This is a genomic window from Bacillus sp. SRI_025, assembly GCF_057592095.1.
This window is the reverse complement of the sequence record NZ_JBYEGB010000004.1, coordinates 346029-403699: the sequence shown is the minus strand read 5'-3', so window position 1 is coordinate 403699 and position 57671 is coordinate 346029. Positions and strand designations below refer to the sequence as shown.

Here is a 57671-nt window from a genome sequence, read left to right as displayed (position 1 = left end):
GAAAGATAAATATGAGAGAGCTGCCAATTTTTCCGCAAAAGCTTCAATTATAACAATAACAATTGTGCCAGCATTTTTATTTTTGAACTCCTACTTTAATTCATATTTTAACTATGGATTAGATTTTATTACTAAAAAGCACAAAACTAACGATTCGAAATTGCAAAATGCTTTCGATGAAATTTCAATCAATATAATGGATACTTATCTGAATATCGCTTTAAGTATATTGTTATGTGTTTTTATTGTTCTTATCAGTAGAAGATTTGATGTTTCCAAAACAAATAAACTTTTTAATTTAATTGATGAAATATATGACATGAAATTAAAACGAGAGGAACAATTTCAAAAGGATTATAAACAAATGCAAAAGAGAAGAGCTATGAATTGGAAGATAATTTCTTGTGTTCATTATTCTGACCGTTTCGAGATTTTAATGAAATCTCCAAATCGAAAAGAAGCTGAATTTTTTATGTTCTATGAATTAGATCATATTAAAGAGGTTGAAGTAATTTTTGGGATCAGTGGAAAAGTGAATTCACGATCATTATTATAGTCACCACTTTAAACCCCAATGACTTTTTTATGTTCTGATTTAACGAAAGTAGATTCTAAAAAGCTGTCACAGGGTCAAACGATTGAGGTTTGGTTTGATGAGTTACAAGAATCGGCTCCTCCTAAAGCAACGGTCAAAAAATATCACATCATGATGGATAAGTAGGGGAGCAGGGGCAGATTCTTTCTATCATGAAAAAGGAGAAAAACCCTAAGGTTTTTCTCCTTTCTCAAATTATGCTGTTGGAAGTCCCATCACAGCTTTCACTTCTAAATATTCTTCGATTCCGAAGTCTCCCCATTCTCTTCCGATACCAGATTGCTTAAAGCCGCCAAACGGGGCAAAGTAATCTGTTTCGGCATTGTTAATGGTAATTTGACCGGCACGAATATGTTCAGCTACATATTTTAATGTTTTTTCATCTTTTCCAACCACATATCCAGCAAGACCGTACACTGTATCATTGGCAATCTCAAGGGCATGATCCAGGTCTTGATATGTGATCACACTCATGACGGGTCCGAATATTTCCTCTTGCGCAATGGTCATATCATTTTTCACATTTGTGAAAATAGTATGCTTGGCAAAATATCCTTTGTCTAGTCCGTCCGGCTTCCCAGTTCCCCCAGCAAGCAGATTGGCACCTTCTTGAATTCCTTTTTCAATATAAGACTGCACGGTATCCCACTGCTTTTTGGAGACAAGCGGGCCAGTGGCGTGATCTTCTCGCGGATCACCAACTGTAAACTTCGGCAGGGCATTCAGCAGCGCTTTTTCAAATGCGTCTTTCATTGATTCAGGAATCAGCACACGTGTAGCTGCGGAACATACTTGACCTGTATTCATCGCAATATGATGAACGGCTGTTTCGGCTGCCTCATCCACATCTGCATCATCTAAGACGATAAGAGGGGATTTACCGCCGAGCTCAAGAGCCACTTTCTTAATATTGTCTGCAGCGTTCTCCATTATTTTAGAGCCGACAGCACCTGATCCAGTAAATGAAACAAAGTCAATATCAGGGTGTGAGCTAATGCCGTCACCAATGACGTCACCAGTTCCGTTAACTAGGTTGAAGACTCCTTTTGGTACGCCTGCTTCATTAATGATGTCTGCAAGAATCATTGCGGCAAAAGGTGTAATTTCCGCAGGCTTTAAGACGACTGGTGAACCTGCTGCAATGGCACCTGCGATTTTAAGTGATGTTTGATTCGTTGGGAAATTCCAAGGTGTAATCAATCCGCTGACACCAATCGCTTCTTTTATAATGGTATGCCCGCCGCGGTCCTCAGTAAATGTATAAGATTTAAGTGCTTCCGCTGCTTTAGAAAAATGTTCATGTCCCATTTTGTAATGAACCTCTTCTGATACTTTCAGCGGTGCACCGAGCTCTTGTGTCATGACTTCTATCAGTTCATCCTTACGTTTTTCGTAGCCGCGCACAATGTTTTCAAGCATCTTTACGCGTTCATTTCGAGATGTTTTTGAGAAAGAAGGGAAGGCGGCACGAGCAGCTTTGACTGCCTTATCTAAATCTTCTTTTGTACCTAAACTAATGGTGCCAATGACTTCCTCTGTAGCAGGATTGATGACTTCCGTCGTTTCGTTTCCTGTTGATGCGATCCATTCTCCGTTAATAAAATGTTTCTCTTGATTTCTCATTCTGACATGTCTCCTTTTTATATGTGATTCCATTCAATATTCTGTTTTCAGGTGATATAAAACTGTACCCACTGTGAAAAATCTAAAACGATGAAACTGTAAAAGAAAAAGTTTCTGATATAATACGCAAAGTGGGACATATGTCCTTTTCAACATCAGGGCATCTATCATTTAATGGAACTAGACTGAAAAAAGAAGGAGCATTTGAACGAATGAAAGGTGTTATTTTCGCTTTATTAGGAGGCGCTTGTATTACACTGCAAGGCGTAGCAAACGCAAGAATCAGCCAGGATATCGGGACATGGCAGGCGGCAACCATCACGCAGCTGACCGGTTTTGTTATCGCACTTATCATTTTACTGATCGTACGTGACGGACATGTTCGAGAATATCGAAAGGTGCAGCCGCTTTATTTAGTAGGCGGCGCATTTGCAGCCATTATTATTTTTAATGAAGTCACTGCGATTCAAATGATCGGTGTCACACTGACGATCGCTGCTTTACTCATTGCACAGCTGGCATTTACCTTTGCAATCGATGCAAAAGGATGGTTTGGTGTACAGAAAAAGAAAATGAAATGGCCGCATTATGCAGGAATTCTATTGATGATCGCGGGTGTAATCATTTTAAAGCTATAAAGGAGGGCGTCAGATGGAAGAGCTTCATGATGAATGTCTATTTTCCTCTTATCTCAAGGCACATCAATTAGAAAACGTCTTTCATCAGAAACTCATATCACATGTCAGCTTATGGCGCTATGAGCAAGGTGAGCTGATTTGTTCAAAGGGAGATCAGAGGGAGCACTTGTACTTGTTAGTAAAAGGGAAATTAAAGATTTTCACCACCACAAAGGAAGGGAAGACCTTTATTCTTTGTTTTAAACATCCTCTTGAAGCGATTGGAGATATTGAATACGTTCAGCAGACAGATATGGTCAATACAGTGGAGGCTGTCACAGAAGTACATATGCTAAGGATTTCTCATCAAGCGCTCATGCGATATGCGAAGGATGACCCCCGCATATTAACCTTTTTATTAAAAGGGATTACAAACAAATTTTATACGAAATCAAACGATTTGAGCTTCCACCTTTTATATCCTGTAGAGGTCAGGCTCGCAAGCTACTTATTGTCTGTGTTAACAGGTGATAACAGTGCGAGCGCACTTCGTCTTACCGATGCGGCGAGCTTAATTGGTACAAGCTATCGTCATATTAACCGGGTGATTCAGCAATTCTGTGAAAAAGGGCTGATAGAGAGGCAAAGAGGCAAGATTACGATTCTTGACCGGAAAGGGCTCTTAGAAATAGCAGAGCACAACATTTATGAATAGAAGAAATGAAGGGATTCAGACATGATCATAGGAATAGGATTAGCCATCGCGGCTGGCGCACTCGTCAGCTTACAAACCATTTTTAACAGTAAGGTCAATGAGCAGACAGGCTCTTGGTCAACAACCACTCTCGTTCTAGGTATGGGCTTTATTGCTTCACTTTTGATGGGGCTTTTGCTAGAAGGAACCGGCATGTTTCAATTAAGACATATGGAAGCGTGGTACTGGATTAGCGGAGCCATTGGAGTAGGGGTGGTCATCTGCCTCGTTCAAGCAATCAAACGTCTTGGTCCGACTTATGGAATCTCAATTGTCCTGATTTCACAGCTTGGCTGCGCGCTTTTGTTCGATTCGCTTGGCTGGCTTGGGTTAGAGAAAGTGGAATTTTCGCCCGCAAAACTATTAGGTGTCATTGTGATTATTGCAGGAATCTTGGTGTTTAAATTGACCAAATTGGAACCAGCAGAAGAAGAGCAATCAGAAGAAAAAGGGCTGCCACAAGAGTAGCTGCCCTTTAGATCAACCGCCGCCATAAAACGGTTATCGCGGATAAACCATTTAAAAGGAGCCTTTTCATCAAAGGCTTTTTTTTCTGCCCATAGCCGTCTGCTTTATAGGCTGCTTTGTCCTTCGCGACGAGAATACTATAGGCGATTTTACGTTCGATTGCCTGAGTAAGTGATAGCGCAAACGGGGCACTATCAATGACCAAAATCGACTCTGTATTTAAAAAACTAGACCTCGCATCTAAATTATATGTTCCAATAATACTTAAATAATCATCAATGACCATCGATTTCGCATGAATGGAATACGGACCTTCATATTCGTACAAATGAACGCCTGTTTTCATCAGTTCCTTTTTCGTGCTTAAGTAGCCTGCAAAAGCTAAAGGATTTGGCGTGGCTGTAAGAGAATTCGTGACAACTGTTGTTTGAATCTCGCTAGCTAATGGAGTGAGGCCGTCCTTCATGGGTCGCGTCGGGATAATATAAGGCGTCTGTATGAGCACAGATCGCTTTGCCCGGTGAGCAAGATCGTTTAATTTTTTCAGTACAAGAGGACGCTTATTGAAGCGCTCCACTGGATTTGTAAAAAATGCAATCTGTTTTACTGAGGTAGTATCTGCTGCCCAATTAAAGGACGACATCACAAAAGGTTCTTTCGTACGCACTGCCTCCTGATAGGATCTAAGCAGTTTCTTTCTTAGTTTTAAGCCTTTTTTTGCTTTTTGCTTGGAGAACACGGCTTTTGTTTTTTTCGTAAAGTTATGATTCCATAAATAAACGAAATATTGCTCCATTTCATCTAATACTTTTCCTTTTTTGTCGTTATAAAGCAGCACATCGCGGTCGAATACAAAGTCTTTCGGCGGCTGATCTGCAAAGTATTTATCACCGATATTTCTTCCGCCCATGACAGCTACTCGGCCATCTGCCAGCAGCAGCTTATCATGAAGGCGGTTATGCCACGTCCATGGCTTAAATAACCGAAAGGGCTCATAAAAACGAATGGCCATGTTCGGATGATTTGCCACGGCATACCGTAAATGCTTCAGCGGTCCACGCAAACTGTGGCAGATGCCGTCTAAAAGCAGCTGAACTTTCACCCCTCGATCAGCTGCTTCAATTAAAGCACCTAGTACCCATTCGGCTGTTTTTCCCTTTTGAATGGAATAATAACTAAGACGGATCATCCTCTTTGCCTCACGAATCATTTGAATTCTGGCCTGGCCAGACTCAAATCCATCGTCAAGAAGCATCACTTGATTTGTGCCCTGATCGTCTCCTGAGATGGAAGAGGCTTTATAGATACAATGTTCTTTGCACGTTTTTTGGATCGGTAAATAAAACAAAACAAATGCGGTCAAAAAGACATAAACGACATAGAGAAGGATCAGATAAAACAAAAGATGAAGCATACGGATCAGCTCCTTTCACATAGACACAACTTTTCCTTAGTTTATGTCAAAAATAAAATTTCACTCATTTTCGCCTTTCACCTAAATACATGACAAAAGAATCATCTTGTTTTTATTGGGCATTTAATTATAGTATGAAATGAGTAGGGGGGAATCGAATTGAACGAATCATTATTTAACATCCCAAGCGATGTATATCAAACGTTAAGTGAAACAGAACGTTATTTACTCAATTATATTCACCAGCATTTAGAGGATATCTCCACCTTATCCATTGTCACTTTAAGCGAAAGAGCCAATGTATCAACAGCCACAATTGTCAGACTGATGAAAAAAATTGGTTATAATGGCTATACATCCTTTAAATATCGATTGAAACAAGAAAAGAAAATGACAGATGCAAGCGACCAGCTCAAGAATATTGATGAAGACATCAAACTAGCGATTCGGAAAAATGAAGAAGAGGTTTTAAAGACGATCCAGCTGCAAAGTATTGGACAAATTGAAGATGCCGTTCAAAAAATACATAATGCAGACAAAATTTATATTTTCGGCAGAGGCTTCTCAGAAATGATCGCCAAAGAGATGACCATCAAATTACAGCTCATCGGGAAAACATGTGAAGTACACGACGATCCAAATATCATTCGGCTGAAATCACGAGACATTGAAAAAAGTGAGCTTGCCATCTTTGTTTCATTAAATGGCGAAACAGCTGAGCTCGTTGAAGCGTGTCAAAACCTCAGCATGAAGCAAGTCACAACTATTACGGTCACGACAAGAATAGATTCTACATTAAGCAAAATATCAGATATGACACTAGTCGGATATAAAGGGGAACAATCTTTTTTCCCAGATTATGAAGTCAGATCCCGCCTGTCTCTCCATGTCATTGCCCGCATTTTACTCGATGCCTATGTGATCCGAATGAAATAACCAATAAGAAAGCCTTCGAGACTTTGATCTAGAAGGCTTTTTCTCATGAAAACCTTTACACATTCTGAAAACATTTTCACTGAATCGTATGAGATACTTTCTTTAGAGAAAAGAAAGAAGGTGAAACCAATTGATTTATACCTGCACCTTAAATCCTGCTATTGACCTATATATTGCATTAAAAGAAATGCGGGCAAATGCTGTCAACCGCACGGAAGATGAAGATTATCAGCCGAATGGAAAAGGCGTGAACGTGTCGATTATGCTAAAGAAATATGGCTTCACCAGCACCGCATTAGGATTTATCGCTGGGTTTTCAGGCTCTTATATTGAACAATCCTTAAAGGATCTCTCCATTCAGACCGATTTTATCTCGGTTGAAGGAATTACACGCATTAATGTTTTTATCAATACGACAGAAGAATACAAGCTCGTGAACCAGGGCCCTGCGATTGAAGAAAAAGCGCTTCACACCTTTCGTGAGAAAATTGCAGCTATCCCGCAGGGGGGCATCCTCATCATGTCAGGCAGTCTGCCAAAGGGCGTTCCTGCCAGCATTTTTTCAGAAGTAGCAGCTATTTGCCATCAACAGAAGGTCAAGTTCATTTTAGACACAAGCTCTGCAGCGGTTCTTGAGACGCTTCAATACAAGCCGTATTTATTAAAACCAAATGAAGAAGAAATTGCTGCTTTTTTCGGCAAAACACATCCTCTGTCAGAAAAAGAACTCATTCAATCAGGAGAAAAGCTTATTGAGATGGGTGCAGAGCAAGTGCTTATTTCCCGCGGGGGAGAAGGGGCTTTGTTCATTACGAAAAACGCCGTCTTAAAAGGAAACGCACCGACAGGCATTGTAGTAAACACAGCTTGCTCTGGAGATGCGATGCTTGCAGCTTTTCTTAGTAAACAGCTTGAAGGACATTCACCTGAAGAATGCTTACGATACGGCATTGCAACAGGAGCCTCTACCGCATTTTCGAAAGGCTTAAGTGATTTACATGACATTGATTCATTGATTGAGCAAGTACACATACAGAAAATATAAGGGGGAATACACATGAGCCGTAAAAAAATTGTCGCTGCAACCGGCTGTCCAACAGGCATTGCACACACATTCATGGCAGCTGAAGCATTAAAAATCGCTGCTGAGCAACTAGGGGTCGACATCAAAGTCGAAACGCATGGTCAAGTAGGAGTTGAAAACGCTTTAACCGATCAAGACATTATGGAAGCAGATGGAGTCATTGTGGCAGCCGACAAAGATGTGCATACAGACCGTTTTCACGGCAAGCCACTGATTGAAGTGCCTGTAGCCAAAGGCATTCGCACGCCGACTGAGCTGATTCAGAGCATTATCAATGGAGATGCTCCCGTTCATCAAGTGAAAGGAAGAGCTTCTGGAACAGAGAAACCATCTGCTCCTTCATCCTCTCAACAAAAATCGGCAAATAAATGGATACACACCATTTATAAGCACTTAATGAACGGTGTATCACACATGCTGCCATTTGTCGTTGGAGGCGGGGTCTTAATAGCTATTTCCTTTCTATTCGGAATCTACTCTGCTGATCCTCAGCACGAAACGTATCATCCGTTTGCTGCCTATTTGAAAAGCATTGGCGGACTTGGCTTTAGCTTAATGGTACCAATTTTAGCAGCATTTATCGCTGATTCAATTGCAAGACGCCCAGGGATGGTCGTCGGTTTTATAGGAGGGCTCCTTGCAAATGATGGAGGTGCTGGATTCTTAGGCGGTATTATCGCAGGTTTTGCAGCAGGATATATCATTTTATTGCTTCAATTCTTGCTTCAAAAATTACCAGCATCACTTGATGGATTAAAATCGATCTTCATCTATCCTGTCATCGGTATTTTCTTAATTGGGGCTGTCATGACCCCGCTATTGGTTCCAATCACAGGGCTAAATAATTCCTTAATGGATTTTCTCTCATCTGTACAATCCACAAATCCGCTGCTTTTAGGCTTAATTGTGGGAGCAATGTGTGGATTTGATATGGGCGGACCATTTAACAAAGCAGCCTATGTTACAGGAACGGCTTTACTTGCACAAGGCAACCTTTACTTTATGGCAGGTGTGTCTGCAGCATGTATCACACCACCACTTATCATTGCGATTGCTACAACCATTTTCCGAAAACATTTCACGCCACAAGAACGAAATGCTGGGGCAATCAACTATATTCTGGGGGCGACACATATTACAGAAGGAGCCATCCCATTTGCGGCAAAAAACCCAGTCGTTGTCCTGCCAATTATCATGTTTGGTTCCGCCATCTCTGCTATATTGACATATTTGTTTGGCGTACAGGTTCCAGCTCCGCATGGTGGATTCCTTGTCCTTCCAGTTGTCACAGGTGCATTCCAATGGGTGCTTTCCATACTAATCGGATCAATTGTAGGTGCGATTCTATACGGACTTTACCGTAAAAAAATAGACAAACCCGCAGTTTAAGAGGGAGGAAGAGAAATAATGGAACATATCTATATGAATCTTCACGAAACAGCTTCTTCACAGGCTGGCGTGTTCGCAGCCATTGCTGACATTGCCTACAAAGCAGGTATTTGCACCTCACCAGAGGATGTCAAAAAGGGCTTAGCGGAAAGAGAAGCACTGAGTACAACTGGATTTCAAGATGGATTTGCTATTCCGCATACACAAACAGAAGCCATCACGAAACCAGCACTTGTGATCGTCCGCACGGAAACAGGCATTGAATGGGACGCTTTTGATGGGAAACCTTGCTTTTTCTTCTTATCCTTACTGATCCCTAAAAGTGAAGCAGGGACGACTCATTTAAAGGCTCTTTCTGCCCTTTCACGAGGCTTAATGGATGAAACGAAACGTCAAAAACTGCTGGAAACAAGAACAAATGAAGACATGCTTGCTGTATTAGAAGCGGATATTTTAACTAGAGAGGATGTTTGATCATGCCTTTACTTTCAACAACACCAATGCTTGAGGCTGCGAAAAAAGAAAAATACGGAATTGTGGCATTCAATGTGCACTCCTTTGACAGTATCTATTGGGTGCTCGAAACTGCTGCAGAATTAAAGTCACCTGTGATATTGCAAACAACGGTTGGAACGGTTCAATCTCTTGGAGCAAAAGCGATTGCAGATACAGTGAAGGCGGCGGCTGATCAATATCAAATCCCAATCGGTCTTCACCTCGATCATTGCACAGACTTTGATGTGATTCTCACCTGTATCAGAGCGGGATATACATCCGTTATGATCGATGCATCTATGCATTCATATGAAGAAAATGTTCGTCGCACAAAAGAAGTCGTGGATCTTGCCTTAAAAGTGGGTGTAAATGTCGAAGCAGAATTAGGCAAGGTAGGCGGTGTCGAAGATGATATCGTTGTTGATGAAAAGGATGCTGAAAAAGCCGTTCCATCAGAATGCTGTCAATTTGTAGAAGAAACTGGGGTGCCCACTTTAGCGCCTGCGATTGGTACTGCCCATGGCATTTATAAAGGGGTGCCGGATATTGACTTTGCCCGCATTGAACAAATTGCGGACCTGGTCGATGTACCACTTGTTCTCCACGGTGGTTCTGCTGTACCGGATGAGGATGTGAAGCGATGCGTTGCACTTGGTATGGCAAAGGTGAATGTCTCAACTGAATTGAAAAATGCATACTCCGAGGCCATACGTGATCATTTCTCAAATGAACCTGAAAGCTTAGATCCGCGTATGTATTTACAAAAAGCAAAACAAGCAGCAAAAGACATGGTCCAATCGAAAATACGAATCGTTGGCAGTGAGGGCAAAGCCCATCCGCTATATCAATAAGAAAAAAAGCAGAGCTGCAATTGCTCTGCTTTTTCACATTATTCGTTTTCTTTCATTTCATTTGATGTACGTACTCGTGCATTTCCCATAAATATGACTGTAATCGCCGCAAGTGCAATCGGGAATAAAGCAAGCAAAAATACATACGTAATACTTTGTGACATTGCATCGATGACTTTATTTAAAATATCAGTCGGAATTTGTGAGCGGGCACCTTCTTGGAAAATAGCCTGTGGATCGCCTATTTGAGAAGGGGCTCCTTTCATTCCGCTAAAGGCATCAGCTAAACGATTTGTCAGCACATTGGTTTGAATCGTCCCGAAAATCGTGACACCGAGCGTCATCCCAAGTGATCTCATAAATGAATTGGTCGAGTTTGCACTGCCTCGATAGCGCGGCTCAAGATCATTCATTGAAGCTGACGGCAGAAGGGAGAAGCTGAACCCGACCCCAAAGCCTGATATCATCATAAAGAGTGTGAGCCACAGTCTTGCTGTATCTGGTGACATATTGGCAAGCAGCAGCATCCCAGCGAAAAATGAAATGACAGAGATGGTCATAAGACGTCTGAAAGGCACTTTCGTCTGCATCGTTCCGCCAATCATACTGCCAATGACTGATCCAATCATCATCGGTGTTAAAATAAACCCTGCACTTGTTGCAGATTCACCGTACACCGCCTGCACGAAAATAGGAATAAACACAGCAAGAATAATGAATGTCCCGCCATATAAAAACGCCAAAATTTGAGATGTCGCAAATAATCGATTTTTAAACATCCAAAATGAGATAATCGGTTCCTCAGCTTTACGCTCAACAATAAAGAAGATCGTACCGAACACAAGAAACACAGCAAAAAGTGTGAGGATTTGCACCGAATCCCAAGCATAAGATTTACCGCCAAGCTCAAGCGCGAACATTAAGCTGACAACCGCAACGACAAGTGTAATAGCACCTGACCAGTCGATTTTCTGCTTACGATGTTCAAGCGATTCCTGATAATATCTGGCGATCAAGAAGACACTGACAATACCAATCGGCACATTAATATAGAAAACCCAATGCCAGCCGATCGAATCCGTAATAATAGCACCTAAGAGCGGTCCGAGTACACTTGATAAACCAAAGACAGCTCCAAACATACCAGACATTTTTCCACGCTTTTCAGGCGGGAAGATGTCAAAGATAATTGTAAATGCGATTGGAAGAAGGGCACCGCCTCCAAGCCCTTGAATGGCTCGGTAAATAATGAGCTGATCCATCGTTTGTGCGATACCGCACAGCGCTGATCCAATTAAAAAGAAAATAAGTCCAAACAGAAAAAAACGCTTTCGACCATACATATCAGAAAGCTTTCCGTAAATAGGCATTCCCGCCATTACTGCCACCATATAAGAAGCCGTCACCCAAGCAAATTTATCAAAACTGCCCAAATCTGCTACGATGCTTCCCATCGCTGTTGCAACAATGGTATTGTCCATCGCTGCCATAAAAATACCTAACAGCAAACCGATGACAACAAAGCGAGTGGATGCCTTGCCTTTATCCACATGATTCATTTCATTTACCTCCTGCTTACGTTCTCTCCTTATTTTTGCTATGATCAACTTAAATATTAAAGTAAGAGAACATTTATCTTGATGATCAAGATAAATTGATTTTAAAGGGAGGAGAACAAGTTGTCAATAAAGAACGAGGCTGAAGACAGAGCAACCCAGATCATCCATACAATGAGGCGCCTCGCCACACGAACCGTATTATTCCACCAAGCGGCCGCCCAATCACTTGGCCTTTTTCCAACAGATCTTAAATCCGCCGATTTATTAAACGAACTCGGCCCCCTTACAGCAGGAGAACTAAGTGAAAAAACAGGTCTTAGCTCTGGTGCAGTCACAGCTCTCATTGACCGGCTTGAAAAAGCGGGCTACGCCAAAAGAGAAAAGGACCCAAAGGACAAACGAAGAGTTATCATCGTTCCATTAACGGCAGGGAAATCACAGGTGAAAGAACTCTTTCGATCCTTATCAACATCAACGAAGGAACTCACAAATGAATACAAACCAGAAGAATTAGACTTAATTATTCAATTTATAACTGAAGCAGCAGATATCATGGAGCAAGAACTTCAATTGCTTAAGTCTAAATCGTAAAAAGTACACTGATGCGGGTGTGCTTTTTCTAAGTGCATTCCTAATTCATGTAGGGATTGCCTCGACTAGTGACATCTTCCTTACCATAAAAGTGCTCTATAACTCTTTTTTATAATGGAGTAGCTCAAAAAATGTTCTATTTAAAAGATTGTTCTAAAAACTATATTATAATTGTTATGACAAAAATGGAGCTAATGAATTCTATAGTTTGCTTTTCAATTGAAACAATGTTCATTTACATAATCAGTATTGTTTTTGTATCTTAATGCCTATTTAATGACAAACTTTGTATTGGTAAAATTGACCTTGTCAATGAATAGGAAGGAGTGAATTCTGCTGGGGAAGATACTTGATGCAAAAGCACTAACAAGTGCCATGGACACAAGGGCAAAACACTATCAGGAACTCCGCGAACAAATGGTAGATTTAAAACAGGCATTACAAAGTGTTGCCAATCTTGGTGATGATTTTACTGGGAAAGGTGCCGATAACATTAAAAGCTTCTACAAAGAGCTCGCCGGAAATGTAGACATGTTTATCAGCTTCATTGATAAGCAAAAAGCCTTTCATGAAGGTGTTTCTGGGACACTTGATGATACGAGCTTTGGCGGCGATACCTTTGTAGAAGAACACTTTTTAGATAACGCAGTACATATGGGCATCAAAAATGCCAAAAGCATTGTAAAGGATCAAAAAAAGGCACTCAAAACGATTTTTGAAGATATTGATGACCTCATATCTCTAGAGGTATTTGATAGTCAAACCTTTGATGAGAAAATAGAAGATGCGGAAGATGAACGAAAAAAGACGGTCAAAGATCTAAGAGAGCTTGATCAAAATTTAAAAGATGAATATGCTTTGTCAGAGACAGAGCAGCAAGCTACAATGGCATTGTACGCTGAAATGATGAATGCGACAAATGACGGAAAAGTGATTTCGCCTATGAATTTTGACAAGAAAGCGTATCAAAATAGCGAAATCTACAAGGCAAAAAGCGATATTGAAAAGCAAACTTCTGAATATCTGAAAATCAAAAAAGAACAAGAAGAAGCCCGAAAGATTGCGAAGGAACAAGAAGCCCTCGCCAACCGTCCTTGGTATGAAAAAGCGCTCGATTACGGTGGAAATATCGTCAATGAACTGACTGGTGTGAACGATGCAAAACGTGCCGCAACAGGTGTTGATCCGATCACAGGCGAGGAACTCACCGCAGGTCAGCGAGTCGCGGCAGGAGGCATGGCAGCAGCCGGTTACATCCCAATCGTTGGCTGGGCAGGACGCATTTTCAAAGGCGGAAAGGCTGTCTATAAAACCACCCAAGCCACATCAGCCGCAGTCAGAGCAGTCGACATCTACAAGACATCACAAAAATCCTTTGACGCCCTGAAGACATCTCAAAAAGGATTATATGGCCTCACCGTCACCAACGGCTTCAGCGAAGCAATCACAGGCCGCGATATGTTTGGAAATAAGGTCTCGAAAGAACAGCAGGAAGCGAGTATGAATGCGGCGCTTGGAATGCTTTTGCCGTTCGGGGCGAAAGGGTTTCATGGGAAGATGGGGGTAAAGAGTACAGGTATACCTAATATCTCAAAAAGGCATGATGAAATTGCTCATAAAAGTTATTATGGTAGAAAAGATTTTAGATCTAAGATAAATAATGCAGTATATTCTCATCATGATAATAAACATTTAAAGGCTAGGACTGCTGAAGAAGCCAAACGTTTTAGTGAGACAGGGAAAAGAAATGCTCAATACCTGCCTGAAATAAATAATAAAGTCTTAGAAAAAGAGGCTCTTCAAAAAGGGCATATCATTGATAACGGCAACAATAATTTTTATTTCATTTATGATACAGGTAAAATTGTTGGTTATGATAATGGTAAATCTACTAGTTGGATTAGGGGAGAACTGACGAGTGGCAATGTGTATCACGGCCACCCGATTGCTGGAGACAGATTAACTAAATATTTAAATAAATTAGGAATAAAATAACTAGAATATTAACAAAGAGGTCAGATGATGATGAGAAAATATGTGAAACTTGATATTCCCGAAGTAAACATTCACCCTTTAAGAATAACTGAAGGTTGGATTGTACGCTATAATAATTTTAGGGAAATTGACCCTAAAAAGTTAGAAGCAGAAGATGATAGATGGTTTATGTTCACTGAAAGTTTATTACAACTTTATCATGAGAAATCATCAATAACATTGGATTTAGGGTGGTATCCTGATTTATCTTCTGATGGTAACTACCTTGTTCTAATAGTTAAAAATACAGATTGGGACAATCCTATTGAGGAATTCAGCTCGGATGACTATACCAAAGTGATTGATTTTATAGAATTTCATTTGAAAGAAATTACATCCAACTGGTGGAAATAAAATAATAGATACTTATTTACTAACAAATTAACATCGCTAGTTTCTTCAGTTTTACTCGTTTTTGATCAATTTTTGAGGCTGTAGGTACTCGAATGTGTTCTCAGAGTAATTTCATAATTAGGAGACTCTATATGTTTAGAGAATTAGATAATCTTTTATCTGCTGATACAACAGTAGATTCATGGTCTGATGACGGGTGTTTGATTGCTAGTGAGATACTCTCTGATTTTAGCCTAAACGACTGGGAAGAACTATCAAATCAGGTGCTTAATAAACCAATAGAGTGGCAGCGTAAAATCGCTTATTGTCTGGATAATGAGTGCAAAGAATATGAGTTAAATATTTTAATAGATTTGTTGAATACTAATGATAACGAATTATTTGAGATTTGTATTGATACTTTGAGAAGTTTCCCAATTGAAGAAGGCAAGAAATTGATATTGAACAAACCTCAAATTTTAGAACGTGTAAATCATGTAGTGGCTACTACTACGAATTCACCAGTAAAAGGAGTTCTTCAAGACTTTCTTTCAAACATGCATTCAAATTAGTTCATTTTTTTTAATGAGATTACGCAAAAAAACCTTGATTGGCTCAATGCCTTTCAAGGTTTTTTGTGTTATTGGACTTCAAATTGAGAAAAAATCGCCAAAAGGGAGATGAGGACCTTTTTTCCTGTGTGGGTCACGTATGATAGAGACAAGCCACTTTAACGGCGAACTTTTTCATAAGAAAATGAGGTTGGTACAATAAACAGAATAACATCCTCTAAATAGTGCATAGAGAATGCTGCTCTGTTTAGAAGGGGAAATAATTTCAATTTATTTGTTCAATCAAATTCACAAATTCGAGTTCAATATTCCCCTTTAATTTTAAAGAATGACCCACGAATCGTTCCAGCTAGTTTAGACTTCTGCCTAGCAAATTTAAATTTTCCTTCTAATTCCTTTGGTACGTCCATCCCTTCAGAAAGCTTAAAACCAACAGCACGTTTTTTCGGGTCATCCACTGTATACAGGACGTTAATTGCAAGACCATCCTCATAAAAGACGTAGGTCCATTTGATATTTTCCACTTGAAAACTTGCCGTTTCTAAAGGTTTGGATGCAAACTCTAGTTCACGTTCTTCTTTTAACACTCGGTTCACATAATCAAGGGTCTCCTGACTTTCGCTGGCAGGTAATACTGTAAATTCATGCTTATATTTGTTCATAAAGTAACGAGCCTCATTCGCTCGTAAGCCAGCAAGTGCTTCTGCTACAGGTGAAGACTCTAAACCAATCGTAGACACATGTTTAAAATCAACGATATAAGCCATTTCTATCCCTCCATATCCTTGTTATTTCCGTACAACAGGAATCCACATCTCACCAAGTAATAAGTCGTTTCGCTGTCCCATTTCTACCACTGCATTTGGTCCACCAACATAGGCAAAATTCTTTGCTTCAGGCAAGACTTGACCAAATGCAATACCAGTAAGCGTTTGATGCAATTCATCAGCGGTTTTAGCTTCCCCTTTAACGATTAGATATTCCCCTTTAGGAAATTGAATTACTCTGTCCGCTTCTGGTAACGATTCCTCTGTCATAACCCCTACATAATGCATCAGCTTGTTATTTACCGATTCGTTTACGATAAAAATATAGTCATTTGTGGCAATGGTTTTTAAGCTGTCAAGCTTACCTTCTTGGTTGACTGCTTGCCAAAAGTCTGCTTTTTCCTTCGTTATGCCCGCATAGTCTGTGTAATGACTCTTAAGTTCAGTTCCAATACCTAACACGTGAAAGCTGTCTTTTTCTTCTAGTATATACTCTGCCATATTCAACACTTCCTTTTGGTGAATTGATCAAATGTTTTTTTCACTTGATAAATATATAATAGGCTTAAACCATGTCAAAAAATGATACTGTTTAGGAGGACCAGATGAAAAAAGTTGAACGGATTAATACCATCATGCGGTATATTAACAACCGCTCCAACTTTACAATTACTGAAATCATGAGAGAATTTCATATCTCTCGTTCGACAGCAATTAGAGACATCAGAGAAATTGAAGCTATGGGGATGCCACTTGTCGCAGAAGTAGGAAGGGACGGAGGATATTTTGTAATGAACAATTCTGTCCTGCCAACTGTCCGTTTTACCGATAATGAGATTAAAGCTCTTTTTATTGCCTTTATGGCCACGAGAAACCAACAACTCCCTTATTTAAAGAGTCGCCAGTCTTTAGCTGAAAAATTACTAGGACTCATCTCTGAAACCCAGCAAGATGACCTTGTTCTGTTAAATCGCCTCATGCTATTTGAAGGGGCCAACCCGAATAATCCTGATCTGCTTGATTTGTCCGATCTCCCTCACCCCATGTTAGAAAAATTAATCCAATTGCTTATTTTGGATCGATATTTACTGATTACCATGAGAGAGGAGAAAGTGATCAAGTCCTATCCTATTTACCTTTTGAACCTTTATCGTGAAAAAAGCCTGTGGTTGATTGAATGCTTTGATGTAAAGGAAGAGAAGAAACGGATTTTGCCTGTCGACAATCTCACAGATGTAAAACCATGCTCTACAAAAAATAGATTAAGCAGGAAAAAGATTTTAGAAAAACTAAGTAAGCAGGAGGAGGTAATCAACCTTGTCCTTGAACTTGGTCCAAAGGCAATTGCACAGTTCAAAAAATACCATCCTTTCAAAATGTCAATTTCTTATACGAATCCTTACCAAACTACAGCCATTTTAAAGACTTTTATCAATGTTAATCATTCAGAAGAAATAACCGAAATAACAAATTGGCTATTTTTCCTAGGCGATGATATCAAGGTCCAGGAAATGCCTGTAGAAATCTTGGAAAGTTTACAAGAGAGACTACTCCTATATTGTCCATAATCAATGCTGGTTAGACCTCATATTAGATACATGAAGGTGAGTCGTATTTCGAATCAAATCTCAATGAACCACCAATCTTACTTCCATCTTCTGTAGATCTCAGCTGCGGAAGAAACGGTTAAAGATTTAATAGAACTCGATCAAAATTTAAAAGGTGAATATTCTTTGTTAGAGACAGAGCAGCAAACTACAATGGCATTGTAAGCCGAAATGATGAATGCGACAAATGATGGAACAGCGATTCCTATGAATTTTGACAAGAAGGCAGTTAAATACATTTTAGATAAAGGGGTTAATTTTATTGATTTCTTATGATGAAGAACTAATAAAGGATTTGGAATTAAAAGACCTTCTTAAAAGTGTCAAAGTACATAAAAATCCCGAAATTTATTTAGATTTAATAGAACAAAAATTTGATTTTGCTGGTTCAAAAATAGATTGGTTACAAACCAATAAACATTATAGTAAGAGCTCAAATAATGAATCGTTACTTCCTGATGCTCTTCTATTTATAACTGAATTAAAAGGCAAATATTTAGATAATCACTTACAAGTAATTTACATAGGGGATAACCTTACAGAGTTTGGGTATCAGTTTGAATTAAAACATTTAGAAGAGCTACTAATCTATTTTTTAAATATCCCTCAGCACCACTACTTTATATCATTAAAAGGTGATTGGTGTATTTGTATTTCATTTGAAAACGATTTGGATTTCGGATTTAGTTTAAACAAAAAATAATTTTAAACGTCACGTATAGGAAAAATAAAAGATGATAAGAAGTGAAAAAACCTTGACTGGCTTTATATCATTCAAGGTTTTTTGTGTTTATTGGTCCTCAAACACTTAAAAAAAGACAAAGGATTCTTTGCCTGAAAGCACACTCAAATTGTGTGTTTTTCTTATGAAAAGAACACACAATCGCTGCACAGCACGTGCTGAAGACATTTGGACTTCTTTGATGCATGTGAGTTGATTAGACTTATAAGCAAAGAGAAGAAAGGAGGAATTCCAACTGTACTTAACCAAAAGGGGCACGACTTTACTATCTATGCTGCTTCACACGACATCTTATCTATCAATAGAAGATTTACAGAATCGGATGAAAGTCTCGACTCGAACCGTTTACGCTGAAATCAAACGAATGAACAGCTGGCTGGAAACTCATCAGCTTAGTGGTGTGCAGCGAAAAGGTCAACTTGGCTATTATTTAAATCCTCTGGAAAAAGAAATCATTATTCAAAAAGCTGATACCATTCTTGTTGGTCACGATTATGAACCATGTAAAAAGGAACGAAGGGCTATCTTGCTTTTATCCATAGCATGCAGTGAGCATTGCCTAAGAATTGATGATTTCATGAAGATGACAAAGGTGAGCCGAAATACATTGCTCGAGGATATGAAACAGCTAAAAGAGGCGCTTTCAAAGCAGGAGATCACACTCCGCTATCAGGCAGCAAGCGGCTATGTGATTTCAGGAGACGAAAGGGTCATTCGATTGGCACTCAAACCTTATATACATTTCATTCGCACAATGATAAAAAACGATAAAACGTTTCCGTCATTTTGGTTAAAGGGACCTATTTCGTCCAAACGGGTACACCATCTCCTCCAGCAGTCAGAACAAGAACTTAAGCTTGAATTTGCAGATGAGATGCTGGATCAGCTCTCTTTGGATCTCTTTTTCTACTTCAAGCGGATGAAGCTAGGGCATGCTGTACACATTTCAAACGAAGAAAAGCGAACATTGCAGGAAACAGAGGAATGCTTGGCGGCTATTCGTTTCATGGCGAAGATTCAAAAAGAGGCCAGTCTCATTGTTCATGATGATGAGATCTATTTTCTTAGCACCTTATGGCTCAGTGCCAAAAAACAAAAACTTCCATCAATTAAAAAACCAGAAGAACATCTCATTCGCACCATCGCCAGACAAATGATATTTGACTTTCAGCGATTTGCTTGTATTTCCTTTCAAGAACCAAAAGCATTGGAGCAAAACTTAACCATGCATTTAATTCCAGCTTATTACAGGCTCATATATCACATTGGTATAATTAACGAACTGACGGAGTCTATAAAAAAAGCACAGCCAGAAGTATTTGAAATCACTCAAAAAGTTGCCTGCCATTTAGAAAAGGCGGCCTGTTCCAAGTTGAGTGACCATGAAATTGCATATCTCGCCATGCATTTTGGCAGCTGGATGAGAAGGGAAGGAATTTCATCCATTGTTAAGCGTTCTGTATACATTGTCTGCGGAGAAGGAATCGGCACAAGTAACATGCTGAAAACTCAGCTCCTCGAATTAATCGGCTACATCGAAGTACGCGGGCTGTTATCAAAGCGTGCATATGAAGAATTAGCAGCCGTTGATGCAGATTTCGTTGTGTCCACAACACCTATTTCGTTTAAAGGAAAACCAGTTCATCTCGTTCATCCTATTTTAACTGCCTATGAGAAAAAAACATTACTTCAATACGGGAAAGACTTAGAAACGATGGTTGACGAGCAGCATGTAAACGCTTTATTCAACATCATTCAGCAGCATACCATCGTACAAAATAAACAAGCACTGCTTCGTGACATTCAGGAGCTGCTTCATCCCACATATGTATCCTATCAGAAAGGGTGGAACCCAGTGTTAAACGATTTATTAACAGAACAAACCATTAAGCTCCACCAAACAGCAGACACATGGCAAGAGGCGATTACAAAAGCGGCGCAGCCTTTACTTGACCAAAATGCCATTGAACCAAGTTATGTAGAAGCCATGATTCAGTCTGTTCATCATAATGGTCCTTATATTGTGATTGCACCACAAGTGGCCATTCCACATGCAAGGCCCGAGGATGGCGTGAACAAATTGAGCATGACACTCATGTCATTCAAACAGCCCATTTCGTTTTCAAAAGATGGCAAAAAGCAGGTGCGGCTTGTCATTGTGTTAGCCGCTATTGACAGCATGAGCCACTTGAAAGCACTCAAACAGCTGACCATGCTGTTAAGTGAAGAGAAACGGACGAAACAATTGATTGAAGCAGAAGATTTAGCATCGGTTCAAGAATTAATTGATCAATTTTCACAAGTATAAAGGGGGAAAAAGAGAATGAAAAAAATTCTAGTTGTATGTGGAAACGGGTTAGGGAGCAGCTTTATTGTAGAAATGAATGTCAAAAAAGCATTAGAAGAATTAGGTCTTGAAGCTGAGGTGGATCATACCGATCTCAGTACAAGTAAAAATGAACAAGCAGACCTTTATATCGGGGCAGCTGATATTATTGACCAACTGAATGACGGCACAAGAAATGTGGCTGGCTTAAATAATTTGTTAGACCAGAAAGCCATTAAGGACGTCCTTCGTCAACACATTTAAGTCATGAAAAAGGGGGATTCACATCATGATAGAACTGATCATGAACGATATATTGGGCACACCTGCCATTCTTATCGGTTTATTTGCTCTAGCCGGTTTACTTTTGCAGAAAAAATCAGCCGCAGATACTGTGTCAGGCACCTTGAAAACAACCATGGGCTTTTTAATATTAGGGGCGGGCGCTACAGTGGTTTCGGATTCACTCGGGGTTTTTCGAAAGATGTTTGAAGCAGCCTTTCACATTCAAGGGGTTGTGCCAAATACAGATGCTATGGCCGCCATTGCTCAAAAAGAATTCGGTACACAGACAGCACTCATTATGATTTTTGGCATGCTGGTCAATTTGTTACTTGCAAGATTCACACCCTTTAAATACGTCTTTTTGACTGGGCATCATACGTTGTATATGGCAGCTATGCTCGCCGTCGTTCTCTCAACAGCCGGCATGCACGGGTGGCTGCTCATCTCAACTGGTTCAATGATATTAGGGGCAGCTATGGTCATTGCACCCGCAATCCTTCAGCCGTTTACGAGGAAAGTCACCGGAAGCAATGATCTCGCGCTCGGACACTTCAGTACTTTCGGTTATTTTACTGCGGGAATGATCGGCAAATGGGTTGGTTCTCCAGAAAAATCAACGGAAACCATTCAAGTGCCTAAATCACTCGGTTTTCTAAGAGATACATCTGTTGCCATTTCGATTACGATGGCTTTGCTGTTCTTTGCGATTGCACCGTTTGCAGGAATTCCTTTTATAGAACAAATTAGCGGGGGCACGAACTTCGCTGTCTTCATTCTCATTCAGGCGATTACGTTTGCTGCTGGTGTGTACATTATTTTAGCAGGGGTACGGATGGCCATTGGCGAGATCGTGCCTGCTTTCAAGGGGATTGCCGATCGATTCGTGAAGGGAGCAAAGCCGGCACTTGATGCGCCAACCGTTTTTCCATTTGCGCCAAATGCGGTCATTATTGGTTTTTTATGCAGCTTTGCAGGAGGCATCGTATCCATTTTTCTTTTACCTTTGTTTGGTTTAACTGTCATTGTCCCTGGTCTTGTCCCGCACTTTTTTTGCGGTGCTACAGCAGGAGTGTATGGCAATGCAACAGGAGGGGTAAGAGGTGCTGTCGCTGGGTCCTTTGTAAATGGGTTGCTTCTTTCCTTTTTACCTGCTTGTTTATTACCTGTGCTCGGAACCCTCGGCTTTGAAGGGACAACGTTTGGAGATACAGACTTTGGTATCATCGGAATCTTAATTGGATTGATCAAGTTTTTATTTCAGCTGTAAAAAGGAGGAGACTGAGATTGACAGCCACTTTTTCACCTTCACTGATGTGCATGGATCTCACGCATTTCCGTGAACAAATTCATCTTCTCAACACGAGAGCAGACCGGTACCATGTCGATGTGATGGATGGGCATTATGTGAAGAATATGACGTTATCACCCTTTTTCATTGAACAGCTTCGGAAACTGACAAATTTACCGATTGATGTTCATCTAATGGCTGAACACCCCCAGGAATTTTTAATCGATGCATGTATTGATGCTGGCGCAACGATGATTTGTTTACATCCAGAAGTCGTGCAAAAAGATACCTTTCGAATCATCCGGCATATTCACCAAAGAAAATGTGAGGTTGGCTTTGTTCTAAATCCCACCACACCAGTTGCAGCATTAGAGTCCTTTATTCATTTAATAGACCGAGTGACGATCATGACGATCGATCCAGGCTTTGCCGGACAGCCATTTATTAAAGAAATGCTTCAGAAAATTAAACAGGTGAAAGATATCAAAAAACACGGAGGATACTCGTTTTCAATTGAAGTAGACGGCTCTTGTAATGAGAGCACGTTCCGGCTGCTTGCTGAGGCTGGAAATGAGATCTACATCATCGGCACCTCAGGTTTATTTGGACTTCATAAACAACTCGACACTGCTTGGGAAACAATGAAGCAAATATTTTCAAAAGAAACAGCTTCAATCGAATCACGTTAGTAAAAGAGAGGATGAAACCCATCCTCTTTTTTACGCAATTTTACTAAAACAACATTTACTCACCAAAACTTACCCAAAAACAAAATAAAAATCGCAAATCCACAATTGAAAGCGCTTTATTAATATGTTATCCTTCAAATATCTTTAGTAAATATTTAGTCAAATAACGATGAGGAGTTTGCCTATGACCACACTCAAAGATATTGCTCATGATGCAAAAGTGTCCGTTTCCACTGTATCCCGTGTGTTAAATGGCGATCAAACGCTTGCCGTTTCACACGCAACAAGACAAAACATCCTCGACATTGCTAAGAAGTTAAACTATACCCCAGTGAGAGCAAGAAAAGCCGATCAAGCAGAAGAAAAAAGCCCATCTGAATCCCCAGTCATCGGTATCGTTGTCGCTCAATCCATTGACGAAGAATTAAATGATCCCTTTTTTTCATCGATTCGAAAAGGAATTGAAAAAGAATATGCCAAACAAGGATTGTCCACTCTCCATACCTTTCGCCTAAGAAGCATGGATAAAGGGGCGATGCTAAAGGATATTGACGGCTTGATCGTCATTGGACGAATCAGCCCCGATACGGTTGAAAAAATGACAAATCGAATGGAACACATTGTTTTTATCAATCATTATGCAGATGAAGATTTGTATGATTGTGTACATGTGGACTTTGTCAGAGCGGCAGATCGCGCCATTCGTCATCTGCAATCACTCGGCTATACACATCTAGGCTATATTGGCGGGAAAGAGCGGGAGCATTATTTCGAAGGCAACGCTGTGATTGAGGACGAAAGACAAACGACGTTTATGAAAAGAATGCAGGAAGCGGGCGCTCTTCATATGGAAGACATCCACATTGGTGAATATTCCATGCAAGAAGGCTATTCGCTTATGCAGCAAGCTATCAAAAAAGGAAAACTGCCGCAGGCCTTTTTCATTGGAAGTGACTCTATGGCCATCGGGGCAATGCGCGCTCTCCATGAAGCCGGTCTACACGTTCCTTCAGATGTATCCATTGTTGGATTTAATGACATTGAAGCCGCATCATTTTCAAGCCCGCCGCTTACGACTGTCAAAGTATATACAGAAGAAATGGGGGAAGTCGGTCTGAAGCTTTTGCTTGAGAGAATAAACGGAAGAAAACTTCCTCTAAAAGTCGTCGTGCCAACAACACTCATCGAGCGAGGCAGTACATGTCTCATCCATGAAAGGGGGTGAACCATCTATTTCAGCAAACAAAAAAGAGACAAAAAAGCAGAAAGCAAGCTGCTTAGCATGATGGCCAGATCATGCTAAGAACAAGGCAGCCTGCCAGTATGCTCTCTTATCTCTTTGAAAAGAATAGAATTCCAGTATAATGGACTTCTTTTGTTTCCGCAACTGCATGAATTCTACCGATTATCGTCTGAATTTTCAGTGATCAAAAGGAGGAAACCATGAATAAAAAAATCATGCTGCTGATTGCAGCCATTTTCTTGACCATGATTTTGTCTGCCTGCGGCAATAACGGTTCTTCTGAAGCAAATGGAAAGGTCACCTTGACGCTATTTTCAACGATGAGCAACAGTGGGGAAAGAAAAGCGTTTGAAGAAGTAATTCGTGAGTTTGAAAAGGAGCATCAACACATTCGAATCGATGCCAATTTCCCAGGCAACAGCTATGAAGATATGATCCGCGTCAAAATGGGGGCAAACGATATGCCAGACCTTTTTGATACACATGGCTGGGCCAAACTGCGCTATAGCGAGTATGTGGCTGATTTAAAAGAGATGGATTGGGTCAAACATCTTGATCCTTCACTCGACCAGATTTTAAAGGACCAAGATGGCAAAGTGTACGCCTATCCGCTGAATCAAGCAAAAGACGGGCTTAGCTTTAATGCCAATCTATTAAAGGAATATGGCATCGAAGCCCCTAAAACACTTGATGAATTAAAATCGGCTTTGCTGACAGTGAAAGAAAAAAGCAAAGGAGATGTTGTGCCGCTCTGGATACCAGGAGGAGATAACTCAAATATTGCCCAAGTCTTTGATGAGCTGGCGACGCCTTTATTAATCACCGATCAAAAACACCAATACGGAAAGGAACTTGAAAACGGATCATTTGATTGGTCTCTCTATACACCGCTTGCACAATTCATGAAAGATCTGAAGGATCAAGACCTTTTAAACAAAGATGTCCTGACAGCGAAACTCTCTCAAGCACCGGAACTCATGGCGCAAAACAAAATCGCCTTCACCTTTGTCGGAGGTTCGTTAGGACCTGAAGCAACAGAGCTGAATCCATCAATCAAAGTAGGCACGATGCCTGTTCCAGCCATTCATGAAGGAGATAAACAAAGCTGGATTGGCGGAGAACGGTTTACTGTCGCTGCTTGGAAGGACTCTAAGCATCTAAAAGAAGCAAAGCAATTCATCGATTTTTTAGCAAAGCCTGAAAACGCCAAAAAAATCGCAGAGGGCACATCCTCTGAAACAGCTCTAAAACAAGTGAAAGCGAAAAACTATTACTCTACATTTTACGATCAATACGAACAGGTGAAGATTGAACCGTATTTCGATCGAAAATACTTACCAAGCGGAATGTGGGCGGTCATGGCAACAACGGGTCAAGAATTATTAGCAGGCTCGATCACACCAGAACAGTTGTCAAAGAAAATGGAAGAGGAGTATAAACGTCTGAAAAAACAATAGCCGATGGATGCTGAAACAGGAGTGAAGCCAATGAATGACATCACAAAAGCAAAGCAGCCAGCCGCATTCACCTCTTTACCAAAACAAAAGATACAAAAACGCCAGAATTCATCACTTTGGTGGATGTACATGCCAGCTGTTCTCGTCGTCAGTACCTTTATCATTTATCCTTTTTTGAACGGCATTCAGCTTTCTTTTACGAATTGGAACGGTTTCTCACAAACTTATCAATGGATTGGTCTTGAGCAATATGAGCGGCTGCTTCAGGATCAAGCGACATGGCTTGTTGTCAAAAACACGCTTCTCTACGGAATTGGGAGCACCATCTTACAAAATATCATCGGACTTGGATATGCTCTCTTATTAAATCAAAGCTTAAAGATGAAAGCCATCACAAGAACGGTCATCTATTTACCTGTCATGATCAGCCCGATTGCGATGGGCTATATTTGGTATTTTGTGTTTGCTTACCAAGGCGGTGCCTTAAATGATGTGGTGACGCTTTTTGGATTTGATCAAATAAATGCGCTCGGCAACCCGCAATTTAACACATGGATCATTGTGCTTGTCAACACATATCAATTCGTCGGGATTGCGATGATCATTTATTTAGCAGGACTTCAAAGTATCCCTAAGGATTATTACGAAGCGGCACAATTAGACGGCGCATCGAGCTTTCAACAATTCAGGCGGATTACATTGCCGCTGCTTATGCCGTCGATCACCATTAATGTTGTGCTGAATGTCATTGGCGGGCTCAAGCTCTTTGATGTCATTGTAGCACTCACGGGCGGCGGACCTGGAGATTCCTCGCAATCCATGTCAACCTTTATGTATGATCTGTATTTCAAACGTCAGGATGCAGGCTATGCAGCGACGCAAGGGGTTTTCATGGCGGTCATCATCCTTATCATTAGTGTCGCAGCGCTGATTTATTTCAAACGAAAGGAGACCGAGTTGTGATGGATAACGCCTATAAACGCAAGAAAAGATGGTACTCCTTCCTCGCACTATTGATTACATTGCTACACCTCGTTCCATTTTATATTTTGGTGACGACTTCATTAAAGGGGATAGGAGATTTTAGTTCAAAATGGCTGTTTCCGAAAGCGCTGTACCTTGAAAACTTCCGCACAGCATGGACAGAGGCTCAGCTTGGCCAGTCCTTTTTGAATACAGTGATCATTACGTTCAGTTCCGCTGTATTGCTCATTATATTTGGATCTCTTGCAGCCTATCCGCTCGCAAGAAGGAACACCAAGCTAAATAAAGCAGTCTATGTTTTATTTATTGCCATTATGGTCATTCCGCCGCTCACAGCCCTTGTCCCGCTCTATAAAATGGTCGTTCAAATCGGGATGATGAACACCTATCAAATTGCTATTTTAAATAATGTGGCTGCTTTTTTGCCGCTGACGATTTTCTTATACGCGGGCTTTATCCGATCGACCATTCCAAAGGAGCTTGAAGATGCTGCCCGTATTGATGGAGCAGGGACACTCAGAGTTTTTTTCACTGTCGTTTTTCCGCTTCTAAAGCCCATTACCGCTTCTGTATTAATCATTGCCTGCGTGTATATTTGGAACGACTATCAATTTGCTATTTTCTTTTTGCAAGATAAAGAGATGCATACACTCACGGTCGCCTTATCCCATTTTTTTGGTCAAAATCAGCATCAGCTCCAGCTCGTTGGTGCAGCTGCACTCATTGCGATGCTGCCAATGGTTACGATGTTTTTACTTTTACAAAAATATTTTATCGCAGGTCTTTCACAAGGCTCTATCAAAGGCTAGCCCAATATGGATGTAAAAAGGAGAGTCGTCTATGTCTAAAATTACATTTATCGGTGCAGGGAGTACCGTGTTTGCTAAAAATATATTAGGAGATTGTCTGTTTGTTCCCGCCCTTGCAGGCTTTGAATTCGCATTATATGATATCGACCACAACCGGCTGAAAGAATCAGAAACGATGCTACGGCATTTAAAAGCAAATTACAGTGCAAATGTGACCATCCAGTCCTATCAAAACCGGAAAGAAGCCTTACAGGATGCGAAATATGTCATCAATGCCATCCAAGTTGGAGGCTATCGGCCAAGTACAATCATTGATTTTGAAATACCTAAAAAATATGGATTAAGACAAACGATTGCAGATACGGTAGGGATCGGTGGCATCTTCCGTTCCCTTCGAACCATTCCTGTCATGCTTGACTTTGCAAAGGATATGGAAGAGGTTTGCCCTAGTGCTTTATTGTTAAATTACACAAACCCTATGGCTACATTGACAGGTGCAATGCTGCGCTATACTCAGGTTCAAACAGTTGGTCTCTGTCATAGTGTGCAAGTATGTACTAAGGACCTATTTGAATCTCTTGAAATGGAACATGAAGGCATTGAAGAAAAAATCGCCGGCATTAACCATATGGCATGGTTATTAGAGGTGAAACGGGATGGAAAAGACTTGTATCCAGAAATCAAAAGACGAGCAAAAGAAAAGCAGCAATCGCGGCATCATGATATGGTTCGTTTTGAACTGATGGATAAATTCGGCTACTATGTCACAGAATCCTCAGAGCACAATGCCGAATACCATCCATATTTCATTAAATCACGGTACCCTGAACTAATCGGTCAGTTTAACATTCCGCTCGACGAATACCCGAGACGCTGCGAAGAACAAATCAACAATTGGAATACAATGAAACATGACCTTGTAGGAAACACACAGATCACACATACCCGCTCTAAAGAATATGGTTCCCGGATCATTGAAGCGATCGAAACGAACGTTCCCTTTAAATTTGGCGGAAATGTTCTGAACACTGGCGGGCTCATTGACAACCTGCCTGAAAAAGCCTGTGTAGAAGTACCATGTGTGGCAGATCGAAGCGGCATCATGCCATGCTATGTCGGAGAGATACCTGAACAATTGGCTGGACTCAATCGAACGAATATCAGCTCACAGCTGATGACAATTGAAGCAGCAATCAGCGGTAAAAAAGAACACATTTATCAAGCGGCTTTACTGGATCCACACACAAGCGCTGAACTATCAATTGATGACACCATTAAATTATGTGATGAACTCATTGAAGCACATGGAGAGATGCTGCCAAATTATATAGAACCAAATCAATATGCCGCATCAACCAAATAATATCAATGAACCAGCCTCTACCTGATGCACAGCGCATCAGGTTTTTCTTATGAAGCAAAAAGAGGATTGACTGAGGGCCATTTTCATATTATGATTTTTCTAAAGTTAACCAACAGTTGACCAGAAATACACCATGAATTTTTGGTATTCTCGTGTCATATGTCACAAACAAACCAGATGATCACAACGTAAACCAAAACTGCCGTTTGATTTGACAAAGAGTGTATACAGATGAATGCCCGTTAGATGAGACAATGACGATACATACACACCCTTTAAGCATGACATTCTTTAACAAAGAGGAGAGAGGGAACATGACCAAAACAGATGTACAAACGTTGAAAAATTATATTGGCGGACAATGGATTGAGGCAGAAACAAGTCAAACTGAAGCTGTGTATAACCCAGCTACTGGCGAAATCATCGCGGAAGTGCCGCTTTCAACAAAAACCGATGTTGAACGTGCGGTACAAGCAGCACAGGAAGCGTTTACTACTTGGTCTAAAACGGCTGTTCCCCGGCGTGCACGCATTTTATTTAAATACCAGCAGTTACTCGTTGAGAACTGGGATGAGCTGGCTGAACTCGTAACGATTGAAAACGGAAAAAGTGTAACAGAGGCAAAAGGAGAAGTGCAGCGCGGCATTGAATGTGTGGAATTTGCTGCGGGCGCACCGACGTTAATGATGGGAAAACAGCTGCCAGATATTGCGACTGGACTTGAATCAGGCATGTACCGCTATCCAATTGGCGTCATCGGCGGCATTACGCCATTTAACTTTCCAATGATGGTTCCATGCTGGATGTTCCCACTTGCCATTGCCTGCGGAAATACATTTGTTTTAAAACCTTCAGAACGAACTCCTATTCTTGCGGCACGGTTAGCTGAGCTGTTTGAAGAAGCGGGTCTTCCAAAAGGTGTTCTCAACATCGTCAATGGAGCTCACGATGTTGTCAACGGCCTGCTTGAACATCAAAAGGTCAAAGCCATATCATTTGTCGGCTCTCAGCCAGTCGCTGAATATGTCTATAAAAAAGGAACGGAGCATGGCAAACGTGTCCAAGCACTTGCAGGCGCAAAGAATCACTCCATTGTCCTCAAAGATGCTGATTTAGATGCGGCAACAAAACAAATCATCGGGGCTGCCTTTGGATCAGCGGGAGAGCGCTGCATGGCTGCAGCCGTTGTTGCAGTGGAAGAAGAAGTGGCTGATGAGTTGATTCAAAAATTAGTGGATGAATCAAACGAGCTCGTCATTGGAAACGGAATTAATGAAGAGGTCTTTCTTGGGCCAGTCATTCGAAAGGAACATAAAGAACGAACACTTCAATACATCCAGTCAGGGATTGAAGAAGGAGCAAGCCTCATTCGTGATGGCCGGCAAGACCACGAAACAAATGGAGAAGGGTATTTCGTCGGACCGACGATCTTTGATCATGTCACAAATCAAATGAAAATTTGGCAGGACGAGATTTTCGCCCCAGTCTTATCAATTGTCCGTGTTTCTTCATTAGCAGAAGCCATCGACCTGTCCAATCAATCAAAATTTGCGAATGGTGCCTGCCTGTATACGGACAGCGCATCAAGCATAAGAGAATTTCGCGAAAACATCGAAGCGGGCATGCTCGGTGTAAACATCGGTGTACCCGCACCAATGGCATTCTTCCCGTTTTCCGGCTGGAAGGATTCTTTCTACGGAGACTTGCATGCCAATGGAACAGACGGAGTGGAGTTTTACACAAGAAAGAAAATGGTCACCGCTCGTTATATGTAATCATAAGAAGAAAAAATGCAGCTCCCCATAGGAGACTGCATTTTTTTGTTGTCTTCTAGTCAAAAAGTAAGGGTTTTCAATGTGATTCCAGCAAGGATTTACACTAGAAATCATTCTTTATATTCATTCTTCATCAGTACCTATCAACATATTTTGAAATTGGGCCTAAACCCCAATATTAGGAAGATGAAAACAGGAGGAAATGAAACGATGAGGACGAGGATGAAGTGCGGCGTTGGTTTATTGATTCTTGCTTTGGTACTGAGCTTTTTACCGGTATATGATGCGAGTGCGGCAAGCACAACAATTGCAAAACGTGTAGGAAATGCCAACCCGCTCATAGACCACCACTTGGGCGCTGATCCATTTGCGCTCACCTATAACGGAAGAGTGTACATTTATATGTCGAGTGATGACTATGAATATCACAGCAACGGAACGATTAAGGATAATTCTTTTGCCAATTTGAATAGGGTCTTTGTCATCTCTTCAGCAGATATGGTGAACTGGACAGATCATGGCGCGATTCCAGTAGCTGGGGCAAATGGAGCGAATGGCGGCAAAGGAATTGCCAAATGGGCAGGTGCTTCCTGGGCTCCATCAGCAGCGGTGAAAAAAATCAATGGGAAGGATAAATTTTTCCTTTATTTCGCGAACAGCGGCGGAGGGATTGGCGTTCTGACAGCAGACTCCCCAATCGGTCCATGGACAGATCCTATCGGAAAAGCACTCGTCACGCCAAATACGCCAGGGATGTCCGGGGTTGTATGGCTTTTTGATCCTGCCGTTTTTGTAGATGATGACGGCACTGGTTATCTATATGCCGGCGGAGGTGTTCCAGGCGGTTCTAATCCCACGCAGGGACAATGGGCGAATCCTAAAACAGCAAGAGTCCTAAAACTAGGACCTGACATGACAAGTGTGGTAGGCAGCGCGTCAACCATTGATGCTCCTTTTATGTTTGAAGATTCGGGGATGCATAAGTATAACGGAACCTATTACTATTCCTATTGCATCAACTTTGGCGGCTCCCACCCAGCAGATAAACCACCTGGTGAGATCGGTTATATGACGAGCTCAAGTCCGATGGGTCCCTTTACGTATAGAGGGCACTTCCTGAAAAATCCGGGTGCATTTTTCGGGGGAGGCGGTAACAACCATCATGCTGTGTTCAATTTTAAAAACGAGTGGTATGTCGTATATCATACCCAAACGGTCAGCTCTGCCTTATACGGAGCAGGAAAAGGCTACAGATCTCCGCATATTAATAAGCTTGTGCATAATGCTGACGGCTCCCTTCGAGAAGTCGCAGCCAATTTTGAAGGGGTTAAACAGCTTTCCAACCTGAATCCTTATCAGCGTGTAGAAGCTGAAACATTCGCATGGAATGGACGCATTTTAACAGAGGCATCTTCAGCTCCAGGCGGACCGGTCAATAACCAGCATGTCACAAACATTCAAAACGGAGATTGGGTGGCTGCCAGTAACGTCGATTTCGGATCAAACGGTGCGAGGACATTTAAAGCGAATGTAGCCTCAAATGCAGGCGGGAAAATAGAAGTACGCCTCGGAAGTCCTGACGGCAGACTCGTCGGAACACTGAATGTCCCTTCCACAGGGGGAACAAATAACTGGCGAGAAGTAGAAACGGCAGTAAACGGAGCAGCAGGCGTGCACAACGTATTTTTTGTTTTTACTGGAACAGGTGCAAACATCTTTCAATTTGATTCCTGGCAGTTTACTCAAAGGTAACGAAGAAAGACAAGATGATAGGAGAGTGGAAGAATTTGATGTCAATGATCAAAAAACCAATCTGCACTTTATTGATCTGCTTCACCATGCTGTCTGTCATGTTCATCGGACCTGGCGTGACTGAGGTTTCAGCAGCAGATGCCAATATTAATATCAATGCGGAAAGACAAGTGATTCGCGGCTTTGGCGGAATGAACCATCCGGCTTGGATTGGTGATTTGACCGCACCTCAAAGGGAAACCGCCTTTGGCAATGGGCAGAATCAATTAGGATTTTCCATTCTAAGAATTTTTGTAGATGAGAACAGAAATAATTGGCACAGAGAGGTCGCCACTGCCAAAAGAGCAATAGAGCATGGAGCTTTGGTGATCGCTTCACCTTGGAATCCTCCAAGCAATATGGTAGAGACCTTCAACCGGAATGGTACATCTGCAAAGCGGCTGAGATACAATCAATACGCCGCATATGCTCAGCATCTGAACGATTTTGTGACGTATATGAAAAATAATGGCGTTAATCTCTATGCTATATCTGTACAAAATGAGCCTGATTATGCACACGAATGGACATGGTGGACTCCTCAGGAAATCCTGCGTTTCATGAGAGAAAATGCTGGCTCCATTAATGCCCGCGTGATCGCACCAGAATCCTTTCAATACCTTAAAAATATATCAGATCCTATCCTAAACGATCCGCAGGCGCTTGGAAACATGGACATTCTCGGAGCCCATTTGTACGGAACCCAAATCAGCCAGCTTCCGTATCCTCTTTTCAAACAAAAGGGAGGGGGAAAAGAGCTTTGGATGACAGAGGTCTACTACCCGAATAGCGATAACAATTCAGCGGACCGCTGGCCTGAAGCATTAGGAGTTTCAGAGCATATTCACCATTCGATGGTAGAAGGGGAATTTCAGGCATATGTTTGGTGGTACATCCGTAGATCCTACGGCCCTATGAAAGAAGATGGTCTGATCAGCAAACGTGGTTACAACATGGCGCATTTCTCCAAGTTTGTACGCCCAGGATACATCAGAATTGATGCAACGAAAAGTCCTGAACCGAATGTTTTCGTATCAGCCTATAAAGGAAACAATCAGGTCGTCATTGTCGCGATTAACAAAAACAATACAGGAGTCAATCAGCACTTTGTGATGCAAAACGGAACTGCTTCACAAGCGTCAAGATGGATCACAAGCAGCAACAGCAACCTTCAGCCTGGTACAGACTTAAATATATCAGGTAATCAATTTTGGGCTCATCTCCCGGCTCAAAGTGTGACAACATTTGTGGTCAAACGCTAGAATTTAATTGAACCACCAAAAGCCAATTTTCTCGTTTCAAAAGAAAATTGGCTTTTTTTATGCAAATAGGAAGTTGATTTTTTCACTATGTCCTTACATTGGGTATAATAATGGCAATGACTTCAGGAGAGTGATCAATGTATGCCAAAGCTTCAAAGCAAAGTATTAATGATCGATGACGAAAAAGAAATCTTGGAATTAATCAACACTGTATTAACAAGAGAAGGCATTGATCGCGTCATCACAGCTTCAACTGCCCGTGATGGGCTTGCAAAATTTCATCAAGAACAACCCGATCTTGTCATACTTGATATTATGCTGCCAGACGGTGAAGGCTATGATATTTGCAGACAAATCAGAGAGACTTCCCATGTTCCGATTATCTTTTTATCAGCAAAGGGAGAAGAATCCGACAAAATTGTAGGACTTGCCATCGGCGGAGATGACTACATTACAAAACCATTCAGTCCAAAGGAAGTCGCCTACCGGGTGAAAGCGCAGCTGAGACGGCTCTCATACTTGCAGTCAACTCAAGCCGATCCCGTGATCAAAAAAGGGCCGTTTGAGTTAAACGAGCAGCAAGCAGAACTGACTAAAAATGGAGCGGTCATTGAGCTCACGCCGAAAGAGCTTCTGCTGATGACCTACTTCTTGCAGCATCCGAACCGCGTCATCAGTAAAGAAACGCTTTATCAAACCGTTTGGGGGGAAGACTTCTTCGGTTCTGACAATACGGTAATGGTTCACATCCGAAGACTACGGGAAAAAATAGAGGATTCCCCGTCAACACCAGAGTTTCTCGTCACTGTCAAAGGGCTTGGTTATAAATTTGTTGTAAAGGATGCGTAAAGATGAAATGGCGATTAACAGGCAGATATATGGTCTCTGTCATTATCGTGACCATTATCACGGTCTTTATCAACTTATTCGGATTTATGATTTGGCTCGTACTTCAGGCAAACAGCCAGCATAACGAGGAAAATACACCCGAAACCTTCACAAGATCATTTGAACAATACGTCTCTTTTTCTGATCAAGGCATTACCGTAAACAAAGAAGGGCAGAAAGCCTTAAAACAACAGAATGCATGGATTCAAATTTTAGACGAAAATGGCCAAAACGTGTATCATGCGCAGGCACCTAAAGGACTAAAGAACAAATATACACCGATAGAAATCGTGAACTTACATAAATATAAAGATAAGCAATTATTATCGACCATTTATGCTGGCGGAAAAAAAGTAAAGGGCAAAGAATACAGTTACTTTATCGGATTTAAAGACCCTTCCATTGGAAAGTACCTATTCTCGTTTGACACGAAGGACTTAGTAACAAGATTCAATATCGGGACGATGATTTTATTATCAATTGATGCCATCATAGCGTTACTCATTGGTTACTTATTCAGCCGGCAGCTCACAAAACCGCTTGCCCGTGTCATTCATAGCATCCAGCGGCTGGCAAACGGCGATTACACGACAAATCTGCCTGCTAAAGGAATTTATAAAGATGTCTTCTATAATGTCAATCACTTATCAGAGCAGCTCGCTTCAAGCAAAAAAGAAAAAGACAAACTAGAGCAAATGCGGGAAGAATGGATCAGCCATATTTCTCATGATATTAAAACGCCGCTAGCTTCTATTCAAGGCTATGCAGAAATCATGAAAGACCAAAAGTATCCTCTTTCAAACCAGGACATTAGACATTACGCGGGCATCATTGAGAATAAATCATTGTATATCAAAGATGTCATGGAGGATCTGAATTTAACAACAAGGCTGAAAAATAACGGCGTCATGCTAAATAAAGAGCTGGTCAACATTGTGTCACTGTTGCGGGAAACGTTAATTGATATTTTAAACGATTCAAGATATGCCGATCAGACGATTGAGCTTCAAACGAATGAAGACAAGCTCATGCTGAATATTGATAAAATCCTCATTCGAAGAGCGGTCACCAATCTGATTTTAAATGCCCTCGTTCACAATGATCCTGATGTGACGATTATTGTACAGCTTGAACAAAAAGAAAGAACCCATATTACGATTCAAGACAACGGCAGAGGAATAGAAGAGGCAGAGCTGGAAAAAGTGTTTGACCGCTATTACAGAGGGACGAATACAGGAGTTTCGCATGCAGGCTCTGGTCTTGGGATGGCTATTGCAAAGGATATTATCGTCAAGCACGGCGGGGATATCACGATCCGTAGCAGTGTAGGAAAAGGAACAACAATTGACATCCAACTACCAGCATGAAAACATACAAAAAAACGGTTCTGATCAACAACAGAACCGTTTTTTCATCTATTATTTATTCTGAAAACACTTTGATCCCTTTCACAATGTTCCAAATGAAGAAGTAGATAGCAACAAGGAATGTTACTGCATATGTCGCAATTAAGAAAGGCCCCGCATGGCTGATATCTTTCATACCAAGTAAACCTGAACCAAGGATGCCAATACCAAAAATCAAATAAGGAATAATATGCGTCCATAATGATTTCTTCGCATGATATTTCACGTCGTCCTGACCTAAGAAATAGACGATAATTGGGAACAAAAATGGTGCAAAAAAGATACTAAAGTAACATAATGAAGACAAGATTTTATTTTCTCTCAAAACGTTTCACCTCTATGATTTATTCACTACAAACCCATTGTACTATCTGAACCTTAACCTGTATTAATCCGAACCTTACAGCAACCTTAAACTTATTTACCTTTTAAAATAATTTATAAACGACATACTATAATATAGGTATTTAAATCTATCTTACCGAAAAAAATAGTTGACTTTGGTTTATCCTGTGTTTACAATAAAATCGTAACCGATGCAGGAGTGTTACTGATATCATCAGGCACCACCAAGTCAGGTAAACATGTTGTACATTTGTACGTTGTTTGCTGAGATTTTGGTGTTTTTTTATGCTTTTTTTAGCAGTTCTAGGTAAGGTGGGATGAAGATGTTCACCGTCGTTAAAGTTTTAAACAATAATATCGTATTGGCTCTAACAGACACGCAAAATGAAGTAGTTGTTTTTGGTACAGGAATAGGCTTTAAGAAGAAAAAAGGTGATACTCTTGATGAGAGCGCTGTCAGTAAGACATTTTATTCTGATCAGACGTCTCCATTAGAATCTCAACTTGCCGCTATCCCAACTGATATTCTTTTATTAACTGAAAAAATCATTCATATGGGCGAAGAGATATTGAATAAAAAATTAGGTTCCAGCATGCTGTTTTCGCTATCTGATCATCTTACCTTTTCAATTCAAAGGCATCAAGAAAAAATGGAATATGAAAACCCTATCGTATGGGAAATTCCACATCTATATTTTCAAGAATATCAAATTGGGAAAAAAGCACTTAAAATTATTCAAAAAATGATGGGAATTTCCTTTGAAGATACAGAAGCTTCACTCATTGCCCTTCATTTTGTAAACGCTCAAATAGATGGTCAGTCTATGGGAGATACGATCAAAATGACCCATCTCACGAAGGAAATCGTTAAGATTATTCAAAACATTTTCGAGATGGTATTAGATAAATCATCGATAGATTATTCGAGGTTTATCACTCATTTGAGATATTTTATTGTCAGACAAGAAACAAATCAACCGCCTCAGCAGATGGATGATTCATTAAAAGAATTAATTCAGGATCGTTATATGAAGAGCTATGCATGCGGTTTGATTATTAAAGAAATGTTAAAGCGTGAATTTAATTGGAATGTCACAGAAGACGAACTTGTTTTTCTAGTCATTCATATTGAAAGAATCACAAAGAAACATCAACAGAATACATGATTTCTTTTAGGCGTGTTATGAAAAAGCATTAACCTAAACAAATCTCCATTTAGAAGAATGGTCTTTCTAATGGTGGATTTTGTTTAGGTTTTTTTTGTGAAAATGAAGGGGTGAAGACATGAACAACAAAGAATTGGCGCAAGAAATTATCAAATTAATCGGCGGAACAGGCAATATATCTCAAAGCTGGCATTGTATTACGAGGCTGAGATTTAATATCAACGATGAAAAACAGGTAAAAGTAGATGAACTGAAAACAGTAGATGGAGTGCTCGGAGCGCAATTCCAAAGCGGACAATTCCAAGTCATTATTGGAGCAAAAGTTGCAGAAGTCTATGAGGAAATCGACCAATTGATTGGTGACAGTAGCAATGATTCTTCTACTGCTAAAAATACGTCAAAGATGAATCCAATCGAAGTCGTATTCGATGTCATTAGCGGAATTTTCACACCGATTTTGCCGGCGATTGTTGGTAGTGGATTGATTAAAGGGATCATGGCTTTGTTCGTTAGTTTAGGCTGGCTGACGGAAAAAAGCTCTACCTATGCTGTACTACAAATCTTTTCAAATGCTGTCTTTTACTTTTTACCTTTCCTCATTGCTTATTCTGCAGCGAAGAAATTTAAAACGCGAGAATCTCTCGCGATGGCACTCGCTGGGATTTTATTGTATCCCACGATGGTGGAAGGGGCAGCAAAAGGGGCAGATCCACTTAGTTTTTTAGGATTGAGTATTCCATTAAATAATTATACTTCTTCCGTTTTACCGATTATTTTAGGAGTACTGCTACTTAGCTTTATCGATAAGTGGATAACGAAAGTCATTCCAAAATCCTTAAGCATCGTATTTACACCGGTACTGAGCTTAATGATCACAGCGCCTCTTACACTAGCTTTCATAGCGCCTATTGGAAACGTTTTCGGTCAGTATTTAGAGATCTTTTTCACTTCTTTATTCCATTTTGCTGGACCGATTGCAGGTTTATTAATGGGAGGCCTCATGCCTTTAATTGTGCTAACTGGGATGCATTATGCATTCTTCCCTAGCACGTTTGCCAGCTTTGAAAAAGTTGGATACGATGTCATGCTGCTTCCGATGAACTTTATTGCCAATATGGCACAAGCAGGCGCCGTTTTAGGAGTCATCATTCGCACAAAACGAGTAGAAACAAGGTCTTTGGCATTATCAACATTGCTGCCGAGTTTCTTTGGTATCACAGAACCTGCCATTTATGGAGTCACACTGAGATTGAAAAAGCCTTTCTATGCTTCATTAATTGGCGGGGCAGTTGGCGGATGTTTTTATGGTTTATTTTCAGTCAAAACGACAGCATTTTCAATTCCAGGTATTACATCTCTGCCAACTTACATTATGAAAGGCACAAACAATTTCCAGCTCGCTTTAATTGGAATAGCGCTGAGCTTTTTGGTCTCACTGCTTGTCACTATGTTCCTTGGTTTTAAAGAACCTGCCACAAAAGAAGAAGGTCAGCCGCTAAAACAAGGAAAGTCATCTAAAGATTCAGAGCATGCAGTCAATCAACAAGCTGCCAGACAAGTAAATCCTTATGAAGTACAAGCACCTATAACTGGTCAGGTCGTTCCTTTATCTGAAGTCAATGATGCCGTCTTCTCAAGCGAAATGATGGGCAAGGGAGTAGCGATTATGCCTGATAAGGGGGTGGTACAAGCACCGTTTTCCGGAAAAGTAGTGACCGTTACACCTACTAAACATGCAATAGGTTTGGTTTCAGATGATGGGATTGAATTATTAATACATGTAGGGATTGATACCGTCAGCCTAAATGGTCAATTCTTTGAGGTATTGGTGGAAGAAGGAGATGAAATCAACATTGGGGATCATTTATTATCATTTGATATAGAAGGAATTCAATCAAAAGAATTAAATGTCGTGACACCTATTATCGTCACTAATTCCTCGAAGTACCTGGATGTCATCCATACAGGTGACTCTTATGTCAACGCAGGAGAAAATAAACTCTTAATGCTCATTCATTAATCATAAATAGAAGGGATGATTGAAATGAAAGAATTAAAAAAAGGTTTTTCAGATAATTTCCTATGGGGTGGCGCAACAGCTGCCAATCAAATAGAGGGCGCATATTTAGAAGGCGGGAAAGGGCTGTCAACTTCAGACTACGCGGCATATAAAGATCCCTATGCACAAGGAAAAGTAAACAACTTTACATTCGATGTTAGTTCAGCTGAACTAAACAAATACAAGGAAAATCCTGATGCATTTGATTTCCCAAAAAGACGCGGAATTGATTTTTATCATCGTTATGAAGAAGATATCGCACTGTTTGCAGAAATGGGATTTAAAGTCTTTCGTTTGTCCATCTCATGGGCAAGAATCTTTCCAACAGGTTTAGAGGACAAGCCGAACGAAGAAGGATTGGCTTTTTACGATAAAGTATTTGATGAATGTGCGAAATATGGAATTGAACCGCTAGTAACGATGTCTCATTATGAAATGCCGATTACTTTAACAGAGAAATATAATGGATGGATGAGTAGAGAACTTGTCCCATTGTTCGAAAAATACGCACGTGCGATTTTAGAAAGATATAAAAACAAAGTGAAATATTGGATTACATTTAATGAAATGAATATGAACCTCAATAGTCTTTATACAGGTGCTGGCATTTTAGAGGATTTAGTAGACCATAAATTACAGGCTGCTTACCAAGCATCTCACCATCAATTTGTGGCAAGTGCATTAGCAGTGAAGGCAGCGAAGGAAATCATTCCAGATGTCCAAATTGGCTGTATGATTAACCAAATCGAAGCCTATGCAAAAACAACAAAACCAGAGGATCAGCTGCAGGCAGTTAAATCGAATCAATTGAATATGTTCTATCCTGATGTTCAAGCTAGAGGCGAATATCCAACATACATGGTGAAATATTTTGCAGATAATCAAATTAAGCTGGATATTGAAGAGCAGGATGAACAAATTTTGAAAGAGGGCACTGTTGATTTTGTTGCAATCAGCTACTATATGTCACACGTAGCAGAAGCGCGTGAAGATGCCGCTGAGCTAGCGGGTACGTTTGACAGTCCAATTAAAAATGAACACTTGGAATTATCACAATGGGATTGGCCGATCGATCCAATGGGTCTGCGCATTTCATTAATTAAACTGTATGACAGATACCAAAAGCCTTTATTTGTTTGTGAAAATGGACTTGGCGCAAGAGATACATTGACACAAGATGGAAAAATCCACGATGATTATCGAATTGATTATTTGAAAAAACATATTGAACAGATGAAAGAAGCAGTAAAAGAAGGTGTTGACTTAATGGGATATACACCTTGGGGCTGTATTGACTTAATCAGCTGCGGAACATCTCAAATGACTAAACGCTATGGTTTGATCTATGTGGATCAAGACGACCTAGGAAATGGGACACTGAATCGTTACCGTAAAGATTCATTTTTCTGGTACAAAAATGTAATTGCATCAAATGGAGAAGACCTATAAAAGCAGATTGAATAATGAAAAACACCATCTCAGGGCGCCTTAACCGGCTGCATGCGATGGTGTTTTATTTTTCACGAAAACATCTCTTGACCTTGAAGTATAGTTCAACCTTTATAATGTAATTATAGTAAGACAAAATCACGAAAAAGGAGTAACAATGGAGTTGATGACTAGAGGTGAACTTGCCAAACAAACTGGAATAAGCCCTGCCGCAATTCGTTACTATGAAGAACACAACATTTTACCTGTCCCGAGACGCCGATCGAACGGTTATAGACTATACACAGAAGATTACATTGTGAAAATTCAATTGATCAAAGATGCCAAATCATTAGGTTATTCACTAAAGGAAATAAAAGAAATATTGGAAATGCTGAGTCAAGACATAGAACTTGATACTTTAAAAAGAATCGTAAAACATAAACATGAAGAAATTGAAAAGAAAATTAAAAGCCTGCGCCTCATTCAAGACCTTTTATCTAATTTATTAAAGACTCCTGAGAAAGAAGTACAAGTGTATCTCAAATCATTTCGTGTGATGAATGAGGATGACGAATAAACATATCTGCTTAAAGGAGAGAAAATACAATGAGTGTCGAAATTTTTAACGGAGAACGTTCTGAAGAAAGTATTCAATTTGAAACATTATTCACGTCCCAAAGTAATAAAGAGAGTTTTGCTAGTGTCGAAAAAACCAAAAACTTTCTATCTCAAATAGAAAATATGAAGCCTTATGCAATCGGAGACGATGTAAAATTAGTGAGTGAAATAAAGGAGCAAATTTTCGAAGGAATGCAGGTTTTCACATTGAACGACCAAATGTCGAAAAAGCAAAAGGTGATTCTCTATATACATGGTGGCGCTTGGGTAAACCAGCCTCTTAATTTCCATTGGTGGTACATGGATAAAATGGCTCAATCCCTTAATGCCAAAGTGGTCGCTCCTATATATCCTAAATTACCTCATTATAGCTACCAAGATACTTATCCGAAAATCTTATATCTATATAAAGAAATACTAAAGACGGTTGAGAGTACCGATCAATTAACAATTATGGGAGATTCAGCGGGCGGAAATATCTCACTTGGCCTGGCGCATCTCTTAAAGATGGAAAGTCTGCCGCAGCCGAAGGATATTATTTTATTATCTGCATGTGTTGATATGAGTTTAAGCAATCCTCTTATATCTGAATATGCCGATAAAGATCCCATTCTAGCGCCAGAAGGAATAGATGTCATTACAAAAATGTGGGCAGCAGATAAAAAGGTAACTGACCCATTAATCAGTCCAATTCACGGGGACTTTCATGGTCTTGGGAAGATCACTCATTTTATTGGAACACATGATATTTTATATCCAGATGCACTAAAGCTGGATGAAAAGCTAACAGAACAAGGAATTAACATGAAAACCTTTGTTTACCCAGAAATGCTGCATGTGTTTGTCGTCATGCCAATCCCTGAGGCACAAGATGCTCAGGAAAAAATCATTCAGGTGATAAATAGTTAGGTCTTTTTCACACATCAAAATGCTCTGACTTAAATATTCGAAAAAATAGGCTGCTTATTGAAAGCAGTCTTTTTCCATTCAACATGAATACATTTAGATTGTCAATTTACCTCAGATTAAAAATTCCTTAAATTCCATTTTTTGTTTACAACGCGCGGATTTCCTATTAATATGATACATATTCGGTTCTTTACCGGTTCATAAAGGAGAGTGACATGATGAGTGTTTTCTTTCTTCATCCTATGGCGCTGATCTTATTTACATTGCCTTTGTTATCTTTGATTTGGGGGATTGTTGGCTACTGCATCTTTAAGCGAGTTTATATCGTTCTTATCATCACATTTGCCATCTCCACTATTTTCATATTTGCCTATACTGGGTTTGACATGTCAAATATGTATTGGGTCGTGTTGATGACCTTTTTATGCATGTGTACCTCTGTCATCACAAAAATCATTCGCTATATGTATGGCCGCTATAAAAGAGCATAACGAAAAAGCTGATATTCACAAAAATCAGCTTTTTTTGGTTCCATTCAACTCATCTTCAAGAAACGCTCATTATCTGAGTTTGGTATAATAGATCAGTATATTCAAAACGAGCATAGAAGGGGGGAAGGGGACACCATGCACACATTTAATCTTACTTCAAAAGATGTAGAGTTAATAGACGAAGCAAAAAAGAAGATTACGAGCCTTTATGAAGAGGATAAACACCATGTAGGAGCCGCTATCCGCATGAAAACAGGAGAAATGATCTCGGCTGTCCATATAGAAGCGTATATCGGACGGGTAACGGTTTGTGCAGAAGCCATTGCAATTGGCAGTGCTTTATCGAATGGCTATAAAGATTTTGATACAATTGTTGCCGTTCGGCATCCATATTCAGATGAAGACGATAGAAGATTGAGGGTCGTAAGCCCTTGCGGCATCTGTAGAGAGCTTATTTCAGATTTCGAACCAGAATGTTTTGTCATCTTAGAAATAGATGGCGAACTAGTCAAAGTGAAAATAGGGGAACTGATTCCACTCAAATATACTCGAAGTTGATGTACGACCTAAACTTAGCAGGAAGAGGGACATCAAGCGTTCTCTTCGTTACATTCCAGATAACTGAAAAATCGCTCCACATAATCAGCCCCATGTATTTTCTCCATATGCGCCGTGTTAAAAATATATTGTTCCATATGCTCAAGCTTGCGCATGCTGCGTACTAGTACTTTCCGATCCTCGTCAGAAAGGTGAGGGTCATGATTTATCTTCAGCAATGCCTGTTTGACACGCGCGGAGACCTTTTCAACATATAGATGGTTTTTGGAAGCTGGCGGAATACATTGCGACAGGTCACAGCCTGTAAAGCGAACACCGTCAAGAATGCAGTTTTCAAAGTTGGCGATCAGCTTTTGTTTACCATTTCCCTCAAACGTTATATCCACTAGCTTACCTGTAAAAGTGCAATGAACAATATTCGCTGCTTGTAAAATGCGGTCATTAAACCTACATTGATAAAATGTACAGTTGATAAACACAGCATTCTCCAATGTCATTCCTCTCATATCACAGGAGGAAAATTCGCAATTCGTAAAAACAGCCTCGCCTTTAGCAATCCCAACAGAGCGCAAATCGGAACGAATAAAAGTACAATGCTCAATCGTACTACCTGCAAAAAATCTCGCATTCGTCAGATCACACGTATTAAATACAAGATGACGCAGCTGACAGCTCCAAAATATAGGCGAATGAACATTCGAGTTGCTAATCGTCGATCCGCTTATCGTTTCGTGTTCATACCTGACAATATCAGAAAATATTTCATTGTCTACTGACATACCAGACTCAAGCCTTCTCATTGTGATCACCTATCTTTTAATCTTTAACCAGGATGAATACCTTCCAAAAGTTCATTTCTGTTTCACTAAACGGCTGGCATTGACAAGTTATTATATCATAAAGCTCGAAACATAAAGAGAGCGGTCATCATTTTGAGAGCCCTTATCTTGCAATGGTCTTTCACACTCACTTTAAATCATAAGGGGGACAAAAGAATGAAAAGATATGACGCATTCCCAGAACCAATCGGCGGCTATACTGCCGGACGCACACAGAAAGTCTATCATACGATGGCGTGGACTTAATTAAGAAAACGAGCAGAAAGTGATCTAAAATGAAAAAAGCCTTGAGAATTAGGCTTTTTTTGTTTCTCCATGGTATATATCCGTGACGATTTTTAAAAAAGCCTTCAAAGCACGTGTTTTATATCGACCTTTCTTCACGACAATGCCAATTTTCCAGGGAATATATTGACTGCTAATTGGTTTTACACAAATGTCCTCTTTATACATGTCCGTTAAAGGACTTGGAATGATCGCAACTCCTAATTCATCACGAACTAATGTCAAAAGCAAATCCCATTGTGTTGTGCTGTAAGCGACATCGGGAACAAAATGTTCCTTACGGCAGCTTTCTAAAATCACTTGACTTAACGCAAATGAAGAATCAAACAATATCCATTTATCCTCTTTAAGCTGTTCAAGCGAGAGCTGTTGTTCATCTTTTAAAGCGTGATTTTTTGGTAAACAAGCCACAAACGGCGCTTCAAAAATGAGTTGTTCTTCTAATTCATGACTTTGGGCAGGTATGACAATAAAGGCCGCATCTACTTCGCCTTTCTCAACGAGTTTTTCTACATGTAAGCCGCCCTCCTCAATCATTTCGAGCGTCACATCTGGATGCTTTTGAGTAAAAGCTTTTGCCACTTTCGAAAAGAAAAAGGTACCAATTATTTGCGGCAGACCGATCTTTAAATGGCCGCGAATATGCGTGTCGGTATCACCCAGCTCCATTTGCAATTCATTCATTTGCTGCAGTACCGCAATCGCTTTTTCATATACAAGCTCTCCTTCATCCGTTAACTTGAAAATTCGATTTGACCGATCGAAAAGGATGACACCCAGTTTTTTCTCTAATTTTTGAATGGTTTTAGAGAGGGAAGGCTGGGCGATAAAAAGCTTTTCACTTGCTCTTGAAAAACTTCCACAATCCGCAATCGTTTTAAATATTTCAAAGTCCCGTATGTTCATTTTACCCTCCATTATTCCAATAAGGCATACTTATTATGATGATGATATATTGTACATGATAAACGTTTATTTTTACACTGAGAATAAGGAGGGGGTAAGATGTCAACATGTAGAGTTGCTGTTGTGCAAGCTGCTTCTGTCATTATGGATAGAGAAGCATGTACTGAAAAAGCCATTTCGTTAACACTTGAGGCCGGAGAAAAAGGAGCCAATATTGTTGTATTTCCTGAAGCTTTTATACCTGCCTATCCTAGAGGACTAGCTTTTGGCGCCACAGTAGGAAGCCGTTCTCCAGAAGGAAGAAAGGACTGGCTTCGTTACTTAGAAAATTCAGTTCCAGTTCCAAGTAGAACAACTGACAGATTAAGAGAAGCAGCCCGCAAAGCTGGTGTCTACCTCGTCATCGGTGTCATTGAAAGAGATGACGAATCAAGTCGTGGGACTTTATATTGTTCCGTATTGTTTTTCGGACCAGATGGAACCTTACTTGGAAAGCACCGTAAACTAAAGCCGACAGGTTCCGAACGACTCATATGGGGAGAGGGGGATGGCAGCACACTGCCGGTTTTCGATACACCGTATGGTAAAATAGGCGCTTTAATTTGCTGGGAAAACTATATGCCATTAGCTAGGGCAGCGATGTATGCAAAAGGCGTCCAAATCTATATAGCCCCTACGGCAGATTCCAGGGAACTATGGCAATCTACGATTCGCCATATTGCCGCAGAAGGCCGATGCTTCGTTCTATCTTGTAATCAATATGTGAATAAAGAGATGTATCCTAAAGATTTAGCCTGCTATGATGAATTAGCATCTTCTCCTGATGAGATGTGCCGAGGGGGGAGTGCAATAGTCGGTCCTTTAGGCGAATATATAAAAGAACCTGTCTATGGTCAGGAAGAGATACTGCTGGCAGATCTTGATTTGCGTGATATTTCTTCTAGTCAATTCGACTTCGATGTAGTGGGGCATTATTCAAGACCTGATATCTTCCAACTTGTCGTCAATGAAGAGAAAAAAGAAAATGTAAAGTGGATGAATCGATGAAATCACACGAAAAAAAGAGCAGCCATCAGCCGCTCTTTTTTTCGTGTGTCAACCTTGATGAGTTTTTAATGGACCTTTTGTGATATGAGTAAGAGGAGCATTTATGTTAAAGATTTTAGCGTTGATGTCTGTTATTCCAAAGCTAGTGATTCTTTTAGAATGCATCTCAAGATAGTTTTCAGCTGCTTCTTTTGTTTCGAATAAGTAGATTCCGCCAGCCTCATTCTTCTCCGGATTTTCCGTCCATATTTTCCATATGAATCCGTCTTCCTCATTTATACTTTTCGCTAAATCAGCAAACTCTTTTGCCATTTCATCACCGAAAGGGCCTTTCATCTTAAAATCCACCTGTAATAAATGTGCCATCGTCATTCTCCTTATGTTGAAGTTGTAAAATACCGTTCTCCCATCACTTCTTTCATTTGATACTGCTGCTGCGGAAGTTCTTTCTTTATAAAAGACCGTACATCTGATTGGTCAACATCGTACATTACTTCAATTTCTTTAGAAAATAGAAGTTTTTCTTTTTCGAGCAGGGTAGAAACAGCTGGGCGTTTTTTCGGTTCAAGTTCTTCAGTGTTTAAAGCTTGCTTTAATCCTTCAACATAGACTTCAAATGAGCGGCCACCTGTGATTTTGACTCCTTTATTTTCTTCGTTGACGAAGATGATCGTTGGGAAACCTCTAGCACCAAGGTCTCGAACTAGCGTAAAATCTTGATTTAATAATTCCTGGCCGCTTGGCAGCTCCGCTTCATGGACAATCACATCTCCGTTAAGTCCAAGATCGTTGACGATGTCAATTAACACCGTGATATCCGATATATTTTGATTGAATGCAAATAGCGCTTCTCTCGCACGGCGTAAAAAAGTATAGGCTAGTGCATCATCATGATGTTTTTGAATCACTTTGAACACGCGAGAGGGCGGGTAGGAAGATTGAACAGGATTGTCAATCATTAAGGACCCATCAATTGGCATGCGGGAATGTTCTCCAACCTCTCTCCAGTGACCAGCCACATCAGCAGGTTTGTAAATTCCGTTTGCAGGATCAATTGGACCGCCATGCCATTTCTCTAACAGTCCACCCAACACAGTCTGGAAATGAAAATAATGTCCATATTGCTCTTTAAATCGACGCAGCACAGGTTCAATTGCCCAGCAATGCGAACAAATCGGATCTGTTACATAATAGAGCGTTATTGTTTTTTTAGGTTGCTGAAAATCAATGACCTGAATATCCTCTTCTTCACCTACACCACATACACCTGTTTCTATATCACAAAACATCTCATTGTTTTTCAATTTCATTTTCCTCCTCAAATTTTGTAGGAACGCTATTGCCTATCAGTTTGTTTGAATCAAGCAATGATTTACTTTACAATTAAATCTTAAGACACAATGAGTGAGACCAACACCAATAATTTCTTCAATTTGTTGTTTATCCAACAGATTGATAGATGTGTTGAAAAAGGAGGAGGGATAAGATGCCACAGCCAAAGACAGACCCTCGGGTCCTAAGAACGCGTAAGTTAATCATGGAGTCATTTATTAAACTTTCATCGAAAAAGGAATTTAAGGATATTACGATCAAAGATGTCACGGCAGAAGCCATGATCAACCGCGCGACGTTTTATTATCATTTTGAGGATAAATACGATTTGCTGGATAAAACACTATCAGAAGTATTATCGATTAATTTAGAAAGTATAAATTTCAATCATCGTAAACTAGATGAAGATACGATTATCAATATTTTTAAAGCACTAACGAATTTCCAACAATCTCTACATAACCGCTGCCAAGTAGAATATGAAACTGAACTTGCTCCTATTGTGAGGGAGCAGCTTGAAATTATTTTTTATCAATTGTTAATCAATCAATATACAAATGTCGAAAAGCAAATTCTGAAGGTCACAGCTGTTTTTTTAAGTTGGGGAATTCACGGAGCTTCTGTTGAGTGGAGAAAAAATAGTTCGCACTTATCCTCAGAGGAGTTTATCAAATCAGCAGTGCCATATATCTTGTCAGGGATTGATTTTAAGCAAGCAGATGGATGATTTGACAATTTTCAAAGGCTCCACTAATATAAATGCTATAGCATATAAATTTCATAGAGGGTGTTTACATGGATTTACAAGATTTAATAGGTTATCTCGTTCATCGTACCGATCTCAAAATGACAAATTATTTTACGAACAGGTTAAAGCCTTATGGCGTCACGCCTGAACAATGGAGTATTATTAGCATCCTGAGTAGTGAAAAGGGGACAACTCAAAAAGAATTGGCAGAAGGAATTGATAAAAATCAAACCACTGTCGTCAGAATGATCCAGTCTATGGAACGAAAAGGGCTTGTCAAAAAGATCTATAATGAACAAGACCGGCGCTCACATCATCTGCTTTTAACGGAAAAAGGGGACGAGGTCAAAAAGGCCATTCTTCCTGTCGTCATGGATGCACATCAAACGGTGACAAAGCAATTAAACGATGAAGAGATTCAACAATTAAAATTACTTCTAAACAAATTATTTCATTCACACTATGAATCTTGAAATGTCTAATCTGTAACGAACTGTTTATGTCCGATATATGCTATGACATATAAATTGTATCAGCTGAAATTTTGTCAATTTGGACGGATTGTTTCAGTCAAATAACTTAGAAAGATGTGATCACGATTTTCATACTTATTCTGCAAATGATAATGGCCGCTTTCTTTTTTGTAACAGGATCGAAAATTATATCAGGGAAAATGGCAGAAGAGTTCAAACGATTTGGTTTACCTGCTTTTTTTAATGTTTTAACCGGAGCCTTTGAGCTCATAGGCGCAGCTGGAATGCTGATCGGCATATGGATGCCAACAATCGCAATATTATCAGGCTTATTGTTAGGAGGCACGATGCTGGCAGCTGCATTTACTCTGATCGTATTGGCCAAAGATCCCTTTAAAAAAGCAATCCCGGCACTTGTGTTATTCGCTCTTAGTATTTGGATCAGCTTGTACCACATTCTTTAAGTTCATATCAAGGTAAGTCACAAAACCTAAACAAATCTCCACTATTCTAATGGTGGATGATGTTTAGGTTTTTTAGCGATTGAATTGTTTTCGAAGAACTAAGCATGAGACAGCAAATACTGCAAAAGCGCCCGCTGATCCAGCAGTAAACACGAGCTCAGCTTGTTCTAGTTTGGACTTGAATAACAAAGGGACAGAAAGAATGAGAGCGGCACCACTAAAGCTCAATCCTAATATCAACATTGCTAGTAATTTATACATAGAAACACCTCTTACACTCAAAATGAAAACAATCGAAAAAAATCATATTTGGAGTGTATCATATGGTGACGGGCGATTGCTTTCTTTTCATTAAAGCACTCGTAAAATAAACTTTTTTAAACGAACACTGTTCTTAACGAACGGTGTTCGTTATAATATAAATGAGATGTGGCTTTAAACAATTTTCATAAAGAAGAGGAGATGCATACGATGACGGCATTATCTAAGGATCAAAAGCAAATCGCTATCATTGGAGGAGGACCTGGGGGATTAACGCTCGCCTTAATACTGCAAAATTACGGTATACAAACAACCATCTATGAACGAGAGATGCATGACAAGAGTCTAGAAAGAGGGGGCTCACTGGATATTCACGAAGAAACAGGCCAAAAAGCTTTAAAAGAAGCGGGAATTTATGAGGAATTTCAAAGGAACGCACGCTATGAAGGAGAAGATTTCCGATTACTTGATAAGTCAGGAAAAATTTATTTAGATGAAGAAACGGAACCAGATCAAAAAGGCACCCGCCCTGAAATTGATCGTGGTATTTTGTGCGAACTGCTGTTAAATCAAATTGATGCTGAAAACATCAAATATGGTTATAAACTAGAAAGTTGCGTTTCACTAGAAAACGGCATGACGGAGCTTCATTTTGAAAACGGAGTTGTCGAGACAGTTGATCTTTTAATTGGAGCAGATGGTGCTTTTTCTCGTGTGCGTCCTCTGTTAACAGATATTGATATTGAATACGCCGGACTCACGATGCTGGAACTGAATATCCTCAACGTAGAGGTGAATCACCCTGATTTAGCTGCATTTAATAAACGCGGGAAGATGTTTGCTTTAGCAGACCACAAAGGACTGATTGGTCAGTTAAACGGGGATGGACGAATAAAAGTGTATGCAAGCCTTATGGTTGAACGTAACTGGATTGAGGCTTGTGGTATTCCTTTTCATCAAGCGAAAGAAGCAAAAGAACAATTATTAGAGTTATTTAATGATTGGGACGATCAGCTGAAAAATTATATTCGTTATGCAGAAGATGCCATCATTCCAAGACGGATTTATACGCTTCCTGTCGGTTTTAAATGGAACCGCCATAAAGGAGTAACGCTTATCGGTGATGCAGCTCATGTCATGTCGCCATTCGCAGGGGAGGGCGTAAACATGGCGATGTTTGATGCAATGGAACTCGCACTTGCGATTGTCCGAAATCCTCATCATATCGAAAAGGCTATAGAAGAATACGAAGACATGATGTACGAATATTCATCGGAGAAAGCTCATGAATCGGAGAAAAGTTTAAAACTGTGTTTTTCAAAAAACGCTGCGGTCAAGCTTGCAGATATGATGAATTCTTTTCAAGAAAACGGAGATTGATGCTCAATTTACTATTTGACTTTGACATGTTATAAAGAGAGTATGAACAATTCAAATCGTCGTATTATCAGTCGTCGGTCTCAGCCGGCTAAAGAGCCCTTAAGCCGTGAACTCATTGTGAAAACTGCCTTTGACCTTCTTAAGGAGCAAGGGTTAGAGGGCATGAGTATGCGTAAAGTGGCTAAAGCATTAGATACAGGACCTGCATCCTTGTATGTCTACGTGAACAATTTTCAAGAACTAAGTGCTTACGTATTAGATTATGGTCTCGGCCAAATGGTTTACCCAAATTCAGCGGGTGGCACATGGAAAGAACAGTTATTTGACATATTGCATACTTATTTCCTGCTGCTATACGAAAAGCCTGGTCTTGCTGAAATTTCTCTTTCCACCATCCCGCAAGGAACGAACTTTTTACAGTTGACCGAACATCTTCTCGCTGCACTGCATAAAGGCGGAATCAAATCTACATCCGCTGCATGGGGAGTAGACCTTTTACTGTTATACGTATCTTCCGTAGCATACGAAAAGGTCTCTTGGAAGAAACACGGCTCTTCGCAGATTTCAGATACAAAAAAAACATTTCATGATGCAGACAAAACGCGGTTTCCTTTCATCAATAGCCTGAAAGAAGAAATGTTTGCAGGTGATACCGTATCGATGGAACGGTTCAGGTGGGGAATTGAAGTCATTTTGTCTGGGATCCAGCAAAAAATCAATTAGAAAGGAGCAAAAAAAGCAGTCAATGGCTGCTTTTTTATATTTTCTCCACTTTTTCAAAACGTATAAAAAAATCTATATATTGTTTTTTCGTATAAAAAATTATATAATCTAGTGGAATAAACAAATGAGGTGCTTAGGCATGGAACATATAAAGAATTTATTACAGAGCTATATTCCTTTAGCAAAATCTACTGCAAAAATGTTTGGACCAAATTGTGAAGTCGTGATTCATGATTTAACGAATCCTCAAGCATCTGTCATGTTTACAGTCAATCATCATGTGACGGGAAGAAAAATCGGTCAATCATTTGATCATCTGGTAAAGACTGTTTTACAATCAGAAGATTTTAAAGAAGATTATCTCGCTGGGTATACATTTAAAACCGAAGACAACCGTACCATTCGTTCTTCGACTTCATTAATTCGTGATTCCGAGCAAAAGGTGATTGGTGCATTCTGTATCAATTTTGATGTTGAAGCATTGAATCAAATGCAGCAATTTATGGATACTTTTCTTTCTACAAAAGTTGAAGTTCAAGAGAATGAAACAACAACAAATGATGATCTTGAAAATGTGGAAGAAATCGTAGATCAATTGATTCAACAGATCATTGAAAACAGTGTTCACCCAGTCATGAAACGCCATGAAAAAATTGAATTAATAAGGTTCATGGATGAAAAGGGAATTTTTTTAATGAAAGGTTCAGTTGAGAAGGTCGCATCTATGTTAGGTATTTCTAAAGTCACTGTCTATAGCTATTTGGATGAGATCAAACATAAATCGAATGAAGGAGAAACGAAATGAAAAGCATCCTTGAGGTAGGGAATCTAAAAGCCAACGGACACTATGCATTCGCAACCATTCATCAAAACACCGTTTATGTTTCAGGACAATTTGCCATCAATCCTGAAACGAGAGAAAAAGAATTCGGCCCCATTGAAGAAGAGACATTACAAGCGCTTAAAAATGTCGAGATGATTGTTGAAGCGGCTGGAAGTAAAAAAGAAAAGATTTTGCGAATGACATTATACATTTCTGATATTGAACTATGGGACAAGGTAGATGCGGTTTACACTGAATTTTTCGGTGAACATCAACCAGCACGTACTGTTGTACCAACGAATGAATTACATTTCGGTTTCAAAATTGAAATTGATGCTATTTCTTATATTTAGAATATTTTTTTGCCTATGATATATAAAAAAGTATATTTCGTATAAAAAATTATTCGAAGGGGATGATGATCGATGAATCAATTGATTTGTAACGATTGTGGGAAAAAATATGAGATGACAACAACCCTATGGAAATGTGACTGTAACGGCGTATTAAACCTGGTGAAAGATACCCCTAAAATAGATATGGCGGCTTGGAATCACTATCCAAACTCATTATGGCGTTATGTTGAAACCATGCCCTTTTCAAAGGGTTCTAAGACTTGGGAATCTGTAACAATGGGTGAAGGTCAAACTCCTTTAATCCTTTTAGATCCGAATGAGCCAAATACTTATGTAAAAGTTGACTATATGATGCCTACACTCTCCTTTAAAGATCGAGGAGCTGCTGTTTTAATGACAAAGGCAAAGGAATTAGGGGTATCAAAAGTCATTGCGGATAGCAGCGGGAATGCAGGAACAGCGATTGCCGCTTATGCAGCTCGTTGCGAGATTGCATGTGACATCTATTTAAGCGATGAAACTTCACCTAAAAAGGTCGCTCAAATAAAAGCCCATGGAGCAACGATTAAAGAAATTCGTGGTACACGCGAGGACATTGCCGCTGCAGCCCAAAAAGCAGTAGACGACGAAAACGTTTTTTATGCAAGCCATGTGTATCATCCTTATTTTTTTGAGGGGACAAAAACATACGCATATGAAATCTATGAACAAATAAAAGGAGCTCCAGATGCTGTAATCATTCCGGTTGGAAACGGCACTCTCCTTCTAGGAGCGTATTATGGCTTTAAAGAGCTATTTGAAAATGGTTTGATTCATAAAATACCGAAAATCATTGCCATACAAGCGAAAAACTGTGCACCTCTTGTGAAAGCTTATCAAAACGAGGAGGAATCAGAATCGCCTGTTACGAATACAGGAACCTTAGCAGAAGGGATAGCCATTGCTGCCCCGGCGCGCTCCAAACAAATTCTACAAGCTGTACAAGATACCAATGGTACATTTATAGATATTGAAGAAGATGAAATATTGAATGCACGCTCTAAACTAAGTGAAAAAGGATTTTATGTGGAAGTGACATCTGCAGTCAATTTTGCCGGCTACTTGAAATATAAAAAGGAATCAAAAGAAACCATCGTCATACCTCTTTGCGGGGCAGGGATTAAGTCAAAATAAGCCGTAGAATACAACTTGAAAGATGACATCATCCCATTGCTGGAACAATCCGATTCTGATAGTTACTTATCACCAGAGGTTTGTCAGACCGTTGCTGCGAGATTGCGTCAACTGATCCGCCATTGGCTAGTAGATGATGACATAGATAAAATGAACGCTCTCTATCTAGCAGAAGGTATGGAACTAGCGCATGAACAAAATGAGGTATTGGGATTTATATAGGAAGAGGTCGAAAAATAGCTGTTTCATTATCATTCTAAGAGTATCTCAAGAGAGATGCTCTTTTTCTTGCCTGAATGCACAATCTCTTTTGCCCAAAAGTACAATTTCACTCAACTTCTAACTATTTTTTCATTTGTTCTTCTCCCCAATAACAAATTGCATCTAATACAGGTATCAATGATAATCCCTTTTCCGATAAACTATATTCTACTTTTGGAGGCACTTGAGGATATTCTTTACGATTAATTAATTGATCCGCTTCAAGTTCTTTTAGTGTATTGGTTAATGTTTTAAAAGAGATAGTCCCGAGCATTCGTTTTAACTGATTATAGCGAATAGGACCATTGTTTGCATATAAGGCATACAGTACCGTCATCTTATATTTCCCACCAATTAAAGATAAAGTATACCCAAATCCAGTTTCTTTTAGGTCAACATTAGCTGTAAAGGATTCTTTCGTCATTTCACACTCTCCTTTAGGTTAGTATCGCACTTTAATTACCGTACTTGTAGTACGTTATAGCATACAATAAAATGAATGTACATCAAAATATGATGAAAATAACAAAAAAGGGTGAATGAATAATGAAAACGATTGTCTATGCACATCCTTGGGACGGAAGCTATAATCATGCCATTTTGACATCCATTACAGAAAATCTAGAAACAAAGAGAGAACTATTTCAAGTGATCGATTTATATAAAGATGGGTTTAATCCCGTTTTTTCAGCTGAAGAATTGAAGTATTTTATTAAAGGCGAAACACCTTATCAATTAGTTAAGGATTATCAAAAGAAATTAAGTCAGGCAACTGAATTAATATTTATATTTCCTGTCTGGTGGTGGGATTTACCTGCAATTTTAAAAGGATTTATTGATAAAGTCATGTTAAGAGGTTTCGCATTCTTAGAAGATAAAAACACTGGGGCTTTAAAAGGTTTATTGACAAATATTAAAAAAACAACTGTGATCTCAACATCTACAACAGATAAGGATTATATAGAATCTGAAGGTGGGAATGCGATTCAAAGCGTTTTTATTAACAGAACTCTTGCTGACTTGGGACTTAAAAATGAAGACACCCAATGGATTCATTTTTCAAGAGTTAACTTAACAACAGATGAAAAGAGAAAAATATTTTTAAACGAAATATCCCAAAGTATTTAATTTACTGTTGCAGCCAATAAGGAAAGGCACAACCTTTACGACCAATCTAATTTATTGAGAAGGTGGTAGAGGTTGTGAAAAATTAAATATGTATTCTCATTTCTTAGTTTACATAATATATATTCTAGGAAGTTAAACAACAAACGAATTTCCTTTGTCTCAAAACTAAGTATACTTATCTTATTGAGACAAAAAAGAAAAAATCAATTTTAAATTGATTCATCTAAATGCTTTGATGATATTCTGACGATTTCATGGCCATAAACATTTCGCTGCAACGTTTTTGTCACAACAACGCCAGATGCTATGAGCTTTGTATCAAGCGTTCATTATAGCTCCAGTTGATGTTCGATTGTGTGTTTACCAAATCAATGCTTTTTTCGTTCTAATATGTCAAAACATCTAGTCCAACATTACACTTGAAACATGCTCATTAATCATTGTATCCATCAATTTCACCTCTCACCAAAAGAAATTTCTTTTGACTAACATTTTTTCATTACGTTCCTCCCTCCTGTTATTTACGAATCAGCAAGTCTCATTTATAATCGAGTAGATTTGTTTAATAACATATATATCTTTAAATGTGAGGGATTAGATGGAATTAAAGTGGTATAAAGCAATTATTGTGATCTTTACGATGTCTGGAATCTCCATTTCTACATGGTTTTCACGGACACCGGAAGTTAGAGATTTATTACAAGCAAACACAGGAACAATGGGACTTATTTTACTCGGTTTATCTGTTGGCTCAATTGTTGGGCTTGTTCTTTCAAATGTATTCGTCCGCAAAAAAGGCGGTCGAGTGGCGATTGTGATCAGTGCTTTTTTGATGTTCCTTGGATTCACTACTCTTGCCATTGGTTCAACGCTCTCTTCTATCTTTGTCGTCACTTCTGGTCTTTTTCTTTTTGGAGCAGGCTCTGGCATGTGTAATGTAGCGATGAACTTAGAAGGAACAGAGATTGAGTACAGCATCAAGAAAACCATTCTGCCTATATTGCACGCTTCCTTTAGCATTGGGACGTTAATTGGAGCAGGTGCTGGTATTCTTTTTATCCATCTAGGGGTTTCTGTATTGATACACCTTCTCGCTATTGCCCTTCTATTCTTCCTCAGCATATTGATTTGTACACGGTTTATCCCGCATGGGACAGGAAAAGATCAGCATGAGATGCAGTCAGATACAGTTGAGCCTACTCAAACGGCATGGCTGAACAAACGAACGATATCTCTTGCGATGATCGCCTTATGTCTTGCGTTTGTCGAAGGCTCGGCCAATGATTGGATTCCACTTGCAATGGTGGATGGCTATCAAGTTTCACATTCCATGAGTACGGTCATCTATGCTTTGTTTTTGTGCGGCATGATTAGCGGCAGACTGATCAGCGGACGATTGATTGATCGCTTTGGCAGAGTGTTATTGCTAAGAGTGGCCATTTTATCAGCAGCTGCCGGACTATTCTTAGTCATTTTAAAGATTTCACTTGTTGTATGTATGATATCGATCTTTTTATGGGGACTTGGCGCTTCTTTAGGCTTTCCGCTGACCATTTCTGCAGCTGGCGATGATAGCCGGTACGCTGTCAAACGCGTCAGTATTGTGACCTTATCAGGTTACACAGCCTCTCTTTCCGGCCCTCCTATTTTAGGGCTGCTTGCTAATCAAGTTGGACTGCTTCATGCCTTTATCTTTGTTCTATTTGCCATATGTATTGCAGGAATCTTTACTAAAGCTGTAGCAAAACCACATTCATTACAAGCACACTAAACGTGTCTGATCCTTGATCATGGCACTTTTTTTAAATTTAAAAAATAAAATTGAAACCTTTCATGAAGTGAAACAGTCCTATAGATGTCCTGATGTTTATCGTTTTTTTAAAGAGGGAAAGTAAAAA

The 57671-nt window shown here is 39.9% G+C and carries 60 protein-coding genes and 1 pseudogene (1 of these 61 only partly in view); 49 read left to right on the top strand and 12 right to left on the bottom strand.

Features of this window, described 5'->3' with window-relative positions:
• Nucleotides 1–556: the 3' portion of a hypothetical protein gene (locus tag AC20OE_RS14360; RefSeq protein WP_372555849.1), read on the top strand. It extends 125 nt beyond the left edge of the window; only the last 556 of its 681 coding nucleotides appear in the window; its start codon lies beyond the left edge, outside the window; it ends in the stop codon at nucleotides 554–556.
• 18 nt (nucleotides 557–574) lie between these two features.
• Nucleotides 575–721: a DUF3221 domain-containing protein gene (locus tag AC20OE_RS14355; RefSeq protein WP_082672247.1), complete on the top strand. Its 147-nt coding sequence runs from the start codon at nucleotides 575–577 to the stop codon at nucleotides 719–721.
• A 69-nt stretch (nucleotides 722–790) separates the two neighbouring features.
• Here the strand turns inward: AC20OE_RS14355 and AC20OE_RS14350 are convergent, their stop codons facing one another.
• Nucleotides 791–2218 carry an aldehyde dehydrogenase family protein gene (locus AC20OE_RS14350; RefSeq protein WP_039179097.1) on the bottom strand — a complete coding sequence of 476 codons (1428 nt, stop codon included), beginning with the start codon at nucleotides 2216–2218 and terminating at the stop codon, nucleotides 791–793.
• Nucleotides 2219–2430: 212 nt separating this feature from the next.
• On the opposite strand from AC20OE_RS14350, the gene AC20OE_RS14345 reads away from it, so the two are divergent.
• Genes AC20OE_RS14345 through AC20OE_RS14335 form a run of 3 tightly spaced genes read left to right on the top strand, consistent with a single transcriptional unit; the run spans nucleotide 2431 to nucleotide 4057 of the window.
• A complete protein-coding gene (locus tag AC20OE_RS14345; RefSeq protein WP_039183136.1) occupies nucleotides 2431–2856 on the top strand; it encodes a DMT family transporter in 426 nt (141 codons plus the stop codon).
• A gap of 13 nt (nucleotides 2857–2869) precedes the next feature.
• Nucleotides 2870–3550 carry a Crp/Fnr family transcriptional regulator gene (locus tag AC20OE_RS14340; protein WP_487268919.1) on the top strand — a complete coding sequence of 227 codons (681 nt, stop codon included), beginning with the start codon at nucleotides 2870–2872 and terminating at the stop codon, nucleotides 3548–3550.
• A 21-nt stretch (nucleotides 3551–3571) separates the two neighbouring features.
• Complete coding sequence (locus AC20OE_RS14335; protein WP_144491282.1) at nucleotides 3572–4057, top strand: DMT family transporter; 486 nt, start codon at nucleotides 3572–3574, stop codon at nucleotides 4055–4057.
• Between the two features lie 7 nt (nucleotides 4058–4064).
• Here AC20OE_RS14335 and AC20OE_RS14330 read toward each other — a convergent pair whose 3' ends face one another.
• Nucleotides 4065–5471, bottom strand: coding sequence for a phospholipase D-like domain-containing protein (locus AC20OE_RS14330; protein WP_487268918.1), 1407 nt, complete (start codon nucleotides 5469–5471; stop codon nucleotides 4065–4067).
• Nucleotides 5472–5630: 159 nt separating this feature from the next.
• Here AC20OE_RS14330 and AC20OE_RS14325 point away from each other — a divergent pair, with 159 nt between their 5' ends.
• The 5 genes from AC20OE_RS14325 to AC20OE_RS14305 all read left to right on the top strand — a co-directional run bounded on the left by AC20OE_RS14325 (nucleotide 5631) and on the right by AC20OE_RS14305 (nucleotide 10226).
• On the top strand, nucleotides 5631–6407 hold the full coding sequence (locus AC20OE_RS14325; protein ID WP_024425669.1) for a MurR/RpiR family transcriptional regulator: 777 nt from the start codon (nucleotides 5631–5633) through the stop codon (nucleotides 6405–6407).
• Between the two features lie 130 nt (nucleotides 6408–6537).
• Nucleotides 6538–7452 carry a 1-phosphofructokinase gene (gene pfkB, locus AC20OE_RS14320; RefSeq protein WP_099663326.1) on the top strand — a complete coding sequence of 305 codons (915 nt, stop codon included), beginning with the start codon at nucleotides 6538–6540 and terminating at the stop codon, nucleotides 7450–7452.
• A 12-nt stretch (nucleotides 7453–7464) separates the two neighbouring features.
• A complete protein-coding gene (locus AC20OE_RS14315; protein WP_099663325.1) occupies nucleotides 7465–8880 on the top strand; it encodes a PTS fructose transporter subunit IIC in 1416 nt (471 codons plus the stop codon).
• Nucleotides 8881–8895: 15 nt separating this feature from the next.
• Nucleotides 8896–9354, top strand: a complete 459-nt coding sequence (locus tag AC20OE_RS14310; RefSeq protein ID WP_144491279.1) for a PTS sugar transporter subunit IIA — start codon at nucleotides 8896–8898, stop codon at nucleotides 9352–9354.
• Nucleotides 9355–9356: 2 nt separating this feature from the next.
• The gene (locus AC20OE_RS14305; protein WP_487268917.1) at nucleotides 9357–10226 is read left to right on the top strand and encodes a class II fructose-bisphosphate aldolase; all 870 of its coding nucleotides are present in this window, start codon (nucleotides 9357–9359) and stop codon (nucleotides 10224–10226) included.
• 38 nt (nucleotides 10227–10264) lie between these two features.
• Here the strand turns inward: AC20OE_RS14305 and AC20OE_RS14300 are convergent, their stop codons facing one another.
• On the bottom strand, nucleotides 10265–11785 hold the full coding sequence (locus AC20OE_RS14300) for an MDR family MFS transporter (RefSeq protein WP_059377354.1): 1521 nt from the start codon (nucleotides 11783–11785) through the stop codon (nucleotides 10265–10267).
• Nucleotides 11786–11956: 171 nt separating this feature from the next.
• Here AC20OE_RS14300 and AC20OE_RS14295 point away from each other — a divergent pair, with 171 nt between their 5' ends.
• The 4 genes from AC20OE_RS14295 (at nucleotide 11957) to AC20OE_RS14280 (ending at nucleotide 15315) form a co-directional block, all read left to right on the top strand.
• The gene (locus tag AC20OE_RS14295) at nucleotides 11957–12376 is read left to right on the top strand and encodes a MarR family winged helix-turn-helix transcriptional regulator (RefSeq protein WP_044335851.1); all 420 of its coding nucleotides are present in this window, start codon (nucleotides 11957–11959) and stop codon (nucleotides 12374–12376) included.
• 375 nt (nucleotides 12377–12751) lie between these two features.
• Nucleotides 12752–14371: a ribonuclease YeeF family protein gene (locus AC20OE_RS14290; protein ID WP_487268916.1), complete on the top strand. Its 1620-nt coding sequence runs from the start codon at nucleotides 12752–12754 to the stop codon at nucleotides 14369–14371.
• Between the two features lie 30 nt (nucleotides 14372–14401).
• Nucleotides 14402–14764, top strand: coding sequence for a hypothetical protein (locus tag AC20OE_RS14285; protein WP_058838694.1), 363 nt, complete (start codon nucleotides 14402–14404; stop codon nucleotides 14762–14764).
• Nucleotides 14765–14895: 131 nt separating this feature from the next.
• Nucleotides 14896–15315, top strand: coding sequence for a hypothetical protein (locus AC20OE_RS14280; protein WP_099663322.1), 420 nt, complete (start codon nucleotides 14896–14898; stop codon nucleotides 15313–15315).
• 302 nt (nucleotides 15316–15617) lie between these two features.
• Here AC20OE_RS14280 and AC20OE_RS14275 read toward each other — a convergent pair whose 3' ends face one another.
• A complete protein-coding gene (locus AC20OE_RS14275) occupies nucleotides 15618–16082 on the bottom strand; it encodes a phage tail protein (protein WP_487268915.1) in 465 nt (154 codons plus the stop codon).
• 21 nt (nucleotides 16083–16103) lie between these two features.
• Complete coding sequence (locus AC20OE_RS14270) at nucleotides 16104–16583, bottom strand: GyrI-like domain-containing protein (RefSeq protein WP_487268914.1); 480 nt, start codon at nucleotides 16581–16583, stop codon at nucleotides 16104–16106.
• Between the two features lie 104 nt (nucleotides 16584–16687).
• On the opposite strand from AC20OE_RS14270, the gene AC20OE_RS14265 reads away from it, so the two are divergent.
• From AC20OE_RS14265 to AC20OE_RS14185, 17 genes and pseudogenes are all read left to right on the top strand, one after another.
• Nucleotides 16688–17650, top strand: coding sequence for a helix-turn-helix transcriptional regulator (locus tag AC20OE_RS14265; protein WP_487268913.1), 963 nt, complete (start codon nucleotides 16688–16690; stop codon nucleotides 17648–17650).
• A gap of 108 nt (nucleotides 17651–17758) precedes the next feature.
• A pseudogene (locus AC20OE_RS14260) lies at nucleotides 17759–17917 on the top strand (T7SS effector LXG polymorphic toxin); the annotation flags it as partial.
• Nucleotides 17918–17951: 34 nt separating this feature from the next.
• A complete protein-coding gene (locus tag AC20OE_RS14255; protein ID WP_064498538.1) occupies nucleotides 17952–18392 on the top strand; it encodes a hypothetical protein in 441 nt (146 codons plus the stop codon).
• A gap of 274 nt (nucleotides 18393–18666) precedes the next feature.
• Complete coding sequence (locus tag AC20OE_RS14250; RefSeq protein WP_487268926.1) at nucleotides 18667–20739, top strand: BglG family transcription antiterminator; 2073 nt, start codon at nucleotides 18667–18669, stop codon at nucleotides 20737–20739.
• A 15-nt stretch (nucleotides 20740–20754) separates the two neighbouring features.
• Complete coding sequence (locus AC20OE_RS14245; RefSeq protein ID WP_099663319.1) at nucleotides 20755–21021, top strand: PTS sugar transporter subunit IIB; 267 nt, start codon at nucleotides 20755–20757, stop codon at nucleotides 21019–21021.
• Between the two features lie 25 nt (nucleotides 21022–21046).
• Nucleotides 21047–22309: a PTS ascorbate transporter subunit IIC gene (ulaA, locus tag AC20OE_RS14240; RefSeq protein WP_039179039.1), complete on the top strand. Its 1263-nt coding sequence runs from the start codon at nucleotides 21047–21049 to the stop codon at nucleotides 22307–22309.
• A gap of 17 nt (nucleotides 22310–22326) precedes the next feature.
• Nucleotides 22327–23019, top strand: a complete 693-nt coding sequence (gene alsE / locus AC20OE_RS14235; RefSeq protein ID WP_064498535.1) for a D-allulose 6-phosphate 3-epimerase — start codon at nucleotides 22327–22329, stop codon at nucleotides 23017–23019.
• A gap of 184 nt (nucleotides 23020–23203) precedes the next feature.
• Entirely contained in the window at nucleotides 23204–24244 is a 1041-nt protein-coding gene (locus AC20OE_RS14230; protein WP_099663318.1) for a LacI family DNA-binding transcriptional regulator, read from the top strand.
• 218 nt (nucleotides 24245–24462) lie between these two features.
• Nucleotides 24463–25719: an ABC transporter substrate-binding protein gene (locus AC20OE_RS14225; RefSeq protein WP_212044330.1), complete on the top strand. Its 1257-nt coding sequence runs from the start codon at nucleotides 24463–24465 to the stop codon at nucleotides 25717–25719.
• 30 nt (nucleotides 25720–25749) lie between these two features.
• Nucleotides 25750–26682: a carbohydrate ABC transporter permease gene (locus AC20OE_RS14220; RefSeq protein ID WP_251180806.1), complete on the top strand. Its 933-nt coding sequence runs from the start codon at nucleotides 25750–25752 to the stop codon at nucleotides 26680–26682.
• Nucleotides 26682–27512 carry a carbohydrate ABC transporter permease gene (locus AC20OE_RS14215; RefSeq protein WP_487268912.1) on the top strand — a complete coding sequence of 277 codons (831 nt, stop codon included), beginning with the start codon at nucleotides 26682–26684 and terminating at the stop codon, nucleotides 27510–27512. The genes AC20OE_RS14220 and AC20OE_RS14215 overlap by 1 nt, the downstream gene beginning before the upstream one ends.
• A 31-nt stretch (nucleotides 27513–27543) precedes the next feature.
• The gene (melA, locus tag AC20OE_RS14210; protein ID WP_372555856.1) at nucleotides 27544–28875 is read left to right on the top strand and encodes an alpha-glucosidase/alpha-galactosidase; all 1332 of its coding nucleotides are present in this window, start codon (nucleotides 27544–27546) and stop codon (nucleotides 28873–28875) included.
• A 314-nt stretch (nucleotides 28876–29189) separates the two neighbouring features.
• Entirely contained in the window at nucleotides 29190–30650 is a 1461-nt protein-coding gene (locus AC20OE_RS14205) for a CoA-acylating methylmalonate-semialdehyde dehydrogenase (RefSeq protein WP_058838645.1), read from the top strand.
• Nucleotides 30651–30860: 210 nt separating this feature from the next.
• Nucleotides 30861–32402 carry a glycoside hydrolase family 43 protein gene (locus AC20OE_RS14200; protein WP_372555857.1) on the top strand — a complete coding sequence of 514 codons (1542 nt, stop codon included), beginning with the start codon at nucleotides 30861–30863 and terminating at the stop codon, nucleotides 32400–32402.
• Between the two features lie 35 nt (nucleotides 32403–32437).
• Nucleotides 32438–33703, top strand: a complete 1266-nt coding sequence (xynC, locus tag AC20OE_RS14195) for a glucuronoarabinoxylan endo-1,4-beta-xylanase XynC (RefSeq protein ID WP_372555858.1) — start codon at nucleotides 32438–32440, stop codon at nucleotides 33701–33703.
• A gap of 141 nt (nucleotides 33704–33844) precedes the next feature.
• Nucleotides 33845–34552: a response regulator transcription factor gene (locus AC20OE_RS14190; RefSeq protein ID WP_372555859.1), complete on the top strand. Its 708-nt coding sequence runs from the start codon at nucleotides 33845–33847 to the stop codon at nucleotides 34550–34552.
• 2 nt (nucleotides 34553–34554) lie between these two features.
• Nucleotides 34555–35958 (top strand): sensor histidine kinase, encoded by a 1404-nt coding sequence (locus AC20OE_RS14185; protein ID WP_474253314.1) that lies wholly within the window; start codon nucleotides 34555–34557, stop codon nucleotides 35956–35958.
• Nucleotides 35959–36013: 55 nt separating this feature from the next.
• Here AC20OE_RS14185 and AC20OE_RS14180 read toward each other — a convergent pair whose 3' ends face one another.
• Nucleotides 36014–36322: a magnetosome magnetite crystal formation protein family gene (locus AC20OE_RS14180; protein ID WP_039179010.1), complete on the bottom strand. Its 309-nt coding sequence runs from the start codon at nucleotides 36320–36322 to the stop codon at nucleotides 36014–36016.
• A 343-nt stretch (nucleotides 36323–36665) separates the two neighbouring features.
• Here AC20OE_RS14180 and AC20OE_RS14175 point away from each other — a divergent pair, with 343 nt between their 5' ends.
• The 7 genes from AC20OE_RS14175 (at nucleotide 36666) to AC20OE_RS14145 (ending at nucleotide 43574) form a co-directional block, all read left to right on the top strand.
• Entirely contained in the window at nucleotides 36666–37508 is an 843-nt protein-coding gene (locus AC20OE_RS14175; protein ID WP_144464648.1) for a PRD domain-containing protein, read from the top strand.
• Between the two features lie 118 nt (nucleotides 37509–37626).
• Nucleotides 37627–39528 carry a beta-glucoside-specific PTS transporter subunit IIABC gene (locus AC20OE_RS14170; RefSeq protein ID WP_487268911.1) on the top strand — a complete coding sequence of 634 codons (1902 nt, stop codon included), beginning with the start codon at nucleotides 37627–37629 and terminating at the stop codon, nucleotides 39526–39528.
• 24 nt (nucleotides 39529–39552) lie between these two features.
• Nucleotides 39553–41016 carry a glycoside hydrolase family 1 protein gene (locus tag AC20OE_RS14165; protein WP_487268910.1) on the top strand — a complete coding sequence of 488 codons (1464 nt, stop codon included), beginning with the start codon at nucleotides 39553–39555 and terminating at the stop codon, nucleotides 41014–41016.
• A 157-nt stretch (nucleotides 41017–41173) separates the two neighbouring features.
• Complete coding sequence (locus tag AC20OE_RS14160) at nucleotides 41174–41575, top strand: MerR family transcriptional regulator (protein ID WP_039178999.1); 402 nt, start codon at nucleotides 41174–41176, stop codon at nucleotides 41573–41575.
• Nucleotides 41576–41604: 29 nt separating this feature from the next.
• Entirely contained in the window at nucleotides 41605–42525 is a 921-nt protein-coding gene (locus AC20OE_RS14155; RefSeq protein WP_487268909.1) for an alpha/beta hydrolase fold domain-containing protein, read from the top strand.
• 218 nt (nucleotides 42526–42743) lie between these two features.
• Nucleotides 42744–43016, top strand: coding sequence for a DUF2651 family protein (locus tag AC20OE_RS14150; protein ID WP_144494763.1), 273 nt, complete (start codon nucleotides 42744–42746; stop codon nucleotides 43014–43016).
• 135 nt (nucleotides 43017–43151) lie between these two features.
• Nucleotides 43152–43574 (top strand): cytidine deaminase, encoded by a 423-nt coding sequence (locus AC20OE_RS14145; RefSeq protein ID WP_144494765.1) that lies wholly within the window; start codon nucleotides 43152–43154, stop codon nucleotides 43572–43574.
• 32 nt (nucleotides 43575–43606) lie between these two features.
• On the opposite strand, the gene AC20OE_RS14140 is transcribed toward AC20OE_RS14145, so the two are convergent.
• Together AC20OE_RS14140 and AC20OE_RS14135 are read right to left on the bottom strand one after the other, a co-directional pair.
• A complete protein-coding gene (locus tag AC20OE_RS14140; RefSeq protein WP_268503098.1) occupies nucleotides 43607–44374 on the bottom strand; it encodes a pentapeptide repeat-containing protein in 768 nt (255 codons plus the stop codon).
• A gap of 333 nt (nucleotides 44375–44707) precedes the next feature.
• Nucleotides 44708–45604, bottom strand: coding sequence for a LysR family transcriptional regulator (locus AC20OE_RS14135; protein ID WP_058838655.1), 897 nt, complete (start codon nucleotides 45602–45604; stop codon nucleotides 44708–44710).
• A gap of 99 nt (nucleotides 45605–45703) precedes the next feature.
• On the opposite strand from AC20OE_RS14135, the gene AC20OE_RS14130 reads away from it, so the two are divergent.
• Complete coding sequence (locus tag AC20OE_RS14130) at nucleotides 45704–46651, top strand: carbon-nitrogen hydrolase family protein (RefSeq protein WP_487268908.1); 948 nt, start codon at nucleotides 45704–45706, stop codon at nucleotides 46649–46651.
• A gap of 48 nt (nucleotides 46652–46699) precedes the next feature.
• On the opposite strand, the gene AC20OE_RS14125 is transcribed toward AC20OE_RS14130, so the two are convergent.
• Nucleotides 46700–47017, bottom strand: coding sequence for a monooxygenase (locus AC20OE_RS14125; RefSeq protein WP_099663307.1), 318 nt, complete (start codon nucleotides 47015–47017; stop codon nucleotides 46700–46702).
• Nucleotides 47018–47028: 11 nt separating this feature from the next.
• Nucleotides 47029–47955, bottom strand: coding sequence for a DsbA family protein (locus AC20OE_RS14120; RefSeq protein ID WP_268464515.1), 927 nt, complete (start codon nucleotides 47953–47955; stop codon nucleotides 47029–47031).
• Between the two features lie 182 nt (nucleotides 47956–48137).
• Here AC20OE_RS14120 and AC20OE_RS14115 point away from each other — a divergent pair, with 182 nt between their 5' ends.
• The 3 genes from AC20OE_RS14115 (at nucleotide 48138) to AC20OE_RS14105 (ending at nucleotide 49668) form a co-directional block, all read left to right on the top strand.
• A complete protein-coding gene (locus AC20OE_RS14115; RefSeq protein WP_058838659.1) occupies nucleotides 48138–48710 on the top strand; it encodes a TetR/AcrR family transcriptional regulator in 573 nt (190 codons plus the stop codon).
• A 68-nt stretch (nucleotides 48711–48778) separates the two neighbouring features.
• On the top strand, nucleotides 48779–49204 hold the full coding sequence (locus AC20OE_RS14110) for a MarR family winged helix-turn-helix transcriptional regulator (protein WP_041085171.1): 426 nt from the start codon (nucleotides 48779–48781) through the stop codon (nucleotides 49202–49204).
• A 116-nt stretch (nucleotides 49205–49320) separates the two neighbouring features.
• The gene (locus tag AC20OE_RS14105) at nucleotides 49321–49668 is read left to right on the top strand and encodes a DoxX family protein (RefSeq protein WP_326848360.1); all 348 of its coding nucleotides are present in this window, start codon (nucleotides 49321–49323) and stop codon (nucleotides 49666–49668) included.
• A 72-nt stretch (nucleotides 49669–49740) separates the two neighbouring features.
• Here the strand turns inward: AC20OE_RS14105 and AC20OE_RS14100 are convergent, their stop codons facing one another.
• Nucleotides 49741–49929, bottom strand: coding sequence for a hypothetical protein (locus AC20OE_RS14100; protein ID WP_268464518.1), 189 nt, complete (start codon nucleotides 49927–49929; stop codon nucleotides 49741–49743).
• Nucleotides 49930–50139: 210 nt separating this feature from the next.
• Between AC20OE_RS14100 and AC20OE_RS14095 the strand changes: the two genes are divergently transcribed.
• The 5 genes from AC20OE_RS14095 to AC20OE_RS14075 all read left to right on the top strand — a co-directional run bounded on the left by AC20OE_RS14095 (nucleotide 50140) and on the right by AC20OE_RS14075 (nucleotide 54384).
• On the top strand, nucleotides 50140–51309 hold the full coding sequence (locus tag AC20OE_RS14095) for an FAD-dependent oxidoreductase (RefSeq protein ID WP_487268907.1): 1170 nt from the start codon (nucleotides 50140–50142) through the stop codon (nucleotides 51307–51309).
• Between the two features lie 42 nt (nucleotides 51310–51351).
• Nucleotides 51352–52032, top strand: a complete 681-nt coding sequence (locus AC20OE_RS14090) for a TetR/AcrR family transcriptional regulator (protein WP_212044310.1) — start codon at nucleotides 51352–51354, stop codon at nucleotides 52030–52032.
• Nucleotides 52033–52171: 139 nt separating this feature from the next.
• The gene (locus AC20OE_RS14085; RefSeq protein ID WP_099663305.1) at nucleotides 52172–52837 is read left to right on the top strand and encodes a helix-turn-helix transcriptional regulator; all 666 of its coding nucleotides are present in this window, start codon (nucleotides 52172–52174) and stop codon (nucleotides 52835–52837) included.
• Nucleotides 52834–53208 (top strand): RidA family protein, encoded by a 375-nt coding sequence (locus AC20OE_RS14080; RefSeq protein ID WP_041085166.1) that lies wholly within the window; start codon nucleotides 52834–52836, stop codon nucleotides 53206–53208. Before AC20OE_RS14085 ends, AC20OE_RS14080 begins: the two co-directional genes overlap by 4 nt.
• A gap of 72 nt (nucleotides 53209–53280) precedes the next feature.
• Nucleotides 53281–54384 carry a threonine synthase gene (locus AC20OE_RS14075; protein WP_099663304.1) on the top strand — a complete coding sequence of 368 codons (1104 nt, stop codon included), beginning with the start codon at nucleotides 53281–53283 and terminating at the stop codon, nucleotides 54382–54384.
• 343 nt (nucleotides 54385–54727) lie between these two features.
• Here the strand turns inward: AC20OE_RS14075 and AC20OE_RS14070 are convergent, their stop codons facing one another.
• Nucleotides 54728–55069, bottom strand: a complete 342-nt coding sequence (locus tag AC20OE_RS14070; protein WP_064498515.1) for a winged helix-turn-helix transcriptional regulator — start codon at nucleotides 55067–55069, stop codon at nucleotides 54728–54730.
• Between the two features lie 122 nt (nucleotides 55070–55191).
• Between AC20OE_RS14070 and AC20OE_RS14065 the strand changes: the two genes are divergently transcribed.
• Both AC20OE_RS14065 and AC20OE_RS14060 read left to right on the top strand, forming a co-directional pair.
• Nucleotides 55192–55773: an NAD(P)H-dependent oxidoreductase gene (locus AC20OE_RS14065; protein WP_039178952.1), complete on the top strand. Its 582-nt coding sequence runs from the start codon at nucleotides 55192–55194 to the stop codon at nucleotides 55771–55773.
• Nucleotides 55774–56371: 598 nt separating this feature from the next.
• Entirely contained in the window at nucleotides 56372–57544 is a 1173-nt protein-coding gene (locus AC20OE_RS14060; protein ID WP_372555868.1) for an MFS transporter, read from the top strand.
• The last annotated feature ends 127 nt before the right edge of the window (nucleotides 57545–57671 follow it).

Coding starts and splice junctions, on each gene's coding strand:
- AC20OE_RS14355 (WP_082672247.1), top strand. CDS start 575: ATGACTTTTTTATGTTCTGATTTAACGAAAGTAGATTCTAAAAAGCTG.
- AC20OE_RS14350 (WP_039179097.1), bottom strand. CDS start 2,218: ATGAGAAATCAAGAGAAACATTTTATTAACGGAGAATGGATCGCATCA.
- AC20OE_RS14345 (WP_039183136.1), top strand. CDS start 2,431: ATGAAAGGTGTTATTTTCGCTTTATTAGGAGGCGCTTGTATTACACTG.
- AC20OE_RS14340 (WP_487268919.1), top strand. CDS start 2,870: ATGGAAGAGCTTCATGATGAATGTCTATTTTCCTCTTATCTCAAGGCA.
- AC20OE_RS14335 (WP_144491282.1), top strand. CDS start 3,572: ATGATCATAGGAATAGGATTAGCCATCGCGGCTGGCGCACTCGTCAGC.
- AC20OE_RS14330 (WP_487268918.1), bottom strand. CDS start 5,471: ATGCTTCATCTTTTGTTTTATCTGATCCTTCTCTATGTCGTTTATGTC.
- AC20OE_RS14315 (WP_099663325.1), top strand. CDS start 7,465: ATGAGCCGTAAAAAAATTGTCGCTGCAACCGGCTGTCCAACAGGCATT.
- AC20OE_RS14305 (WP_487268917.1), top strand. CDS start 9,357: ATGCCTTTACTTTCAACAACACCAATGCTTGAGGCTGCGAAAAAAGAA.
- AC20OE_RS14300 (WP_059377354.1), bottom strand. CDS start 11,785: ATGAATCATGTGGATAAAGGCAAGGCATCCACTCGCTTTGTTGTCATC.
- AC20OE_RS14295 (WP_044335851.1), top strand. CDS start 11,957: ATGAGGCGCCTCGCCACACGAACCGTATTATTCCACCAAGCGGCCGCC.
- AC20OE_RS14290 (WP_487268916.1), top strand. CDS start 12,752: ATGGACACAAGGGCAAAACACTATCAGGAACTCCGCGAACAAATGGTA.
- AC20OE_RS14285 (WP_058838694.1), top strand. CDS start 14,402: ATGAGAAAATATGTGAAACTTGATATTCCCGAAGTAAACATTCACCCT.
- AC20OE_RS14280 (WP_099663322.1), top strand. CDS start 14,896: ATGTTTAGAGAATTAGATAATCTTTTATCTGCTGATACAACAGTAGAT.
- AC20OE_RS14275 (WP_487268915.1), bottom strand. CDS start 16,082: ATGGCTTATATCGTTGATTTTAAACATGTGTCTACGATTGGTTTAGAG.
- AC20OE_RS14270 (WP_487268914.1), bottom strand. CDS start 16,583: ATGGCAGAGTATATACTAGAAGAAAAAGACAGCTTTCACGTGTTAGGT.
- AC20OE_RS14265 (WP_487268913.1), top strand. CDS start 16,688: ATGAAAAAAGTTGAACGGATTAATACCATCATGCGGTATATTAACAAC.
- AC20OE_RS14245 (WP_099663319.1), top strand. CDS start 20,755: ATGAAAAAAATTCTAGTTGTATGTGGAAACGGGTTAGGGAGCAGCTTT.
- ulaA (WP_039179039.1), top strand. CDS start 21,047: ATGATAGAACTGATCATGAACGATATATTGGGCACACCTGCCATTCTT.
- AC20OE_RS14230 (WP_099663318.1), top strand. CDS start 23,204: ATGACCACACTCAAAGATATTGCTCATGATGCAAAAGTGTCCGTTTCC.
- AC20OE_RS14225 (WP_212044330.1), top strand. CDS start 24,463: ATGAATAAAAAAATCATGCTGCTGATTGCAGCCATTTTCTTGACCATG.
- AC20OE_RS14220 (WP_251180806.1), top strand. CDS start 25,750: ATGAATGACATCACAAAAGCAAAGCAGCCAGCCGCATTCACCTCTTTA.
- AC20OE_RS14215 (WP_487268912.1), top strand. CDS start 26,682: ATGGATAACGCCTATAAACGCAAGAAAAGATGGTACTCCTTCCTCGCA.
- melA (WP_372555856.1), top strand. CDS start 27,544: ATGTCTAAAATTACATTTATCGGTGCAGGGAGTACCGTGTTTGCTAAA.
- AC20OE_RS14205 (WP_058838645.1), top strand. CDS start 29,190: ATGACCAAAACAGATGTACAAACGTTGAAAAATTATATTGGCGGACAA.
- AC20OE_RS14200 (WP_372555857.1), top strand. CDS start 30,861: ATGAGGACGAGGATGAAGTGCGGCGTTGGTTTATTGATTCTTGCTTTG.
- AC20OE_RS14190 (WP_372555859.1), top strand. CDS start 33,845: ATGCCAAAGCTTCAAAGCAAAGTATTAATGATCGATGACGAAAAAGAA.
- AC20OE_RS14185 (WP_474253314.1), top strand. CDS start 34,555: ATGAAATGGCGATTAACAGGCAGATATATGGTCTCTGTCATTATCGTG.
- AC20OE_RS14175 (WP_144464648.1), top strand. CDS start 36,666: ATGTTCACCGTCGTTAAAGTTTTAAACAATAATATCGTATTGGCTCTA.
- AC20OE_RS14170 (WP_487268911.1), top strand. CDS start 37,627: ATGAACAACAAAGAATTGGCGCAAGAAATTATCAAATTAATCGGCGGA.
- AC20OE_RS14165 (WP_487268910.1), top strand. CDS start 39,553: ATGAAAGAATTAAAAAAAGGTTTTTCAGATAATTTCCTATGGGGTGGC.
- AC20OE_RS14160 (WP_039178999.1), top strand. CDS start 41,174: ATGGAGTTGATGACTAGAGGTGAACTTGCCAAACAAACTGGAATAAGC.
- AC20OE_RS14155 (WP_487268909.1), top strand. CDS start 41,605: ATGAGTGTCGAAATTTTTAACGGAGAACGTTCTGAAGAAAGTATTCAA.
- AC20OE_RS14150 (WP_144494763.1), top strand. CDS start 42,744: ATGAGTGTTTTCTTTCTTCATCCTATGGCGCTGATCTTATTTACATTG.
- AC20OE_RS14145 (WP_144494765.1), top strand. CDS start 43,152: ATGCACACATTTAATCTTACTTCAAAAGATGTAGAGTTAATAGACGAA.
- AC20OE_RS14140 (WP_268503098.1), bottom strand. CDS start 44,374: ATGAGAAGGCTTGAGTCTGGTATGTCAGTAGACAATGAAATATTTTCT.
- AC20OE_RS14135 (WP_058838655.1), bottom strand. CDS start 45,604: ATGAACATACGGGACTTTGAAATATTTAAAACGATTGCGGATTGTGGA.
- AC20OE_RS14130 (WP_487268908.1), top strand. CDS start 45,704: ATGTCAACATGTAGAGTTGCTGTTGTGCAAGCTGCTTCTGTCATTATG.
- AC20OE_RS14125 (WP_099663307.1), bottom strand. CDS start 47,017: ATGGCACATTTATTACAGGTGGATTTTAAGATGAAAGGCCCTTTCGGT.
- AC20OE_RS14115 (WP_058838659.1), top strand. CDS start 48,138: ATGCCACAGCCAAAGACAGACCCTCGGGTCCTAAGAACGCGTAAGTTA.
- AC20OE_RS14110 (WP_041085171.1), top strand. CDS start 48,779: ATGGATTTACAAGATTTAATAGGTTATCTCGTTCATCGTACCGATCTC.
- AC20OE_RS14100 (WP_268464518.1), bottom strand. CDS start 49,929: ATGTATAAATTACTAGCAATGTTGATATTAGGATTGAGCTTTAGTGGT.
- AC20OE_RS14095 (WP_487268907.1), top strand. CDS start 50,140: ATGACGGCATTATCTAAGGATCAAAAGCAAATCGCTATCATTGGAGGA.
- AC20OE_RS14090 (WP_212044310.1), top strand. CDS start 51,352: ATGAACAATTCAAATCGTCGTATTATCAGTCGTCGGTCTCAGCCGGCT.
- AC20OE_RS14085 (WP_099663305.1), top strand. CDS start 52,172: ATGGAACATATAAAGAATTTATTACAGAGCTATATTCCTTTAGCAAAA.
- AC20OE_RS14080 (WP_041085166.1), top strand. CDS start 52,834: ATGAAAAGCATCCTTGAGGTAGGGAATCTAAAAGCCAACGGACACTAT.
- AC20OE_RS14075 (WP_099663304.1), top strand. CDS start 53,281: ATGAATCAATTGATTTGTAACGATTGTGGGAAAAAATATGAGATGACA.
- AC20OE_RS14070 (WP_064498515.1), bottom strand. CDS start 55,069: ATGACGAAAGAATCCTTTACAGCTAATGTTGACCTAAAAGAAACTGGA.
- AC20OE_RS14065 (WP_039178952.1), top strand. CDS start 55,192: ATGAAAACGATTGTCTATGCACATCCTTGGGACGGAAGCTATAATCAT.
- AC20OE_RS14060 (WP_372555868.1), top strand. CDS start 56,372: ATGGAATTAAAGTGGTATAAAGCAATTATTGTGATCTTTACGATGTCT.